This is a genomic window from Maribacter luteocoastalis, from assembly GCF_048890225.1.
Taxonomy (GTDB): domain Bacteria; phylum Bacteroidota; class Bacteroidia; order Flavobacteriales; family Flavobacteriaceae; genus Maribacter; species Maribacter luteocoastalis.
Genome location: NZ_JBMFZG010000006.1, coordinates 1 through 57,671 on the forward strand (window position 1 = coordinate 1; position 57,671 = coordinate 57,671).

Sequence of the window (57,671 nt, forward strand, 5' to 3'; positions counted from 1 at the left end):
ATCGAGAACGGAGCATCGGTCACAGTGGATTTGAGTTCTTACTTGGACAACACGGATGCCCAGACCATCGCATTGAACAACACGACGAACATCCTTACCTTAGGTAACGGAACGGCAGCTGATACGACAGTGGACCTGAGCGGTTACGTAAGTACCGATGACCAGAACCTGACCAGTGCCACGATCGACGGCAGCAATATTTTAACGATAGCGATCGAGAACGGGGACCCTGTAACGGTGGACTTAAGTGCCTACTTGGACAATACGGATGTTCAGGACCTGACCAGTGCGAGTATCGACGGTAGCAATATCCTGACGATAGCGATCGAGAACGGAGCATCGGTCACAGTGGATTTGAGTTCTTACTTGGACAACACGGATGCCCAGACCATCGCATTGAACAACACGACGAACATCCTTACCTTAGGTAACGGAACGGCAGCGGATACGACAGTGGACCTGAGCGGTTACGTAAGTACCGATGACCAGAACCTGACCAGTGCCACGATCGACGGCAGCAATATCCTGACGATAGCGATCGAGAACGGGGACCCTGTAACGGTGGACTTAAGTGCCTACTTGGACAATACGGATGTTCAGGACCTGACCAGTGCGAGTATCGACGGTAGCAATATCCTGACGATAGCGATCGAGAACGGAGCATCGGTAACAGTGGATTTGAGTTCTTACTTGGACAACACGGATGCCCAGACCATCGCATTGAACAACACGACGAACATCCTTACCTTAGGTAACGGAACGGCAGCGGATACGACAGTGGACCTGAGCGGTTACGTAAGTACGGACGACCAGAACCTGACCAGTGCCACGATCGACGGCAGCAATATTTTAACGATAGCGATCGAGAACGGGGACCCTGTAACGGTAGACTTAAGTGCCTACTTGGACAATACGGATGTTCAGGACCTGACCAGTGCGAGTATCGACGGTAGCAATATCCTGACGATAGCGATCGAGAACGGAGCATCGGTAACAGTGGATTTGAGTTCTTACTTGGACAACACGGATGCCCAGACCATCGCATTGAACAACACGACGAACATCCTTACTTTGGGTAACGGAACGGCAGCGGATACGACAGTGGACCTGAGCGGTTACGTAAGTACCGATGACCAGAACCTGACCAGTGCCACGATCGACGGCAGCAATATCCTGACGATAGCGATCGAGAACGGGGACCCTGTAACGGTGGACTTAAGTGCCTACTTGGACAATACGGATGTTCAGGACCTGACCAGTGCGAGTATCGACGGTAGCAATATCCTGACGATAGCGATCGAGAACGGAGCATCGGTAACAGTGGATTTGAGTTCTTACTTGGACAACACGGATGCCCAGACCATCGCATTGAACAACACGACGAACATCCTTACTTTGGGCAATGGAACGGCAGCTGATACGACAGTGGACCTGAGCGGTTACGTAAGTACCGATGACCAAACTGCTTCAGAAGTAAATTCAGATGCTCCAGTAGATGTAGATGGTGATGGAGTTACAGATGATACGGTAGAAGATATTATTCAGGCAATTGCTCCAATAACATCAAAGGCGGCGAGGGTTTTCTATCCACCTTCTATAGAAATAGATGCCTCTGCAACAGGTACGTTTACAATAGATTTATATGCACAATATATAGCGCAATTTGGTTCTCCAGTTGTTAGTAGTGGAGGTACTATACCTACCTATAATTCAAATGAACTGGATTATCACGTAACCTATGCAGACCCAACAGTCTTTAATACAGGTACTATGTCTATATCTACTGCAGGAGTTTTAACATACACTGTAGATGCACTGCCGGTAGACTACAATACATTGATCAATGTTGTATTCGTTGTAAAATAATTTGAATAAAAAATCCTGATTCCAATCGATTTGAAAAAAATCAATCTACATAAAACTACAATTCTCAGTATTGTTTTCACCATACTGGGAATGGTAGTATCCAATGCCCAGTTTTTATTACAGGCGCCAAATAGTACAGACGAAAATAATTATCGTTGGTATGAGGCATCGGATACGAATACGGTATTGGGAACGGATTTCTTTTATGAGGTAACCCAACCAGGTATTTATTTTGCGACTTACGATGGTACTTTATGTGGATCTAATGCAACAGGCTATTTTATTGTAACGGATTGTAACAATCCCGATAACCAAGTAACTATGGATATTAGCAATAATATATCTAACGGAGCTACGGTTAGTTGGAGCCCAGTGGTTACAGGTGATCAAACCCGACCGGTTGTAACAGCGACCGATGCCGTAGTGAAATATACGGCAACGGTTACAAAGGCGGGTAATAATTTTAGCCTACCAAATTTTACGGTTGTTTGTTTACCACAAGCAGCTAATTTGGTTGATGATTTTGTTACTTTGGATGAAGATACATCGGTAATTGTCGATATCTATACCAATGATAGTGATTTACCGTCACCAGGTGCGTTGACTGTCACCGCACCTTCAAATGGTGTGGTTACTATTGATGAAAATGGCACACCAAACGACCCAACTGATGATATAGTTACCTATATACCCAATCCAGATTATAATGGACCCGATAGTTTTGACTACACGGTTTGTAACAGTTTTGGTGATTGTAGCACGGCCACGGTAACCATAGATGTGTTACCAATTATTGATACAAATGATGATTCTGTAGCTATTGATGAAAATGAGATAAGAGCCATAGATAATTGGCATGTAAACGATAATGATCTGCCTGCTGTAGGTACATTTAGTATTACGCAGCCAACCAATGGTTCGGCTACTGTAGATGACAATGGTACACCTAATGATCCATCAGACGATATTGTTACCTATTTCCCAAATAACGGATATATAGGAAATGACACCTTTGAATACACCGTTTGTGATGATTTAGGAAATTGTAGTACATCACTTGTAACTATAATAATTAGTCCGTCTGGAGCTGATTTAGATAGTGATGATGATGGTATTCTAGATAGTTTTGAAGATTTGAATTTAGATGGAGACAATGATCCAGTAACTAATCCAACAGATAGCGATGGTGATGGTTTTGCAGATTATTTGGATATTGATAGTGACGATGACGGAATTCCAGATAATGTGGAGGCACAGACTACGGCTGATTATATAGCTCCAAGTGGCTTGGATGCCAATGCTAATGGTTTGGATGATGCTTATGAGAATAATGGGCTACAAGGTATATTCCCAGTAGATACGGATGGGGATAATTTACCAGATTATTTAGATGACGACAGTGATAATGATAATGTTCCAGATACCATTGAAGCTCATGATCACGACCATGACGGTATACCAGATGTAGTATTCATTGGCTCTGATAAAGATGATGATGGATTGGATGATGGGTATGAAGGCGCGTTTACGGTTGATATAGATGCTAACGATGAATTAGAGGATCCTTATGGTCAATTGCCAAATACCGATACTGATGAGGAATCCGATTACAGGGATACCGATGATGATGATGATGGTATTGAAACTATTGATGAAGATTTAAATCTTGATGGGAATTATGCAAATGATGACGCTGACGGCGATGGTATTCCAAACTATTTAGATTCTGATTTAGGAGAACGGGAGGAAGTTATAGAAGTCTTTAATGTATTGACCCCAAATGGCGATGGAGTACATGATGTATTAAGAATATCTGGGTTGGAAAACTATCCAAATAATACCATTAGAATTTATAATAGGTGGGGAGTATCAGTTTTTACTACCAAAGCTTATGATACCCAAGGTAATGTGTTTGATGGTACATCACAAGGTAGGGTAACAGTAAATCAGGACAATAAATTACCGGTTGGTACGTATTTCTATATTCTGGACTATGAAGAGCCAAACGGAGATATGAAGACATTATCTGGATACTTATATATTAATAGATAAAGGATGTTTAAAATTAAATTAGATATTTATAAATTAGGACTCCAATGGTTTGGTTCTCTACTGTTTATACTATTGATAGGTATTTCGGTGCACGCACAACAAGATGCCCAGTATACGCAGTATATGTATAATACTGTTAGTGTTAACCCTGGTTATGCCGGTTCCCGGGGGCAAATAAGCATTGCCGCTTTACATAGGTCTCAATGGGTTGGTTTAGACGGGGCGCCTGTCACACAAACGCTGAATATTCATTCGCCAATTGGATATAGGGGCCTTGGTTTGGGATTTTCAATTGTAAACGACAAGATAGGACCAACTTCTGAGACTAATTTTGATGTAGATTTTTCATATACAGTTTGGACATCTACAGAAGGTAGGCTCAGCTTTGGTCTAAAGGCCAGTGCAAATCTTTTAGATGTTCGATTTTCAGAACTAAATCAGTATGGGCCAGATCAGACATTACAGCAAGATATAGATAACAAGTTATCGCCTAATATAGGAGCAGGAATATACTATCATACCAATCATTTTTATGCTGGTTTGTCGGTTCCTAGATTTTTAGAAACTTCACATTTTCAAGAATCTTCGCTATCAACGGCGAAGGAACAAATGAATTTTTATTTTATAACAGGGTATGTTTGGGATTTAAATCCGTTTTTAAAATTCAAACCTACTTTACTTTCCAAAGTCGTACAAGGGGCTCCTCTGCAGGTAGATTTATCTGCTAATTTTATGTTCAACGAAAAGTTTATTGTTGGAGCTGCATATAGATGGGATGCTGCTTTTAGTGGTATGGCCGGGTTTAATATTTCAAAAAAATTCTTAATTGGGATAGCCTATGACCGAGAAACTACCGAATTGGGTAATGCGGCATTTAACGATGGTTCATTTGAAGTGATATTCAGGTATGACTTTATCCACACCAAAGAAAACCTAAAATCCCCAAGATTTTTCTAGACTTTCTTTTTTCTTAACTAATATTTTGTGAAAGCCGTTATATGGAATAGGGTAAAGGCCTTATTTTTACAACATGAAGGAAGAAGAAGTAATTCTTGTTAATAAAAATGATGAGCAAGTAGGGACTATGCCTAAAATGGAAGCTCATGAAAAAGCGGTACTACACAGGGCATTTTCGGTATTCGTCTTAAATGACAATAACGAAATTATGCTTCAGCAAAGAGCGGCCCATAAATACCACTCTCCATTATTATGGACCAACACCTGTTGTAGTCACCAAAGGGTAGGAGAGACCAATGTTGAAGCGGGTAAGAGACGTTTACAGGAGGAAATGGGTTTTAGTACCGAGTTAAAGGAACTATTTTCTTTTATTTATAAAGCTCCTTTTGATAATGGATTAACTGAACATGAGTTAGATCATGTTATGTTAGGGCATTATAATGAAGAGCCTAACATAAATCCAGATGAAGTTGGTAATTGGAAATGGATGACTGCCGAGGAAATTAAACTTGATATAGCCAAAGTGCCTAATAATTATACAGCGTGGTTCAAAATTATATTTGATAAATTCTACGGGCATTTAATGGACAATTTAATATAAGCTATGAAAGTCAAAGTAAGTAGAAAAGCTCATTTTAATGCAGCCCATAGACTTTTTAGGGAAGATTGGACTGACGAGCAGAATCAGGATGTTTTTGGGAAATGTAATAACCCTCATTTTCACGGGCATAATTATGAACTTGTTGTAAGTGTAACAGGCGAAATTGACCCTGTTACAGGATTTGTTATGGATATGAAAGTATTAAAGGATTTAATTAAAGTTGAAATTGAGGATGCATTTGACCATAAAAACCTAAATCTTGAAGTTCCAGAATTCAGCACATTAAACCCAACAGCTGAAAATATAGCTGTTGTAATTTGGCATAAACTTCGCCCACATATAGATGCGACAAAGCAGCTAGAAGTAGTACTTTACGAAACACCTAGAAATTTTGTTACTTTTTCAGGTAGTGGACAATAAATGTGACGGTAAAATTATATGAAATTAAAATTTTAACCGTTAAATAATTTGTAAGATACATCCTACTAAAAAATAATTATGACCTTATATCCTATAAAATTTAAACCAATCTTAAAAGAAAGACTTTGGGGAGGGACTAAACTTAGAGACGTTTTTGGGAAACCAATTACTAGTAATATAACTGGCGAGAGTTGGGAGCTTTCAACAGTGCCAGGAGACGTTTCTGTTGTAGTAAATGGCGAATTGGCGAATATATCACTTCAAGATCTTATTGAAGCAGAACCAGAGGCGCTACTTGGCAAAAGTGTTGTAGAAAGATTTGGAAAGGAATTTCCAATATTAATTAAATTCATTGATGCAAAACAAGACCTATCTATACAATTGCATCCTAATGATGAATTGGCCAAAGAGCGGCATAATTCTTTTGGTAAAACAGAAATGTGGTACATCATGGACGCTGACCCAGGTGCTGAATTGATCGTGGGTTTCAATAAAGATGTGGATAAGAGGGAATATTCAGAAAGCTTGGAGCAAGGAACTTTAACTGATTTGCTCAATTATGAAAGCGTTGAGGAAGGCGATACTTTTTTCATAAATACCGGTAAGATCCATGCAATTGGTGCTGGTGTTATGCTAGCAGAAATTCAACAAACCTCCGATGTTACTTATAGGGTTTTTGACTTTAATAGAAAGGACAAGGAAGGAAATTTAAGGGAATTACACACAGAGCTGGCACTTGATGCTATAGACTACCAAAAAAAGGACGATTTTAAGGTTGATTACAAAAATAGTAAGGATACGGTAAACGCCATGGTGGATTGCCCTTACTTTAAGACCAATTTTCTTCATTTAGAGAAGGACCTAGTTCAAGATACGTATTCTAGGGATTCTTTTACCATATATATGTGTGTTGGAGGTGATGCCAATATTTTAACCGAGAGCGGCGAAGTGGCGCTTAGAAAGGGTGAAACTGTCTTGGTTCCTGCAATTTCAAAGAAAATAGAGATTAAAACCAATGGCGCAAAATTGTTAGAAGTTACTATTTAATGACAGGTTTTACTTTTAAGTACTTAAAATCGTACTTTTGTCAAAAATTATAGGAAATGGCAAGCATTAAAAATTTAAAGAAAGATATAAATAATGTCCTAGGTGATATTATAGAAGGAGTTTATGTTGTTGAGGAAACGAGCGGCGGACAACATTCAAAAGAGGGAACGGCTATTATAGATAATGCCATTGCTACTTTTGATGAGTTAATAGCCAAAGTAAACCAACATGGTGTTGAGAATAAAAAAGCACATTACAAAGAAGTAAAAGCAGCGCTTGAAACTAAGGCCAATGCATTGGTTGAGCAGTTGAATAAACTAGGTTAAGAAACTTCAAATTGAAAAAAAAAGCATCCGATCCGGATGCTTTTTTTATTTCTTAGATTCTAAAAGGGATTTTAATTCTTTACCGTATTTTGAATTGGCCACATCGGGTGTAAGGACATTATAGATAGAGTCTAAATATTTTATGTTGGCATCGGGTACTTCTTTTAATGCTATATATGGTGCCACATAAGAGTCCTTATTGTTTAATGCAAAATTTATCGCATAGGCATAGCCCCTTTTTGTATTACTATTACTTATACGTTCCAATGAATCTATGCTGGTTTGGTTCAAGGGATTATCTTGCTGAGAAGCCTTTAACAATATTTCCATATTTCTTTTGTTGATTTTACTCATGGTCTCCCTGTAGTCGTCCAATCGATCATTGCTTTTAGAACCTGAAATTTTTGCTGTAGTATCAAAGGTATTCCAATCTGTATTGACCGTTATTACGCCTTGTTCTGCAAAAAATGTGATTCGGTCATTAATATCATTATTGTCCTTTTTGTCTAGATATAAATAAAATATCTCCGGACTCTCTAATTCGGTTGAAAATGAAAAGTTTCCATCACCCTTTATTTCCAAAGAGTCTACTGTAATTAGTACGGTATCCGGTATGTGTTGTAAATAAAGTGTACCCTTTTTAAGCCCTTTTATATTTCCGTTTACGGTTAATGAATTCTTACTCTCATTACCACAAGAGGTTATTAATAGTAAAACACCAATGACACAAACTAACTTTTTCATTCTTAAAATTTAGGTGGCAAATATCTGTAATTTTTAATAAAATTAGACGGCCACTGGCAAAATTAGTTTTAAAACTAAATTAAAGACTAGAGGCTACCTCCATTAAATATGCACAAAGTAAGGCACCACCTGTACCAACAACATATCCTAATACGGCCAACAGCACGCCTACCGATGTTAATGAGGGGTGAAATTCCGCTGCTACCACTGGGGCAGATGCGGCACCACCAACATTGGCTTGGCTACCAACCGCCAAAAAGAAGTATGGTGCTTTAATAAGTTTTGCCACCAGAATTAACAATCCTGCATGGATGGCTATCCAAATAAATCCAATGGCAATTAAACCTGGATTCTCCAAAACTTTGCCAAGGTCCATTTTCATGCCTATAGTCGCCACCAGAATATAAATAAACATTCCACCAATTTTACTCGCACCTGCACCTTCATAATTTTTGGCCTTGGTAAAGGATAAACAAATTCCTGCCATAGTGGCAATAACCACCATCCAGAAAAAACCAGACCCTAAAAAAGAAAGGAAGCTTTTTTTATCGCTTATTACATTAAAACTGGTAACCAAATAGTTGCTAATGAGATCTCCAAAAAAATGTGCCAGACCAACTGCCGTAAAAGCCAAACAAAGCATGATCATATAGTCTTGTAACGTTGGTACACGTGTAATTTTTTTGGTAAACTCCGTCACTTTTACCTTTAAAGTTTCAATAGCGGAGGTATCGGCCTTAAGCCAATCATCAATTTTTTTAGTTTTGCCAACACCAAGTAGAATTATTGCCATCCATACATTGGCAACTACAATATCTATAAGTACCATTCCCCCATACTTTTCTGGGTTATATTGAAAAATTTCTAACATAGCCGCTTGGTTTGCCCCGCCACCGATCCAACTACCTGCAATTGTAGAAAGTCCCCGCCAAATAGCATCAAAATCATTCCCACCTACGGTTTCAGGAGAAAAAATAGAAACTAATAGTATGGCTATAGGTCCACCTATTATTATTCCTAAGCTACCGGTAAGAAACATTATAATAGCTTTTGAACCTAAATTACCGATGGCCTTCAAATCAATGCTTAGGGTCATTAAAACCAATGCCGCAGGCAGCAAATATCTGCTAGCCATAAAATATAGGTTAGAAGTCTCATCTGCTATAAGCCTGCTACTTGCCAGAATTGCGGGTATTAGGTAACACATTAGTACTGCAGGTACAATAGAATAGAATTTTTTCCAAAACCCAGTGTTTCTACTTGAGGTGTAAAAGATTAGCCCCAAGGCCAATGCCAATAGACCAAATACAACCGTATCATTTGTTATCAAGGGTTCTGTTTGGGAAACTATCATAATTTTTTAAAAAGTAGTAAGGTGTTTTTGGATATAATGGGCTACACCATCCTCTGTGTTTTTTTTGGTAATGGCATTGGCAATTAATTTAACTTCTTCCCTGGCATTTTCTACTGCAACGCCGTGACCTACTTTTTCCAACATCTCTATATCGTTATAATTATCCCCAAAGGCAATGATATCTTTTAAAGACTCGTTATTTGTTAGTAACTGTTGTATGGCACTTAATTTAGATACAGATTTTGGCGCGATTTCAATAAGTGTATCATTTGAACGATATATATTTAAGCGTTGACCAAAGTCTTTTTGAAGGATAGACATTAAAACATCGGCACTATCCTTGGTTCCCATTAACATAATCTTATGGGCACCCATGTTTCTTTTTTTCCAATCTGAAATTGTATCTAGGGTTGATTTAAAAATAGGCTCTGTCTTGGTATACTTTCTTTCCTTTTCAACCCTTTCAGACATATTAGGTACATACCATTCATTATTTCCATATAGTCCTAAGTTGGTATCCAAAGGAGCAGCTAGCCCATAAATTTGCTCCACAATCTCTGATGGGATGGTAACGGAAAGCAATTCTTCATCACCTTGCATTATGAGCGCGCCATTATAGCAAATTATAGGTTGTTCCAAAATACCCAAACTCCTTTGTATATAGTGCATTCCACTAGGCATTCTAGCAGAAACCAAAATAATTTTGGTAGTGGATTTTAAGTGGGAAATTGCTGAAATCGCAAAGTTAGAAACATCACTTTTAGTGGATAAAAGTGTACCATCCAAATCTGAACATAGTATTTTAAAATGCATGCTAAATATTTAACCAGTATGTTAATTTCAGATTGATGGATCTAGTTTTTGGTTCAAAGCTATTTACAAAATAATTGTCATTATAAACAATGAATAGATCTGATAAGGGAGCAAAACGCCATTGTAATCTTGAATTTATACCAAGATTATCCCTTTGATTACTGTACTGTATCAATGTTGACCAAAATATAGATTTACTAAAAGTGACATCTATTTTAGGGCTTATCAACCAAATGTCTGCACTAGGGTATGGGGATGGTAAATTTATTTGGTCATAATTCACTAGCATGGACAAAAATACCTTGGGTTGAAAACGCATGATGAAAGCTGATTGTAAGGAAAATCTTTTTCCATTAAAAAACCTCCCAATGGTAGACTCTGTCCGATAGGAGAAAATTTTTCGTAAATCGGATTGATATTGTATTTCTACATTGTTATAATGGTAACCTATATCACTAGGTAATTCTAAGGCGTCATCCGAACCTGTCGGGTCAAAACTATCTAAGAGAAATGTATATCTATTGTTCATGCCAATAGTGGCCATAGATTGGTTTTTAAATCCAACTTCCCATCGTGATCTAATACTATAATCGGTATTTTTATAATCATTGCTTGGGCTCCATATCAGAACAGGGAAAACACTAAAGGTATGGTTCTGTATAATGCCTTTTTTTGGCCATAACACTCTTTCCATACCAATAAGGCCTTTAATAATATCAGTTCTTCTTATGAAGCCCAAATCGGATGAAAAATCTTCATCAATATACACCCCTTTGGAGAAAAAATTGTAGTTTCTTGAATTGTATCGCATACCAAAACCACTGGAATAATTACCTTCACTATCATCTGGGTTAAAAGATTTGTGGGTAAAGAATTTCCCGTTCCATGTATTGTTTTTTGAGGCAAGATTGTAATCTATACCTAGGACCCTATTATACTCTTCTTCCCTTTCTAAAAAATCATATTTTTTTAGCGCTTGTTTGTTAATGAAGAAGACCCCAACATTAGATCTGGAGAATACCCTTTGTTGAAAAGCCAACATGGTATTATTGTTAGAAGCTATCTCGTTTTCTTCATCGGCTGCCGTTTGGATGTTTAAAGCACCCATTCTTAAATCCTTGGTTAGTTTTCCACTAAGCCGTACCCCGCCAATTATCTTGTTCTCTATCGTATTGCCTGCCGTGTCTGAGGCGATCCCTATTCGTCTTGAAAAAAATGGGTTGGCATCCCGATCATCACCAAAACTTGCAAAAAGGTCATTGTTGTCTATAAAAAACTGTCTCTTTTCTGGAAGGGATACTTCAAATCTGGTAAGGTTGGTTACTTGGTCGTCAACTTCAACCTGTGAAAAATCAGGGTTAAGGGTAATGTCTAGATTGAGGCTATTACCAATGGCCACTTTAACATCACCCCCAAATTTTAAATTATTTAAATTTTCATTGGTTTCAAAATCCTTCTGCGATATAGCATTGATATATGGTATAACCGCCAATGGCGTTCTAGAACTGCCCAATGGTTTTTCAAAAACCATTTCTCCCATAAAGGCAAGGTTGAAAATAAGCTGGTTTTGTGGAATTCTTGTCCAAGAACTACGTTCGTTGGCTTGCGTGTCTATTCTGTAGCTATTAAATCGCCAAGAGGTGGCACCTTCCTTAAATTTTAAGGAAGTTAAGGGAATTGCCATTTCGGCAGTATAATAACCATCATACATTTTGGCATTTCCTTGCCATTTTACATCCCAAGAAAGGTTGTAGTCACTTCGGTCTCCACCGCCATTGGAAATTAGGGCCTCACGTCTTACTCCATAGGGGTTTATACCGAACATAAAAGCATTGGTACCATCATTAAAGGTGTCAAAGACAAGTGAGAAACTATCACTTCCACTTCCCCTATAATCTCTTTTAAGCGATTGCAATGCATAGTTTTTACCTACAGAGATCGCTTTGATGCCTATATAAATATTCTTCTCATCATAAAGAATTTTGATTTCAGATTGTTGTTTTGCCTGTATAGAATCAATAGGAAAATATTCCCAATAATTATTAACACTTTCTGCCGATGCCCATGCGGGTTCATCTAAAATACCATCAACTTGAAAAACAGCTGAAGTGTGCTTAACGGTAAAGGATTTACTTTCTTGTTGTCCAAAAAATGGAATAGCATATAATAAAATGAGAAGGGTAATAAAAGTTTTGGTCATTTAATAATAATTGAATGTATTTGGTCGAATTTCAAATTTAAGATTTTAATAAGTTAAAAAAATCCCAAAATATCAATCATTATTGTTGTTTTTAGGCTCCCTTTTGGCCTCTTTTAGGCTTTTCATCAGCATCCATTCTATTTGCCCGTTGGTACTGCGGAATTCATCTGCGGCCCATTTTTCAATTGCTTTTAGCATATCTTCATTTACCCGTAATGCAAATGCCTTCTTCTTGCCCATCTAGCTTATAAAATAGTAGTTTTGTTATGGTAGTTAATTTAAAATAGTTGTTGCTGTTGGTTTTAACTTAATGGTTTAAAGTACCGGTATTTACTATAGGCGAAACATCTTTGTCTGAACAAAGCACTACCATTAAGTTACTGACCATGGCAGCTTTTCGCTCACTATCTAAGTCTACCAGTTCCTTTTTACTTAATTCATGCAATGCCATTTCTACCATACTTACGGCACCTTCTACGATTTTATGTCTGGCAGCAACTATAGCGGTTGCTTGTTGTCGTTTGAGCATTGCGTTGGCTATTTCTTGTGCATATGCCAAATAGCCAATTCTTGCTTCTAAAACTTCTATTCCTGCCATCGACAAACGTTCTTGAACTTCTTTCTCCAAAGCCTCGCTTACCTCATTTACGCTGGACCTAAGCGTAATATCCTCATCTAAACCCTCATCAGCGAAATTATCATATGGATACATGCTTGCCAATTTTCTAACAGCGGCATCGGTTTGTACACGAACAAAGTTTTGGTAATCGTCAACATCAAATGCAGCCTTATAAGTGTCCGTTACTCGCCAAACAAGTATGGTGCTAATCATAATTGGATTCCCTAGTTTGTCGTTTACTTTAAGTCGTTCACTATCAAAATTGCTTGCTCGGAGTGAAATTTTTCGTTTGTTATAAAACGGATTTACCCAAAAGAAACCATTTTCTTTTATAGTACCTATATACTTTCCAAATAATAAAAGGACTCTAGAACTGTTGGGATTTACCAATACAAAACCAGGTATGCAAAAAATGGCCGCCAACAATAAAAAGGGACCAATATAAATTCTTAGTAAAGCGACTCCCCCTATTGCTAGAAGAAAAATAACAAGTAACATAACGTAACCGTTGAAGGGGCTGTGGTTTTTTTCAGTGGACATAGTATATGATATTAAAATGATATCGTAAATATATCAATAAAGTTTAAGTTTTATCTTAATCTAGTGACAAATGTTTTACAGCACGTTAATTATTAAAATTTTTACGCTTTGTTTTATTTGGATTTTTAAATAGACGCTTAAAAAAACCATCTCTTTTAATTGGGTCACAATTCAACATTTCTAGCACTGTTTCACTAGGTTTTGGAAAAGTTGCCGTGGTTATATTTTTGAAATTTTTTTCCTTGTTCATTTTTTGTAAGAGCAATGCATACATAGGTAGGGCTGCATTCGCCCCTTGTCCAAGACTGGTATTGCTAAAACCAATTTCGTGCTGATCTAGGCCAACCCATGTAAGATGTAACAATTTAGGGCTCAGCGCAACGAACCATGCATCTTTATTATTTTGAGTGGTTCCTGTTTTGCCTGCAATATCATTTGTTAATCCGTAGTTTTTTCTAATTCGTGACGCCGTTCCAGAATTAACGGTTGCTTTCATCATTTCTATCATTATTTCGCCATTTTCTTTTGAAAATGCTTGATTTTCGCTTTTTTTTGGTTCAAATTGAGCTAAAACAGAATCATTTTTGGTAGTTATGGTTTTTATCAAATAGGGTTCTGTTGATTTACCTTCATTAAGATAACTAGTATAGGCTTGTGCCAATTCTGTGATTTTTATTTCACCAGTACCTAATGCTAAAGAAGGAAGGCTCGGAAGTTTTTCTTTAATTCCCATTTTCTTGGCTTGTGCCAACACATTTTCAATTCCTATTTTTTCCAACACTTTTACAGCTATGGTATTAACAGAATTACTTAGCCCTTTTTCCATAGAATAGTTGAGGTAAGTTTCATCTTTTTCACCTGCATTACTAGGTGACCATCCCTCGAGGTTATTATATTTGACCTCCTGAGCAGAAAAATAGGTACAAGGCGTAATACCATTTTCTAAGGCAGCAGTATAAACAATAGGTTTAAAAGTAGAACCTACTTGTCTTTTACTTTGGGAGATATGGTCAAATTTATAATGTTTAAAATCTATACCACCTATCCAAGTTAGTACCTCTCCTGTATTGGGGTCAAGTGACAATGACCCTGTATTTAAAAATTTCATGTAATGTTGAATACTGTCAATGGTGCTGGCGATCTTTTCCTCATCCCCTTTCCAAGAAGAAAAAGTCATTTTTCTTTTGTGGGCTTTAAGGCTGTCTATAATTTGATTGTGTTTAAGGCCATCATTTTTATAATTTATATAGGCATTTGTTTGTCTAACTTTCTTCATTATTAGGTCATTATTTATGAGCCAAGGGGCGTTTTTTCCATAACTTTTCTCAAATGATTCCTGTAGTTTTGACATATGTTCTTTCATGGCAGCTTCTGCCATTTGCTGCATTTTATAGTTTAGGGTCGTATATATTTTAAGCCCTGATGTATAAATATTTAGTTCCGTTCCGTCGTTATTTTGTTTTTTGGTCCATTTTTGCAATTGTTTTCTTACTTCTTCCCTAAAATAAGGTGCCAGTCCAGAATTATAATCATAGTCCCTATATTCCAGTTCTAAACGTGTGTTAGTGGCTTTTTTCCATTCTGCTTCTTCCAAAAGGTTATTAGCTTTCATTGCTGATAAAACCAAATTTCTTCTTATGGTACTTTTATCTGGAAATATGCGAGGATTGTAACCATAGGTAGCTTTGAGCATACCTATTAGTGTTGCTGCCTGTGGTAGCGTTAAATCTTTAGTTCTTGTATTGAAAAATTTGAGTGAAGCACTTTCTATTCCCAAGGCATTGTCGCCAAAGGAAATAGTGTTTAAATAATGGGTAAGAATTTCATCCTTACTATACATTTGCTCTAGCCTATTGGCAATTATCATTTCTTTTATTTTGTTCACAACAATGTTTGTTGGGACGCGGTCACGCCTAGGATATAAGTTCTTTGCCAATTGTTGCGTTATGGTACTTCCACCACCAGATGATTCATTACCCAGTAATACTGTTTTTACGCCAACCCTAAAGAGACTCGTTATATCTATGCCAGCGTGCTCATAAAACCTCTGGTCTTCAATTGCTACCAAAGCATTTATTAAGTGGGTTGGGAATGCTTTAAAAGTAACTGGTTGGCGATCATTTAAGTAGTATTTGCCAATTAGGACACTATCTGCAGTAAAAACTTCAGATGCTTCTTGATATTGAAAATTGGATAATTCTTTTTTATTGGGAATATTACCCCATATACCAAAATATATGCTGGTAATAAATATGGCTATACCCACAAATGAAGACAGAACCAATAAGATAGCATATCTTAATAAGGGTGATTTTATTTTTTTTATCAATGGAATGTTCATTTTCATTTCCGCAAGTTCTTACTAAATGTTAAGGATACCGTAGTTTTAACAATACCTTAAAATATGAAGCTTTATTTTTGGCTAAAATTACAACTATGAAGAAGATTTTACTTTTAAGTTTTTTTATTGCTCAGGTAGCATTCGCTAATGATATGGTCTGGTCTAAAACCGGTCATAGGGTTGTGGGAGATATTGCCCAAGACTTTTTGAATAGAAAAGCCAGAAAAGCGATATCAAAACTATTGGATGGTGAAAGCCTGGCATCCGTTGCCAATTTTGGTGATGAGATCAAAGCCGATTCCCGCTTTAAGGAATTTAGTGCTTGGCATTATGTGAACATGCCCTCAGATAAGGAATATAAAGAGGTAGAGCCTAGTCTCTATGGAGATTTGGTAATAGGAATAAATACGTGTTTGGCAATGATAAAAGATAATAATACGACCAAGGAGAATAAGGTGTTTTATTTAAAGCTATTGGTGCATTTTATAGGCGATCTTCACCAACCAATGCATATAGGTAGGTTTGAGGATAAAGGTGGCAATGATATTCAGGTACAGTGGTTTGGTAGAGGCAGTAATTTACATAGGGTTTGGGATTCCAATATGATAGATGATTATGGTATGAGTTTTACTGAGTTAGCCAATGAGCTTCCCGCATTCACTAAAGCGGAAATAAAACAAGTACAATCTGGTACTTTATATGATTGGGTAGAGGAGACGCAAGAAATTACCAATAAAGTTTATGATTCTGTAGAAGAGGGAGAGAAATTGGGATATGCCTATAGCTATACTTGGTGGTCAACTGTTGAATCACAACTTCAAAAAGGGGGCATTCGCTTAGCAGTGGTCCTGAACAATCTTTTTGGCTAGAAACGTATATGTATTATCGCTTGGCAATTTTATTTCCCGAGATTTGTTTTTGACGTGAACATTTAAAACGGTCTATTTTACCCATTCGTAATTTTGCGTGTTTTGTTGATCTACCTTGAACACGTTTACGCCACATACGAAAACTACTCGGCTTCATCTCAGTGCGCATAATTTCAATAGTTTCTTGTTCGCTTATGCCAAACTGAAAAGTAATGGCCTCAAACGGAGTCCTATCCTCCCAAGCCATTTCTATTATACGGTCTAGTTCTCTATCTGTAAAATCTTTTTTCATAGCCATACAAATATACGAAGCTAGGTCGAAAATTTTTTGGTCCAACATTCGAAAGCAAAAATGGTAAAATCTAGTTAATAACAGTTTTTAGTTCATTTCTATATTCCGAGGGGTTCTGACCTGTAAATGCCTTAAATGATTTGTTAAAGTGGGAAAAGTTATTAAACCCACACTCAAAACAAACCTCTGTAATGCTCATTGGTTTTTCTGCCAAAAGTTTGGATGCATGGACTAGGCGATATTCATTTGCAAACTGTACAAATGTCTTATTGGTAATTTTTTTAAAATACCTACAAAAGGAAGGAATGGTCATACTTACCATAGATGAGATTTCCTCAAGGGTAATTTCTTCCTTAAAGTTATTTTTAACATGGTTAAATACAACATTGATACGGTCATTATCCTTTACATCTGTGGCTAGAGAAAATCCGCTTGCATTCAATAATCGCATTTCATTGGAATTTCCTAGCTCATTTAAGATATTTAATATAGATAGTAGTCTTTGAAAATCGGTCTGGTATTCCAAAACTTCCATTTTTTCACCAATTTTTATTTTGGTCTTTCCATAAAAGGCAATACCTCCGGTTGCAGAGTTAAAGAGACTCTCAATTTTTTTCATTTCAGGAATTTTAAAAAAGTCGGTTCCCAAAAAATCCATCTTCATCTGTACTACGGTTTCACTTGTATTTCCGGTAAGTGCATCGGTAAAACCACAGTGGGGCAGATTACTACCTATTAAAATGAGGTCTCCATTGGTATAATAGGACACATGACTTCCTATTTGACGCTTTCCAGAACCACCATTTACATACACCAGTTCCAATTCTGGGTGAAAGTGCCACACATTATTTTTGTTGAGTTTGTTCTCATCAAACTTTTGGTAGGTAAAAGAATGACCAAAATCTGGCTCTATAGCTTCAAAAGTAGGTTTTTGAATATTCATATAAATAGATTTATATAAGTAAAATTAGACAACCAAATATTGCTGTCGGTTTGCAAAATTAACCCAAATGTGTGCAAAATTATCATATTAACTATTTTTAACAATAGTCATGGGTAAAATAAGACATAAATTGGAAAATTGTGATGTAGTGAATGCTTTGGAACGAACGTATGTTTGCAGTGTAAATTATTAATTAATCCTTTAAAGTAATTTATTATGAAAAACATTGTAAAATTCACAACAGTAGTTGCCTTTATGTTCGCTACAGTAGCAGGCATGGCAAATGAGCCAAAAGTAAGCGTTATCTCTTTGAGAAAAGATAGAAGCGTAGTACTAAAATTGGACGCATCTTCAGAAAATGTGAGCATTAGACTTAAAGATGAGCAGTTAAACACCATATACTCAGAAAATTTATCCAAAGGTTCTTATAATAAGAAACTAAATATGTCTGATTTGGAAGATGGAGTTTACTTTTTATCTACTGAAGATAAATTCAAAACATATTCTTACACGATTGAAATCACAGGAGAAGTGGTTAAGTTGGTAGCGACTAAAGAGGCAGATAAGCCTTATTTCAGAAAAACATCTGAAAAAGTATTCGTTAACTTCTTAAACCTTGATAATTCCAACGTTTCATTGAAGGTATATGATGAAGAATACAGATTAGTATATACAGAAACTATAAAAGATACATTCGTGGTAGAGAAAGCATTCAATTTTGAAGATGCGGTTTCAGGAACTTACACAGTTGTGGTTTCTAATGACGCTAACACTTTTGTAGAAGAATTTGTTGTTAATTAAGTTGGTTTAAGTTAATTTCATTAAAAAGGGAGCTGGAGAGCTCCCTTTTTGCTTTTATAAACTATAATAATGGTACGCCCAATACATCAATAAAAATTGTAGCGGTATTCTAATAAGTAGTATCCATTTGGGAATACCTGCAGCTGCTTTTTCCCCGGAAAGCATATAAAAATGTACGGTCAAAAAAACAAACAACATGGTTACAATACCTACAATAGCTACGTTTTTAGTAGAAGGAAAACATAGTCCTAGCCCTAAAAGAATTTCAGCTATACCACTCCATAATACCATGGCCTTATGATTAGGTAAGTATCTAGGCATGATCCTTAAATAAACTTTAGGTTTAACAAAATGCATTATACCAGCAAAAATATATATGGCTGACATGGCGTATAGGTGCCAAGGATAGGTTCCTATCATTTAATATATTTTAAAAATCGCTCTTTTTTGTAGGTTGGAACCGCATCATTATCCATAAAATCTTTTAATAACTCTTGTGATTTTTCCTTTGCAAATATGAGTTGATAAAACTGTTGTACGGTAAGGGTGTTTTTGGATTCTTCCACCAAAACCATTTTATCCCCGCTAGAAACAAGACCTTCCTTAATTACTTTAACATAGGTGCCTGGGTGTTCATGGTTTATGAATTCCTTAAGAATCCGTTGCGTCCCAAATCGAACACCTAATTTATAACAAGGTTCGCGTGGTTGGGATACTTGAACAATTGCTTTTCCAATTTTATATATATTACCAACGCGGATCTGTGATTCATTCAGATTTTCTACAGTAATATTTTCTCCAAACATGCCCCAATCCCAAGAAAGATTTGGGTATTTTTTTCTCCAATACGGGTAATGGTCTGCAGAGAACAAGTAGCAGGCCTTATTAATTCCGGCGTGGTGTACCCGATCTATTACCGTGTCCTTTTTAACATCATTTTTATTTAAATACAAGGCTTCTGTGGTTGGATATTTAAAAATCCCGGTCTGTTCTTTTTCTCCGTTCCACTCAAAGGTTACAGGTTTTCCAATATTAGTTGCAATTACCTTCATGTTGTGAAGATAAAAAAAATGAAGACAAATAGTTCTAATTACATGGACATTAGAGCCTTGAAATGAAATGATTATTTAGTTACAGGAATATGGTTTGTCCAAGATCAAAATTAATTTTTGGAAGATTAATTCAACCATTAAAATCAAAGTAGTATTGGTAAAACTAATTTATTATTACATTTAGGGTTATGGCATTACTTTCATTTTTACTATTCACAGGATTTGTTGCATTTTATGCAACCTATAAACTCCGAAGGGATAAATTAAATACCAAAGATGGTTATTTTCTTGGCGGACGGTCTTTAACAGGTATTATTATTGCAGGTTCCTTATTGTTAACCAATATCTCTACCGAACACTTGGTAGGTATGAATGGTTCTTCATATCGTAACGGGGCAATTATTATTGCTTGGGAAGTTACATCTGCCTTGGCATTAATAATTGGAGCATTGTATTTTGCACCAAAGTACCTAAAAATGGGGCTTACTACTATCCCAGAATTTTTAGAGAAAAGGTTTGATGGTCTCACAAGGACTTTTGTTGCCTTATTATTGATTATCTCTTTCGTGGCTACCTTATTGCCGATCGTTCTGTACACCGGGGCGCTAAATATTGAATCAATATTTGAGATTTCTGATTTACTACATGTAAGCCAGTCCCAAGGTATTAAGATAACCGTACTAATAGTTGGGTCTTTAGGAGCGGTATATGCGATTTTTGGTGGACTTAAAATGGTTGCCTATACAGATACAATTAATGGTTTTGGTCTTCTCGTAGCAGGTCTTTTAGTGCCAATTCTTGCGTTGCTTAGTATAGGTAATGGTAATTTGATCCAAGGTTTAGGTGAGGTTTTTACAAATAGCCCAGAAAAGTTTAATGTTATAAGTAGTGAATCTGGTATTGGAGTAGGTGCCAGGGCTGCTATTTTACCTTTTGAGGTATTGTTTACGGGTCTAATGGTGAACCAGATTTATTTTTGGACCATGCATCAATCCATTATTCAAAGGGTATTAGGCGCGGTAAATTTAAAAGAAGCCCAAAAAGGGCTTTTGTTTACGGGGCTTTTAAAGATTTTAGTGCCGCTTATAATTGTATTGCCAGGACTTATTGGGTTTTATTACTTTGGGGAATCACTCTATGATAATCCGGATAATGTTTATCCGGAATTGGTAAAAAAAGTAATGCCATTATGGCTAACAGGATTTTTTGTTGCCGTTATGATGGGGGCTATTTTAAGTACGTTTAACAGTGCTTTAAACAGTGCGGCCACCGTATTTAGTTTGGGTATTTATAAAAGGTATATATCCAAGAAGGCTACGGACAATAAATTGGTGAACATTGGTAAATGGACATCTTTGATATTAGCCGTTTTTGCTATAAGTATTGCGCCATTTGTTGCCAATGCACCAGATGGACTTTACCAACTTTTGCAGCAATTAAACGGAATTTTCTTTATTCCTATTGCAAGTGTTGTTGCCGCAGGGTTTCTTTTTCCGAGAGTTTCCGCCTTTGGTGCTAAAATTGGGTTAGGTTTTGGCCTTTTGTTTTATGTAATAATGTACTATCTGATAGAGGTAGATCTACACTTTGTACATATTTGGGGAATTGAGTTTTTTTTGAACATTGTGGTAATGCATATAGCCTCATTGGTTAAACCAAATACGGACAGATTTGTTATCAAAAATGCCGAGGTTCTCAACCTACAACCTTGGAAGTACACCAAACCATTTAGTGTTTTTTTAGTACTCTTTACTGTTATTTTGTATTTTGTATTGGGAAATATTTAAAAATCAAAAATTTATGGTTATCAACTAGTTGTTTAACCATGTATCACAATTAGAAAGTAAATTTCAATCCAACATATTATCATGGAAGAAAAAACATTTAGAAATTATGAAGCTCCAGACGTTTCTGTTGCGGTAAAGGAGCACTATAGAAAGATGCGTACCAATCAGACTTTGGATTATGTGCAAAATATGCATAAAAAATATTTAACGTTTGATAAGCCAATGGATTTATGGGAAGCCATGGGCCACTTGAATAGCTTAATAGATGTAAGTGACCCAGATTTAGACCTTCCTAACGTACAGCACTTAATACAAAGCGCTGAGGCTATTAGGGCTGAGGGTAGACCAGATTGGATGCAACTTACTGGGTTAATTCATGATTTGGGAAAAATAATGTATATGTGGGGTTGTGACGAGGACGGCACCAGCCAGGCAGAACAGTGGGGTATGGTAGGAGATGTTTTTGTAGTAGGTTGTGCTTTACCATCTTCCTGTGTATATCCCGGGTTCAATGAGCTTAATCCGGATATGAAGGATATACGATATAATACGCCAACAGGAATCTATGAAGAAGGTTGTGGTTTAGACAATCTAGAGTTGGCATGGGGACATGATGAATATCTTTATCAGGTTCTAAACAATCATAAAGAGAACACTTTGCCTAAAGAAGCGATGGTTATGATAAGGTACCATTCCTTTTATCCTTGGCATTCAGGAGGAAGTTATACCGAGCTTTTATGTGAAAAGGATAAAGAATATTTACAGATAATTAAAGATTTTAATAAATATGATTTGTATACCAAATGTCAAAAAATTTACGATTTGGAAGATGTTATGGATTATTACAAGCCTATTGCAGAAAAATATCTTGGAAAAGGTCCTATTTATTGGTAAGGATCTTCAATGAAATTTAAAAAGCCGCTCCCTTAGGGAGCGGCTTTTTAAATTGTGCATAAAATGGTTATTTCACCATTTCATAACTACGTTTAATAAATGCCGTTAATTCTGCACCTTTTAAAAGGCCTTTGGATAATTTTGCCAAATCTAAAGATTGGTTGATCAAACGTTCTTTTTTCTTAGCGGTCTTAGTATGCAGAATCTCACCTACCAATTCATGGTTGGTATTAACGATTAAATTGTACATCTCTGGCATGTTGCCCATGCCAAACATACCACCGCCACCAGTTTGTTGCATTTCTTTCATACGGCGCAGAAATTCTGGTTCGGTAATAATAAAAGGTGATGCGTCACTGTCCATAGCCTCTAGTTGTACAGTATAACTACTTTTTTCGCCAAACACTTTTTCCAAATCTGCTTTAAGGGCCTCTTTTTCCTCATCCGATAATTTGGAAATCTGTGTGTCTTCTTTTTGGATTAACTTGTCAATATGGTCCGCATCTACACGTGCAAAAGATATTTTCTCTTTTGAGGTTTCCAATTTCTGCATTAAGTGTCCAATAATTGGAGAATCCAACAGTAAAACTTCATAGCCTTTCGCTTTTGCAGCTTCTATATAACTATGCTGTGCCTCTTTGTCAGATGCGTAAAGAATTACCAATTTGTCGTCTTTATCGGTCTGGTTAACTTTTAACTTTTCTTGTAACTCATCAAAAGTAAAGTAAGAACCATCTACTGTAGGATAGAGGGCAAATTTATCGGCCTTTTCAAAGAATTTATCTTCGGAAAGCATTCCATATTCAATCACTATTTTAATATCGTTCCATTTGGACTCAAAATCCTCACGGTTGTTTTTAAATAAGGAGCTAAGTTTATCGGCAACCTTTCTTGTGATGTATGAGGATATTTTCTTTACCGCACCATCTGCCTGTAAATAAGACCTTGATACATTCAAAGGAATATCAGGTGAGTCTATAACACCACGTAACATGGTTAAGAACTCAGGAACTATACCTTCAACATTGTCTGTTACAAAAACTTGATTTTGATATAGTTGTATCTTATCTTTTTGTATGCTAAGATCGTTGGTTAACTTAGGGAAATAAAGAATACCTGTAAGGTTAAAAGGATAATCAACGTTTAAGTGAATGTGGAACAAGGGCTCCTCAAACTGCATGGGGTACAATTCTCTGTAAAACCCTTTATAATCTTCATCTTTTAACTCAGAAGGTTGTTTGGTCCAAGCAGGATTAGGGTTATTTATAATGTTATCTACTTCTTGGGTAGGTGCCGGATCTTCTTCTTTGGCATCCTCTGGTTTTGGCAAGGTCTCTGTTTTAGTTCCAAACTTAATAGGAACTGGCATAAACTTATTGTATTTGCGCAAAAGCTCACTAATTCTATTATCCTCTAAAAATTCAGTGGAATCTTCGGCAATGTGAAGAATAATCTCTGTACCTCTTTCTTTTTTATCAGCACCTTCTATTGTAAAGTTTGGTGAACCATCACACGACCAGTGTACAGCAGGTTCATCTTTGTAACTTTTTGTAATGATCTCTACCTTTTTCGCTACCATGAATGCGGAATAGAAACCAAGTCCAAAATGTCCTATGATACCGGAATCTTTGGCAGAATCCTCATATTTGTTTAAAAATTCCTCTGCTCCGGAAAAGGCAACTTCATTAATGTATTTTTTAACCTCTTCTTCTGTCATACCCAGACCCTGATCAATAATATGAAGCTTTTTACCTTCTTTATCCGCCTTAATTTCAATAAGAGGGTTTCCGTAGTCTACCTTGGCCTCGCCAATAGATGTAAGGTGCTTTAATTTAAGGGTGGCATCCGTTGCATTGGAAATCAATTCTCTTAGAAAAATCTCATGATCGCTGTACAAGAATTTCTTAATAAGCGGAAATATATTGTCTACCGAAACATTTATTTTACCTGTCGCCATTTTATCTAATGTTTTAATTATGATTACTGCACAACAGTCAAAAAAAATACCATTTTGCTATACAATGACAAACTGACATATTAAAGCTGGTAAACTTTAACAAATATTTTGTTTAATTAAATATATAAAAGATTAAACATTTATTATTTTTACAGGGTGATTGGGATGAAAAATGCTATGAAAAAGTTTTTAATCATAATCACATGTTGATTATTTATTGGTTAGGTTGTTGAAAACGTGCTTTCCCCGAAAGCACGTTTTTTTAGATATAACCTAATTGGCTCCATTTTAAGTAGGTTTAAAAGAGTTGGTAGTAACTTCAAAAAAAATAATTATGGCCACAAAAAAGAAAAAGATTACTGAGGACGATATCATTGAAATGTATATGGACTATGTCCTAGAAAATGAAACTTTTCCAAAATCGATTTATAAATTTTCTAAAGAAAATAAATTTAAAGAGGAGGAATTTTATTTGTTTTACGGGTCATTGGAGGCATTGCAAAAAGGAATCTGGGAAAAGTTCTATTCTAACTCTATTAAAGTAATGAACAATAATGATGAGTACTCAAGTTTTAGTAATAAGGATAAAATGCTTACTTTCTTTTATACCTTTTTTGAACTTCTTACATTAAATAGAAGTTATGTATTATTCGCTTTGAAGGCGGAGAAAAACCCTTTAAAAAACCTAGCTCAATTAAAAGGGGTACGCACCCATTTGAAAAATTTCGCTAAAGAATTAATAGACCAAGGAAATGGGAATAAAATTTCCAAGTTAACTAAGCAGAATCCACAATTGTACTCTGAGTGGGCATGGTTGCAGTTTTTGTTCATTTTAAAATTTTGGATCAACGATGACTCTCCAGGTTTTGAGAAAACGGATATGGCCATTGAAAAGTCTGTTAATACAATTTTTGATGTTTTTGACAACACGCCTTTAGAGAACATTGTAGATTTTGGAAAGTTTCTATACAAGGAAACTTTTGCATAACCCTATTTATATAAAAACATATTGAAAACATTAGATAAAATACCAACAGGTAAGATAGAAAGAGCGAGCAAGTTGGTAAAGACAGGTGTTAAAATAGGAGGTAATTATGCCAAATATTATAGTAAAAAGTTGGTAAACCCGGATACTTCTAAAGATGAGCTTAATGAAGATAATGCAGAGGATATATATAATGGTCTTAAAAGCCTAAAAGGCAGTGCACTTAAAGTTGCCCAGATGCTAAGTATGGAAAAGAACCTTTTGCCTAATGCTTATGTAGAAAAGTTTTCTTTGTCACAGTTTTCGGTACCTCCGTTGTCAGCACCATTGGTGCGACGAACTTTCAAGAAATATTTGGGTAAGTATCCGGAAGAAGTTTTTGATTCTTTTGAGCAGGATTCTATTAATGCAGCAAGTATTGGTCAAGTACACAAAGCAACTAAGAATGGTAAAAATCTGGCCGTAAAAATTCAATACCCTGGAGTAGCACAAAGTATAAGTAGTGATTTGGCTTTGGTGAAGCCTATAGCGACACGCATGTTTAATCTTCAAGGCAAGGATTCTGTTAAATATTTTAAAGAAGTCGAGGATAAACTCATTGAAGAGACCAACTATCTTTTGGAAATTAAGCAAAGCATAGAAATTACTGCTGCTTGCAATGTTATTGATAATCTTAGATTCCCAAATTATTATGACAATTTATCTAATGAGAAAATTATTACAATGGACTGGATGGTTGGCCAGCATTTGGGTGAGTTTACCAGAACTGATTTTCCACAGGTTTTGGGTGATAAATTGGGGCAAACCTTATGGGATTTTTATATGTTCCAGATACATGGTCTTAAAAAAGTACATGCAGATCCACATCCTGGAAATTTCTTGATCAATAATAGGGAAGAGTTAATTGCAATAGATTTTGGCTGTATTAAAGAAGTGCCGGATTCATTTTATATACCATATTTTGATTTGGCCTTAAAGGAGAATATTTCCAATGATAAAATTTTTACTGAGAAATTATATGCTTTGGAAATCTTGATGCCTAATGATACACCCGAGGAGCTAAGTTTTTTTAAGGGCCTTTTTCATGAAATGTTAAGTTTGTTCACTTCACCCTTTCATGAAGAAACTTTTGACTTTGGAAATAAAGATTTTTGGAACCGAATAGCCACCTTGAGCGAGCAATATGCTTCAGATAAACAATTGCGAAAAATGAATGGAAATAGGGGTTCTAAGCACTTTTTATATATGAATCGCACTTTTTTTGGGTTGTATAATCTTTTACATGATTTAAGGGCTAATGTTAGTGTGAATAGCTATAAAAACTATTTGGATTAGTTAATCGGCTTTTTATTAAATTACTAAAGGTTGGGAATTGTTGGTTATATTGCAATACTAGTCTCACAACATTCTGTATAAAAATAAATTTAGATGTATAATTCAAAAATTACGGGCTTAGGTTACTATGTACCCGAAAATGTGGTAACCAATGATGATTTGTCCAAAGTAATGGATACGAATGACGCTTGGATTCAAGAAAGAACTGGTATCAAGGAAAGAAGGCATGTGGTAAAGGGTAGTGACGATACTACAACTACGATGGGTGTAAAAGCAGCCAAAATTGCCATAGAACGTGCTGGCATAGAAAAGGATGATATAGATTTTATAGTTTTTGCCACCTTAAGTCCAGATTATTATTTCCCTGGACCTGGGGTCTTGGTGCAAAGAGATCTAGGAATCAAGACTGTTGGGGCACTTGATATACGAAATCAGTGCTCAGGTTTTATTTATGCCATATCTGTTGCCGACCAATATATTAAAAGTGGCATGTATAAGAATGTACTGGTCATTGGTTCGGAATTACATTCCCATGGTTTGGACATGACAACAAGGGGTAGGTCTGTATCTGTTATTTTTGGGGATGGCGCAGGAGCGGCGATTTTAAGTAGGGAAGAAGATACTTCTAAGGGGATATTATCAACGCACCTACATTCAGAAGGGGAACATGCAGAGGAGCTTTCCTTAATAGCGCCAGGAATGGGAAAACGTTGGGTAACCGATATTATTGAGGAAAATGACCCTAATGATGAATCTTATTATCCTTATATGAATGGGCAGTTTGTGTTTAAAAACGCTATAGTTCGTTTTAGCGAGGTGATAATGGAAGGTTTGGGGAAAAATGGTTTGCAACCTACCGATATTGATTTGTTGGTGCCACATCAGGCCAATTTAAGAATTTCCCAATTTATTCAAAAGAAGTTTCAGTTGAATGATAATCAGGTATTTAATAATATTATGAAATATGGCAATACTACTGCTGCTTCAATTCCAATTGCCTTAACAGAGGCTTGGGAAGAGGGTAAGGTAAAGCCTGGTGACTTAGTCGTATTGGCCGCTTTTGGTAGTGGTTTCACTTGGGGAAGCACTATCATACGTTGGTAAATAAAAACCCGTGACAATATCACGGGTTTTCTTAATTGATAGCCTAAAGGAGAAAACCAACCAATTCTCCTTAACCATCAATCTTAATTAATAGACTATATTTTAGGGAAGATGTTACGTTTAACAATGGGTTTAACCATTGCTTAACAGAATTTTTATAGAAAAGAACTAATTTGTTTAAATTGTATAAAACAAAACCCGGGCAATTGCCCGGGTTTCTCGCTGATAAGCTATACTAAACACTAACCATTAACTATAAATATATAGCGAAATCAACATCTTAAGAATATAATATTTTAAAAAATCTATGTGCAGTTAACAATCTGCTAATAGACGAAATTTTTCGTGAATTGTTACGCTACTTTAAAAGTTTAACACGTAAATAACAAAATGAAAAAGACACTTGTATTTGGAGCATCTTTAAAACCAAGTCGTTATAGCAACATTGCTGTAAAACAATTGGTCAAAAACGGATTCCCAACCGAAGCATACGGTTTAAGGACTGGAGTAATCGGGGGAGTGCAAGTTAAGACCAATTTAGATGAATTCCAAGATATTAATACAATAACGTTATATCTAAATCCACAAAGACAAGAAGAATATTATGATGCCATTGTAGATTTGAAACCCAAGCGTGTTATTTTTAATCCAGGAACTGAAAACCTTTTTTTCTATAACGTATTGCGGAATATTGGAATTGAAGTAGAAGTGGCTTGTACATTGGTTCTATTGTCAACTAAGCAATTCTGATAAAAGGCACCATAAAAAATTGCTTTAAACCGTACTATCCCCTCTCTTTTTAATTCTAATCAACCAAAGCCCTATAAAGGTAATCAATCCATTTAGGGGTAAAAGTTCATACCCAAATTGGTACCCACCTAAAACATCAACGGGAATTTTGGCCAGAAATAAAATAATACCTACAGAAGTTAAGGCTACAAGCCAAACATATTTGTCCCTTACTTGATATGTAGTGAAAATTCCAAAAGCGAACAAACCTAATAATGGACCGTAAGTATAGGATGCTACAGTTAATAATCCATCAATAACATTTCGATCCAATATATATTTAAAGGAAATAACAACTAGTATTAGCAAGATACTCATCGCTACGTGGGTTTTGCGTCTTATTTTTTTTGCTTCGAATGCTGATTTCTTCCCTGTACCCAAAAAGTCCACACAAAAAGAGGTGGTCAAAGAGGTTAAGGCACTATCGGCACTACTGTATGCTGCTGCTATAAGTCCGAGCATAAAAGTTATGGCCACGGTAATTCCCAAACCACTGTTTAGTGCAATTTCAGGAAAGAGCAGGTCAGATTTTGGTTTGCCATCCATAAGTGGAATTTGTACTTGATACGTTTCAGCGTATATAAAAAGAAGGGCACCCAAGAGCATAAATACAAAGGTGACCAATACTAAAACCACACTGAATGATACCATATTTTTTTGGGCATCTTTTAAATTTCTACAGGTAAGATTTTTTTGCATCATGTCTTGGTCCAGGCCTGTCATGCAAATGGTAACGAACATACCTCCAATAAACGATTTGATCAAATGGTTTTTCGCAAAAAAGTCATCTGTAAAAATAGTCTTACTGTATCCTGATAATTCTTTGGAACCCAGAAAATCAATAAAGGTCCATTCTAGCTTATCCAGAATAAAATAAATTGAAAGCCCTACAGATACCAGCATAAAAAGGGTTTGAAGTGTATCTGTCCACACAATCGTTTTTATCCCACCCTTAAAGGTGTAAATCCATATTAATAAAATAGATAAGGTTACCGTAATTTCAAAAGGCACGTTCCATGCATCAAATACAAATTGCTGAAGTACAATAGCCACTAGGAACAAACGAAAAGCGGCACCCAAAACCCGTGAAACAAAAAAGGAAATTGCGCCAACCTTGTAGCTTACAAAACCAAAGCGTTCGTCTAAATACTCATAGATAGAGGTTACATTTTGCTTGTAGTAAATAGGAAGTAATACATACGCCGTTATCAAATAACCTAAAAAATACCCAAATACCACTTGTAAGTAGCTGAACTGGGAAGCGTCTACCCAACCCGGAACAGAAATAAAGGTAACACCAGATAAAGAGGCACCAACCATTCCAAAAGCTACTAAATACCATGGCGACTGTTGACCAGCTTTAAAAAAATCCTCATTAGAGTCGTTTTTTCCCGTGAAATAGGATATGATTAATAAGACGGCAAAATAAGCACCGATTAAAAGCAGAATATGCAAAGCAGTCATGGGAAATAATTTCGGGGCAAAGTACAAAAAGTAAAAATAGTGCGTAATTTTACGTTAAAATTTAATGGATGGATTTTTCTTCTAAACTATTAGAGCATGCGGTCTATGAAATGTCGCAATTGCCTGGTATTGGCAAGCGTACGGCATTACGTTTGGTGCTGCATCTTTTAAAGCAGTCTGAGAGTAGAACAGAAAATCTTTCCAATGCTTTGGTACAATTAAGAAATACAGTGCAATATTGTAAAAATTGCCATAATATCTCAGATACAGAGTTGTGTGAGATCTGCGTAAATACGAAGCGTGATAGTACGTTGGTTTGCGTTGTTGAAGACATTAGGGATGTAATGGCTATTGAGAATACGGGACAGTACCGTGGAATGTACCATGTTTTAGGAGGTAAGATTTCTCCAATGGAAGGCGTGGGTCCGCAAGATTTGACCATTAGATCACTGATTGCAAAGGCAAGATCGGGTGAAATTAAGGAATTGATCTTTGCGTTAAGCTCTACCATGGAAGGAGATACTACCAACTTCTATATTTTTAAACAATTGGAAGGGGTGGGAGTTAAAACTTCTACTATAGCCAGGGGAATAGCAGTTGGCGATGAATTGGAATATGCAGATGAGGTCACCTTGGGGAGAAGTATTTTAAACAGGGTTCCTTTTGAAGGCTCATTGAATAATAACTGAATTTAGAATAATAGTGTAAAATCATTTAATACCTAATTGTTTTATTATTTTTGCAAAAAACATAGAATAAAGTAGGATAAAATTGTCGATATGTCAAAATTTGAATTAAAACTACCAAGAATGGGTGAAAGTGTTGCGGAGGCAACTTTAACTACCTGGCTTAAGGAAGTTGGCGATACTATAGAAATGGATGAACCTATTTTTGAGATAGCTACAGACAAGGTAGATAGTGAGGTGCCAAGCGAGGTAGAGGGAATTTTGATTGAAAAGCGCTATGAGGTAGATGATGTAATTAAAGTAGGTGATGTGGTTGCTGTAATAGAAATAAGTGGCAACACCGAAATGGATACATCTGAAGATGAAACGGATGAGGATGAAGGGGTGGCGGAAGAAATGGTGGCCGCTGCCGAACATGCTATGGTAAAGGCAAAGGACACTGTTGGTATCCCTACGGCAGATTACTCCGCTTCAGATAGGTTTTATTCCCCTTTGGTGAAAAATATAGCAAAGGAAGAAGGTATATCCTTTGAACAATTGGAAGCTATTGTAGGTACTGGTAAAGAAGGTAGGGTTACCAAAAATGATATCTTGGCCTTTGTTAGTAACAATGGGGAAATTGCAACGGCGGTAGCGCATAAACCGGAAGTTAAAAAAGAGACGGTAGAGGAGCAACCTAGGGAGGTGATTTCGCCAGTTACTGAGAAACAAGAAGGCCAGACTAAAGTTACTGGTGGAGACGAGCTTACTCCGATGACCAGAATGGGTAAGTTGATTGCAAAACACATGACCGATAGTGTTTCCACATCTGCCCATGTTCAAAGTTTTATAGAGGTAGATGTAACTAATATTGTGAATTGGCGTAACAAAATGAAAAACGCCTTTGAGCAAAGGGAAGGGGAGAAGTTGACCTTTACGCCCATATTTATGGAGGCTATAGCCAAGGCATTAAAAAAATACCCGATGATGAACATCTCTGTTCAAGGAGATGCCATAATTAAAAAGAAGAACATTAATATTGGTATGGCTGCTGCCTTGTCTGACGGAAACTTAATTGTACCTGTAATTAAAAATGCGGACCAACTTAACTTGGTGGGTATGGCCAAAGTGGTCAATGATTTGGCATACAGATCAAGAAATAACACCCTAAAGCCAGATGAAGTTCAAGAAGGCACCTATACTGTTACCAACGTGGGAACTTTCGGAAGCGTTTTTGGAACGCCTATAATAAATCAACCGCAAGTAGGCATAATGGCATTAGGCGCTATTCGTAAGATACCTGCTGTTATTGAAACCGAAGAGGGCGACTTTATTGGGGTTAGAAGTAAAATGTACCTTTCACATAGTTATGACCACAGGGTGGTAAATGGTGCTTTGGGCAGTATGTTCGCAAAAACGGTGGCAGACTATTTGGAAGCATGGGACGTGAATAGGGAAATTTAATCTGTAGTTTTTCAATTATCGTTTTATTGAAGGGAGGATGCTTCTATAATATTTTCAAGGGCTATCTTTGCCAAAAGTTAAAATACATGCAATTACATCTTTCAAGGCCAATTTGTTTTTTTGATTTGGAGACCACTGGAACCAATGTGGCAAAAGACCGTATTGTAGAAATAGCGATCCTAAAAGTATTTCCAAATGGCAATAAGGAAAGCAGAACTTGGCTTGTTAATCCAGAAATGGACATTCCAGAAGAGGTGGTGACAATACACGGCATTAGTAATGAGCGTGTTGCGAATGAGCCCACGTTCAAACAGCTATCAAAAGAAATATATCAAATGATCAGGGACAGTGATTTGGCCGGATTCAATTCTGATCGTTTTGATATTCCTTTGCTGGTTGAAGAATTGCTGCGTGCAGATGTGGATTTTGAAATGAAGAATATGGTTTCCGTGGATGTACAGACCATTTTTCATAAAATGGAAAAACGTACGTTGGAAGCAGCATATAAGTTTTATTGTGATAAAGATTTAACAGACGCCCATAGTGCAGCTGCGGATACCAATGCCACCTACGAAGTACTGTTATCGCAATTAGACCGCTACCCAGAATTGGAGAATAATGTGAAGAAACTTGCTGAGTTTTCTACGCGGAAACAATCTGTGGATTTTGCGGGGTTTATTATAATGGATGAAGATGGTGAAGAGGCATTCTCCTTTGGTAAGCACAAAGGAAGAAAAGTACTTGAGGTATTGGATAATGAACCGGGTTATTTTGGCTGGATACTAAATGCAGATTTTCCATTGTACACTAAAAAAATCCTTACCCAGATTAAGTTGAGTAGGTTCAATAATAAATTAAGTTAAATTTTTGATTCGCGCTTAATGAAAATTATATGCATTGGTAGGAACTACGCGGCACATATCGCGGAACTTAATAATGAAAGACCATTGGAACCTGTAATATTTATAAAACCAGATTCTGCCGTTTTACCAAAAGAACAGGATTTTTATATCCCAGAATTTTCTAATGATATTCACTATGAGGTTGAGGTTTTGGTAAAAATAAAGAGGGTTGGCAAACATATAAAGGAAGAATTCGCAGGAACTTATTATGATGAGGTTGGTATAGGGATTGATTTTACGGCAAGGGACTTACAGTCCAAATTAAAGGAAAAAGGCTTGCCTTGGGAAAAGGCCAAAGGTTTTGACGGTGCCGCCGTAATCGGTGAATGGTTGCCAAAAACAAAATTTAAGGACCTCAATGATTTAAACTTTAAGCTAATCAAGAACGATAAGGTAGTGCAATCTGGTAATACCGGTTTGATGCTCTGGAAGATAGATGAGATTATAGCATATGTTTCAACATTCTTTATGCTTAAAAAAGGAGATGTCATATTCACAGGTACTCCTGCAGGTGTTGGCAAAGTAGAGCCAAATGATTACCTTAGGGGTGGTTTGGAAAACACGGAACTTTTCACAGTTAAAATTAAATAATGATTTATAGTCTGGATAAGATTAACGAGATGGCAGAAGGCGATCAAGATTTTATAAACTCGGTCATTTCTGTATTTCTGGAGGAAGTTCCAGAAGATTTGGATGCCCTGGAGAAAGCATTACAGGAAAATAACTTTGAACAAGTTTATAAAATGGCACATAAGATAAAGCCAAATGTAGATTTGTTGGGAATGGAACAGACCAGGGCGGTTGCCTTGGAAATTGAGACCTTGGGTAAAAGTGAGGCCAATATGGCAGATATTGAAAGGATATTCCCGATACTAAAAACCGATATCCATCAAGTAATAGGTGAGCTTAAAAATGACTTTGACCTATAATGCTTGCTGAAATAATTACCATTGGCGACGAGATTCTCATCGGTCAAATAATTGATACCAACTCAGCATTTATAGCTAAAGAGCTTAATAAAATTGGGATATCTGTATATCAGATAACTTCTGTACAGGATGATAGAGAGCATATTCTTCAATCGTTATCTGAAGCCCAATCAAGAGCAGATATAGTTTTGGTTACAGGTGGTTTAGGGCCAACTAAAGATGATATAACCAAACACACCTTTTGTGAATTCTTTAATGACACCTTGGTAGAAAATAAGGATGTTCTTAAACATGTAGAAGCGCTTTTTGCTAAACATATTTCTACACCTATATCTGACATTAATAGGCAACAAGCATTAGTCCTCAGCAAATCAGAAGTGTTGCATAACGACTATGGTACCGCACCGGGAATGTGGATTCACGAGGAGGACACTACCTTTATTTCCTTGCCAGGTGTGCCTTTTGAGATGAAAAATTTAATATTGAGTAGGGTTGTCCCAAAGCTCGCTAATTTTTACAAACGCCCTCATATTATTCATAAGACCATAATTACCTATGGTCTTGGTGAGAGTGCCATTGCCCAAAAAATAGAGGCTTGGGAAGATAATCTTCCTAATTTTATAAAATTGGCCTATCTGCCTAATTTAGGGAAGGTTCGTTTACGTTTAACTGCCAAGGGTTCCGATTTTGATATATTATCAAATGCAATTGAAGAAGAGTTGAGAAAACTGTTTCCACTTATTGGTGATATTATATATGGTACAGAAGACGATGAAGCTATTGAACAGGTTATTGGGAAATTACTGACTAAAAAAGGGTTGACCTTAGCAACGGCAGAAAGTTTTACGGGAGGCAGCATTGCAGAACATATTACATCAGTCCCTGGTGCATCTTCATATTTTAAAGGAAGCATTGTAAGTTATGCTACCGAAGTAAAAATAAATACCTTAAACGTGCCAAGGGAATTAATTGAGACACACTCCGTAGTAAGTGAAGCGGTTGCCATAGCCATGGCAAAAGGGGTTAAAAAAATAATGGATGTGGATTTTGCTATTGCGACAACTGGTAATGCCGGACCATCAAAAGGAGACTCCATTGCAGATGTTGGAACAGTGTTTATTGCCATAGCTTCACCAAATGGTATTTTTGCCAATGAATTTAATATGGGAAAGCAACGAGAACGCGTTGTGCAAAAGTCTGTAAATAAAGCATTTGAGATGCTTCAAAAAGAAATTTTAAAAATGTGAAGTTTATTGTTGGCTGTGAGATAAAAATGATATAAATTTGCACCCTGTTTAAAAGAAAAATTCGGCACGATGTCAAAAGTTTGTGAAATTACGGGAAAGAGAGCAATGTTTGGAAACAACGTATCTTTTTCCATTAACAAGACGAGAAGAAGATTTGATGTAAATCTTTCTAAAAAGAGATTTTACATTCCAGAAGAAGATCGTTGGGTAACTTTAAAAGTTTCTGCTAGAGGTTTAAAGATTATCAACAAGAAAGGTATTTCTGCCGTGTTGAAAGATGCAAAAGCTAAAGGGTTGGTAAAATAACCTATAATTATAGATTACGATGGCAAAGAAAGGCAACAGAATTCAAGTAATATTAGAGTGTACCGAGCATAAAGAGTCGGGACAACCTGGAACTTCCAGATATATTACCACAAAGAATAAGAAGAATACTCCAGAAAGGATAGAGCTTAAAAAGTTTAATCCGATCTTGAAGAGAATGACAGTTCATAAAGAAATTAAATAATTAGGTTTTTTTCACCAGTTGAAAATAACCAAATAACACTCTAAGTCATGGCAAAGAAGACGGTAGCGAGTTTACAGACAAGTTCTAAAAGATTGACAAAAGCTATAAAAATGGTAAAGTCACCAAAAAGTGGTGCTTACGTTTTTGTAGAATCTGTTATGCCTCCAGAAATGGTTAACGATTGGATGGCAAAAAAGTAATTCAACTTTTTATATACGTTATTGAGCCCCTTTCCTACGAAAGGGGCTTTTTAATTTTTATATTTGGGTAACTATTGAATACAAAATGAGTTTATTTAAAAAGATTTTTTCTTCCCAGAAAAAAGAAACCTTGGATAAAGGTTTGGAGAAGACCAAAACTACTTTTTTTTCCAAATTAGGTAAGGCTGTTGCTGGGAAATCCAAAGTAGATGATGAAGTCCTTGATAATTTAGAAGAAGTCCTTGTTACATCTGATGTTGGCGTAGATACTACCCTAAAAATAATTGAAAGGATAGAGGCAAGGGTTGCCAAGGATAAGTACATGGGGACAGATGAGCTAAATGATATCCTTCGTGAGGAAATTGCCGGTTTACTTTCCGAGACTAATGTTGGCAATGAAACTGAAATACATATACCAAAAGATAAAAAACCATACGTAATTATGGTGGTCGGTGTTAATGGTGTGGGTAAGACCACTACGATTGGTAAGTTAGCCTATCAGCTTAAAAAACAGGGTTATAAAGTGGTTTTAGGTGCTGCAGATACGTTTAGGGCCGCAGCCATTGATCAGTTACAAGTGTGGGCAGACCGTGTGGGTGTACCTATCATAAAACAACAAATGGGTAGTGACCCAGCCTCCGTAGCTTTTGACACCTTAAGTTCCGCTGTTAAACAAGATGCGGATGTAGTGATAATAGATACTGCCGGTAGGTTACACAACAAGGTGAACCTTATGAATGAGCTAAGTAAAGTAAAAAGGGTAATGCAGAAAGTGGTTGCCGATACACCACATGAGGTGCTATTGGTGTTGGATGGTTCTACTGGGCAGAATGCGTTTGAACAAGCAAAGCAGTTTACAAAAGCTACAGAAGTTACCTCATTGGCAGTAACCAAATTAGATGGAACCGCAAAAGGTGGTGTTGTAATTGGAATATCGGATCAGTTTCAAATTCCGGTTAAGTATATAGGAGTAGGTGAGGGTATAGAAGATCTTCAGGTATTTAATAAATACGAATTCGTAGATTCTTTTTTTAATATGAAAAATTGAGGGTCGTTGTATTTTTACTATTTTTTTCACTTTCGACCATTAGTTGGTCTCAAATCCAACATCCTAAAGCGAGCCCTGCTGCTATCATTGAGCAGGAAGTTGGATTGTCTAAAATTAAAATCTCATATTCCAGGCCCTCCGCCAGAGGTAGAAAAATTTTTGGAACTAGAGCTGATGGCGAACCTGGCTTGGTTCCATACGGACGAATTTGGCGTGTGGGTGCCAACGAATCTACCAAAATAACTATAGATACTGATAGTTGGGTGATGGGAAAGCTATTGCCAAAAGGTACATATGCACTTTATGCTTTTCCTGAAGAAAATCTATGGGAAATCGTATTTCATAAAAATACAGGTCATTGGGGAGATGGAAGAGCAGCTTATAATCCTGTTGAGGACGCGTTAAGGGTACAAGTGAAGCCCATTAAAACGTTAGGTTTTCAGGAGAATTTTTTAATTGCTTTTGACGATATCACCCATAATGCCCTTACTATGGTATTGTTTTGGGAGCATACCAAAGTTCAAATACCTATTCATGTGGATACCAGGGATGCAATGGAGAAACAAATTGCTAAACAATTAGTTGGCAATCCAACAGCTCAGACCTTTTATGAAATAGCTAGATATTATCAAGAGGAAGGTATTAATTACTTGCAGGCATTAAAGCATATTGATAAGGCCTTGGAATTGGGCGGTGATACTTATTATTTTTATAGAATTAAGTCTTTAATAGAAGCCGAATTAGGGGACTATAAATCGGCCATATCATCTGCACAAAGGTCTTTGGTTTTGGCGGATGAGGAAGGAAAAGATGAATTTGTTCGGCTGAACGACAAAAGTATTAAAGATTGGACTTTTATAATAAAAACGAATTGAATATCCGCAATGAGTCATATAGTAACGTCACCTCGAGCGCAGTCGAGAGGTTGTTTGACATAACGTGCTCAAAAAGAGGTCTCGACTGTGCTCGACCTTACATGGATTACTATGTTTATGACTAATTTCGGACATTCAGTAAAACGAATAAATAAAACCAACTTAGACTATAGAAAGGGTTTTAATCTTATTCATGTTTACATAGGTTTTTTCCTGTAAAGAGTAAATGGAGACTCAGAAGTTAGAAGTTACTTTATGGACTACCTATAGAGATTAAAGCAATTGTTAATCATGTGAAATACTGGAAGCATTATCAGCTTATACGAGCCATGGTTTTGAAACGAAGAAGAATAAGCATTGTCTTTTTTTTTGTCTGTCCATTGTATTTTCTAACACGTTAAAAGCATAATAACCCACTTTAATAAAAGTCATGCATCCCCAAAACCCATTTCTTAAAGATTATAATTTTGATATACTTACAAAAAGTTATCCTCCTTTGGGTGATTTTGTCTTAGTGAACGACTTTGGTACCACTACTATAAAATTCGCGGACCCTAAGGCGGTAAAGGCTTTGAACACGGCATTGTTAAAAGCACATTATGGTGTAGATTGGGCTATTCCGGAGGGTTATCTTTGTCCACCAATTCCAGGTCGCTTAGATTATTTATTGCACATAAAGGATTTAGTAGGTAGGGATAAACTGAACCTTTTGGATATTGGTTGTGGGGCAAATCTAATTTATCCGATTTTGGCAACCTGTCATTTTAATTGGAGATGTGTAGGCAGTGAAGTGCATCTAGAATCATTGATGAACGCTCAGGAAATCATCTGTAGTAATGTAAGCTTAAGCACCGTTAAATTGCGACATCAAAGAATAAAGCAAAACATCCTAAAGGATGTTGTATGGGATGATGATAAATTTGACGTAGTGGTTTGTAATCCCCCTTTTTATAAAAGTAGGTTGGATGCCCAGGATAAAAATAAACGAAAGGTTAAAAATTTGGCGCTCAAGGAAAGTGAATCTTTAAATTTTGGCGGCCGTTCCAATGAACTTTGGTACAAAGGTGGGGAGTTGGCATTTATAAGAAAAATGGTAGAGGAGAGTTTGTTGTGTAAAAATCAGGTGGATTGGTTCACGACTTTGGTTTCCCAGAAAGAGAGCGTTAAAGGAGTAAAAAGAGCTATCAATAAAGCACAGCCATCAATGGTAAAAGAGGTTAGTATGGATCTTGGGAATAAACAGACTAGGTTTTTGGCATGAACATTTCACTAGTCCAATTTTTACTGCATTAAATCATTTAATAAGCCCCAAAGTTCATTGTCAAAACTTGAGGGTCCCAATTGGGCTTCCCCTGCATCACCTCCCATACGTACGATTACTAAATCTTGGCTTGGCACTACATATAATTTCTGATCGTTCTTGCCAAGTCCGGCATAAAGGTCGTTAGGTGCATTTTCTATAAGTTTTCCATTAAAGGTGGCTTCAGAGCCAGGAGCTTTGTAGCTTAATTTTCCATTTAACCACCAAAGGTAACCATAGGATGGGTTCATATTTTGTGATGTGTTTTTCATGTCCCTCAAAAAAGTGGTATCGCCTAAAATAATCTCATTATCCCAAACACCATTATTTAGGTTTAAGATGCCAAAACGGGCCATACTTCTGGCTGTGCTAAAATAAATATTGTTATAGCCAATAGAGACCCACAAACCTTGCATGCCTATTTTGTCACGAATCTTCTTATAGAAATAATCTTTAAAGGCAACATCGGTGGCACCGGTAACAATTTGGTCCAGAAGGGTATACGGTGCATTATGATAATACCAGAAAGTGTTTGGCTCGTTTTTAAAAAGTAAACATTCAGGGTCATAACAAAAAATATCGCCAGTGGCATAGTCCAACCCAGTGCTCATGGTCAAATGGTTCCGTATAGTGACAGCTTGTTCCTGCTCTAAGGACATACTAGACCAACCTTCACCCAAATAGTCCACCGTGCTATCGTCCAGGTTAAGAAATCCCTCTTCTTGAGCTATACCTACGGTCATGGCGGTCAATGTTTTTCCGGCAGAATTCCATGCATGGTTATCATCTTGGGTGAAATCACCAAAATATTTTTCCCAGACAATCCTTCCATTCTTTAAAATGATAAAGGCATCCGTGTCGTTTTCCACAAGAAAATCATACAATGGTTGTTCTGCTGTTAAATTCCAACCTAATTCTTCTGTAGAGATAGATTCCCATAGGTTGGAGTCTATAGGTGGAAAATATGAGGTTGTTGGAGTTCCTGTTTCTTCCTCATTATTTGTATTTATTTGATCCGTAGAGCAACCCAAAAGTAACAAAAGGACAAAAGAGACTGTAAATAAAAAATAGCGCGTCATAATACTTTATCTAGTAAGACTTGGAATCAGATTAAGGGTTTAACGTATAAATTAAAGAAATAGTCTTAAAAAGAAGTAGTTCCATCATCAAATTGTATTTTTGCATCCCAGAAAAATAGCTATGCGAACTAAAACGCTTAAGAAGAACAAAATCAACGTGGTAACCTTGGGTTGTAGTAAAAATGTCTACGACTCTGAAGTGCTTATGGGGCAATTGAAGGCCAACAACAAAGAAGTGGTTCATGAAGAGGAAGGTAATGTGGTGGTGATCAACACTTGTGGTTTTATTGCCAATGCCAAAGAGGAAAGTGTAAATACTATTTTGGAGTATGTACAGAAGAAGGAAGCAGGTCTTGTTGATAAGGTCTTTGTTACTGGATGTTTAAGTGAGCGATACAAGCCAGACCTGCAGAAGGAAATCCCAGATGTAGATGAATATTTTGGCACTAGTGAATTGCCTAATCTTTTAAAAGCATTAGGCGCGGATTATAAGCATGAATTGATTGGGGAACGATTAACCACCACCCCCAAAAACTACGCATATTTAAAAATAGCGGAGGGTTGTGACAGACCTTGTTCCTTTTGTGCCATACCATTGATGCGTGGAAAACATAAAAGTACGCCCATAGGGGAATTGGTGACGGAAGCTGAAAAACTTGCGGCAAAAGGGGTAAAGGAGTTGATTCTTATAGCTCAAGACCTTACGTATTATGGTTTGGATCTGTATAAGAAAAGAAACCTTGCTGAATTATTAAAAGCGCTAATTAAAGTAGAAGGAATAGAATGGATTCGTTTACATTATGCCTTTCCTACGGGTTTTCCAATGGATGTATTGGAAGTAATGCACAACGAACCTAAAGTTTGTAATTATTTAGATATTCCGTTGCAGCATATTTCTAATCGTATACTTAAAAGTATGCGCCGAGGAACAACACAGGAAAAAACCACCAATTTAATTCACGATTTTAGGGCTGCGGTTCCTAATATGACCATTAGGACTACCTTGATTGTGGGCTACCCAGGTGAGACCGAAGAGGATTTTCAAATCCTCAAGAACTGGGTGGAGGAAATGCGTTTTGAAAGATTAGGGTGTTTTACTTATAGCCATGAGGAAAATACCCATGCCTTTAGTTTAGAGGATGATGTTCCAGAAGATGTGAAGCAGGACCGTGCCAATGAAATTATGGAAATACAGTCACAGATTTCATGGGAGTTGAACCAGCAAAAAATTGGGGAGACCTTTCGTTGTATTATAGATAGAAAAGAAGGTAATTATTTTGTAGGTAGGACGGAATTTGATTCACCGGATGTTGACAATGAAGTGTTAATAGATGCTGCAAAACATTACGTTAAACAAGGTGAGTTTATAAATATAAAAATTACCGAAGCAGCAGATTTTGATTTGTATGGTGAGCCGGTTTAAGCTGACTTACCTCTCAAAATAAAGGTAAATGTAAACGGCAGCGCCAAAACTTGTTGCGTCTGTGGATGCCAAACGCCATCCGTCTTTGGCATATTGGTCCAATTTTTCCTGTATTTCCACCTTGGACGATTTTATTATATGCTTAGTGTCAAAGGTTAATTTACTATAGTAGATAAAGGTCTCCACTTTGTATTCTTTCATCCTACAATAATTATTTGTTAATTGACCATAAAAAGGGCATTGGCAAAAAAGAGTTTTCCATTTTCCCAAAATCCCCTAAAAAGAGGATTGTCTACCATATATATGACATGGCCACGGCCCATTTTTTCAGTACCATAAATTAAGGTTTCGTCAATTTTCTTTTGTGCTTTGCTACCGGCGAAACCAGAAACAGGAACATTGGCACCTTTGGTAAGGTAGACTACATTTCCGTTATCCAAATAGTTAAAGGCCCTATTACCAAGTTTTAATGTAAAATAACTTTCGTCATAACCATACGCCAAAGGGTGTGTTGGGTCAACGGTTGCTTTGAAAATGGCACCTGTTATTGCTGATTTAATATATTCTCTTTGGCTAACATCAAAAGCATCAAGATTTGGCATAGAGTCCTTTTCTTGTTCTTTCTCCTTTATGCCAAAACCTTTTAGTTTTGAAAGGGCATCAATAGCTCCGCCCATGGCAATAAGCTTGCCACCAGAGCTTACCCAATCCTTTATTTTATTGGAAATGGCTTCGGTCATAAATCTACCATAACCTCTACCATCAGGTAAAATTAGAACTTCATACTCGTTAAGGTCAATTTGGTTAAAATATGTTTCATCCAAAATGGTTATTGGATACTTCAACTGTTGTTCAAAAAAGTGCCATATTTCACCAAAACGCAAGGTTGAGGTAGGTTCTCCAGATAATACAGCAATTTTGCTTTTGGGAATCATGGCTACATAGTCGGAGCCAAAATCCTTACCGCTATCTACAAAACCGGTTTGTACAGTGCTTAGGTTTTTAGAAAACTTAATTGATCCATTATTTAATATTTCAATAAAATCAGAAAGGTGTTTATTATCGGAAGAGGTTATAATAAGGCTACCGCGTTCATAGGCTTTACCATCTAATTTAAATGGTTTTTTAGTATATCGGACCTTTACTTTTTTGTTAAGTAAAAAGGTCAAAAATTCCGCATCGTTAATTGATTTCCAGTTGGTTATATACGCATAACCATTTGCTTTTAATACCCCAAATTCTTCAACCCTATGTGGAAATGATTCACTTGGAATATTGCTTTCGGTTGCTATAGCATCCAATCCATAAGCATAGGGTAAAGACCATGCGGTAATATCGTAGGTTACAGAGTCACTTAGTTTGGCATTAGGTTCAAAAAGCACCTTTACTAAAGTACCCTTTGGTTGATTTGTAGAAACCACTAAGCTATTTTCCTTTGTTCTTAAATTTTTTATTTTTCCAGAAGCGTAGTCATAACCCTTAACTGATGCGTCCGTGGTAAAACCAAACTCCACTTCATGTTTTTTTAATAAAGAGGCTAAAGTATTCAGCTTATTTTTATTTCCACTGAGTACATAGTTTTTATACAGATAGTTCTTTGGTTGATAGAATTTTTTAAATTCCTCATTAAGTTTAGCAACGTTTTTAGAGGCTACTTCTATTGTAGAAATTCCAGTTGTGTAGTGGTGTGCTATACGATCGTTAAGGGTTAAGGTATCCCCAATACTTGTGATAATACCTAAACCTGCCCTACCACTGCCGCCTTGCTCATAGGTCATGCCAATACTGCCATTGTATGTGGGGTAAGTATCACCATAGCTAGGGTACAGAAGATCAAACTCTTCTTTGGTAAAGTAAAACCATCCGTTTTGGTCAAAGTATTTGGCATGGTTCTTACCAATGGTTTCCTGAAATTCACGTTGAAAATCGGTAACAACCTCATGATATGGTTCTGCGGCAGGCGCAAAGTAATACGGATTATCTACACCTTGTTCATGAAAATCTACATGGACATGGGGTAACCATTTATTATACTGTTTTAATCGTTGTTGACTTTCAACCTGTGTTAACCATGCCCAATCCCTATTTAAATCGAACATATAGTGATTGCTTCTACCGCTCCACCAACCCTCATGGTGTTCTTTACTGAAAGGGTCTACATTATTGGGACTATTTTTATATTGATTATACCAGTTTACATATCTATCACGACCATCTGGGTTAATACAGGGGTCTATAATTACAACGGTATCTTCCAAATAATTACTTTTTGATGTTAGCAACTCATAAATGGTTTTCATAGAGGCCTCGGTACTTACACTTTCATTGCCATGTACATTGTAACTAAGCCACACAATAGCTTTGTCCGGTTCACCCGTACCTGAAGTATTTTTTAGGTGCTCCAATCTTATATTTTCCAAATTCTTCATATTGGCTTTTGTAGAAATGTAGGCCAATACTAAGGGCCTATTCTCATTGGTCTTCCCATATTCAGTCAATTGCATTCTATCAGGAATGGTTTCTGCTAAATATTCATAATAATCTATAACTTGGTGGTGTCTAGTAAACTGTGAGCCTAACTCATAACCCAAAAACTCAGAGGGCGATTTAATTTGGGCAAGGACTAATAATGGCAACAAAAAAAGTAGTGAGGGTAGAAATATCTTCATTTAACTAGTATTGAGATGGCATAGCTTCAAATCTACCAAATAATTGTTAAACTTTCCTTTGGGTTTCCTGCTTTTTAACAAGCAAATTGAAAATGGGTTTACCTCTTATTAACGTATTTTTAGGAACTCTAAAAAAGAAGAGTTTTATATTTACCTTCATTTTTGCTTTTATATGGATATTGACTGTTTACCCTTTAGAAAGACCGGATATTTTTCAAAATTGATATGCGATTATATCGATGGTTCAGCAGCTGTAAACACCCTTTACAATAGGTACCCGGATATAGAAGGGTTCAAAGGTCAAATAGAGGAAAAAAGAAAGCATTTTCCTGTAGAAAATAGAAAGGTATTGGCAGATGCTTTATCACGTCAATATGAAGATATCAAGGCTTCATCACATACCCTTGAACATATTCAGTTGCTTAAAAACAAAAACACCTTCACAGTTGTAACTGGTCATCAATTAAATCTGTTTACCGGTCCATTGTACTTTTTGTATAAAATAATATCCACAATTAACCTTGCCAAAGAATTACAGGAAGCTTACCCTGAAGATAATTTTGTTCCTGCATATTGGATGGCAACCGAGGATCATGATTTTGATGAGATCAATTATTTTAATTTTGAAGGCAAGAAAATACAATGGAACAAGAATGCCTCTGGGGCAGTTGGACAATTGAATACAGATGGATTGGAAGAAGTGTTCCAGATTTTTTCCAATGTCTTAGGGGAGAGTCAAAATGCAAAATTTTTAAAGGATCTTTTTGAAAGGTCATATTTAGGACATGATTCACTAACCGAAGCAACCCGCTATTTAGCTAATGAGCTTTTTGGTGAATATGGTTTGGTTATTATTGATGGAGATGATGCCAGTTTAAAAAAAATATTGATTCCTTATGCTAAAAAGGATATTTTAGAACAGACGGCTTATGAAGCTGTGACACAATCAATTGAGAAAATTGGAGAAATAAGTAGTGATTATAAAGTTCAAGTAAATCCGAGGGAAATAAATTATTTCTATTTAGTGGATGGTATCCGTGAGCGTATTGTTCGGCATAATGGTCGTTACTTTGTTAACGATACACAAATATCCTTTTCTGAAGAAGAGCTTTTACAAGAATTGGAAATACACCCAGAGAAATTTTCACCAAATGTTATTGCAAGGCCCCTATATCAAGAAGTTATTTTGCCTAACCTCTGCTATATTGGTGGCGGAGGAGAATTGGCCTATTGGTTAGAATTAAAAACAGCTTTTGAAGCCATGGATGTTCCTTTTCCTGTTCTACTTTTACGTAATTCTGCTCTGGTTATTACTAAGAAACAGGAAGATAAATTAACTAGGCTGCATTTAAGTGTTCAGGACCTGTTTTTAAACCAGAACAGCCTTATCAATAAGAAAATAAGGGAAATATCTAACATTGATATTGATTTTACTCCGCAAAAAAAAGTGTTAGAAGAGCAATTTAAAGCTTTATATGAGTTGGCCCAGCAAACGGATGCTTCTTTTTTGGGGGCGGTAAAAGCACAGGAAGTAAAGCAAAAAAAAGGTCTGGAAAATTTGGAAAAACGCTTGTTGAAAGCACAAAAACGAAAATTACGCGATCAGGTTTCACGTATGACCGAAATTCAAAATGAACTTTTTCCAGGTCAATCACTACAAGAACGAAATCAGAACTTTTCTGAACTTTATTTAGAATACGGCAAAGAGCTCATTCCTATGCTTTTTAATTCATTACATCCTTTACAGTTGACTTTTTCAATTATTAAGGTCTAGTTAAGGCACTAGAAATTCACTTACCCAAAGGTCTTCGTTTTTAGAAAATTTTACCCTGATGTGATTGGGTCTTTTTAGTTTTAAATATTCTAATTTAAAAGGGACAATGGTAATCATACAAAAATGGTGGTGCTCGTCAAGATATTCTATCTCGTCAGGATTTTTTATAGTACTTCCCGGCGCATATTTTGTAGTATAGTCTTTTTTACCCTTTGCCTGTATTCGATTCCAATATTTGGAAAGCGTTTTTTCATCGACATGTATATTGGCCAAGCCTTCAATCCTAATTTGCAATAGCTTTTCAGGATGGTAAAGTAAGAGGCTTACATTGGGGTTTTCTTTTATATGGGTTACTTTTTTAGACCTTTTGTCCGTAAAAAAAACAATATTCTGATCATGGGAGACTTCTCTTATTACTACCGTACGTAAACGTGCTATTTTGTCTAACCCAATAGTGCCAAGCGTGGCATACCTAAAAGGGTGTCCATGTTCAGAAATTCCTTTTTGTAGCTCATCGTTAAGTTCGTTCCAGAATTTAGCTGTCATGATTTTTTTAAATAAATGTACAAAATCTAGGTAGGGTTTTTAGAGGTATGGTTGTTATACTATAAATTACTATGAAAGAGAAATTTAATGTACTAGTAAAACTTGTTTAGGTTGGTTTTTTTGATTTTGATTTAAAAAGCTCGGGGTGGTTCCCGAGCTTATTTTTTTTGTTAAAAATGTATATGACTGTAAGTTTTTAAAATGTCGATCGTCCAAGTGCAAGAATACAAATTGCTATGAGAAAGAATATTAATTCTCAAAACTTGTGTTCAAAGGTTTAGTTGGTTGAAAAAAGCCCGGTTGGTTCCCGGGCTTTCTCTTTATCTAAAACAAACTTTTACCTAGCTAGTTGATAACCCATGGGCCTTCAAAACTATCTGTATCATTCTTATACTCCATCAATTCATCGCCCTTATCGTTAACAAAGAGCCACCCTCCGCTGGCACCTCCAAAAGAAATATAGGTGCTGGCCCCAACTTTTTCAAAAAGCGTAGCGCCAGGATCATTATCTCCTCCCGTACCAAATAGTTTGTTTTCTGTTTCGCCTCCCCAAGAACCACCTCCCGTGCTATCGTACAATGCATAGGTGCTACCATCACCTCCGAAAAATATTTTTCTGCCGGCCAGGGTAAATCTTGCACCTGCAGCGAATCCTTGATTGGTATAGGGAAAACCACCACTATCACCGAAAATGGTATTTACTGAATAAACGATATTTTCACCATTCGTTTGATTGTAGAGGCCTATTGGTCCGCCAACTGGAGAGGCAGTGTTTGGGTCATAATTGAAAATTTCATTGGCCAAACCATTGTCATTAAAAATGTAAATTTTGTTGTCGCCAAAGCGAGTACTTGCGCCAATTGAAGTAAAAGTAGTTCCTCCAATAGGTCCAGTAGGGTCCGTTATATCCCATATTCCTTTTATTCTGTTTTCAATTATGGCCTCATTACCATCAAACCAGGCATATCTTGTGCCCGCTTTATTGAAAACCAAGATATCACCATCCCTTATTTGTAGCATTGCACCAATACCACCTTCGTCGTTGTCTGTTTTGAATAGGTCAAGTAAAGGGTGGTATCCAGTAGGGGGGAGTATACCCCTTAGTTCACAATTTCTAATGGAATATTTGGTTGCAAGATTTGTTTTTACCGTTTTACTTGGGTCTAACACACTGTTGACCACGTAAGACAAAGGCTTTCCATTTCTTATATCACCAGCTAAGGCCAATCTATCTACAACTTGCTTCAAGTTTGACACGGCATTTTCACCTGAATATATTTCGCCAACGGCATTTAGTGTGCTTTCGGAGTCACCACCATATGCAATGACTTTAACCGTAAACTGATTGTATTCGTTCAGTTTTTGAATATCCACTTCAGCGGTTACTTTATTTTTTGCTGCACCATATGACCCCTCAAGAGTTGCTTTCATGTCTTCTGCAGATGCTGTAGATTCATAAAGCATATAAAAAATCCTACCATAGGTTACAGACGAGATGTAGGTGGCCGGATTACCTGGCTGAACATCTTGCGCTAAGTCTTCTGCGGTTATACTTGGATCAAAAAACTCATCAGGGCTATTGGGTTTTACAAAACTCATAGTATAGTACCGTTGCTTAAGCTTTACAAGAACACTGCTGGTTTCCACTTTTGTATCCAATGAGAAGTTGGAATTGACTTTTGATACCAATGTGGATACCTTTAACCCCATTTCAAGAGCTAACTCTTCGGATGAATTTATGGCTACGATTTCTAAACTAAAGTCTGCCGGTGTTATATTTTCAGGATTTCCAGCTATGATATTGTTCATAGCCTGGTTTACAGAGCCTTGATCTACCACATCCACTTTTTGCGTTGCCTCAGGATTACCTACGTTTAAGTCATAGGTAATGGATCCTCCTGCTCGCTTAGCATCTATTGCTTCTGGTGTGCCATTATCCAAGGATTTATATTGCAAAAGATTGCCGGGCCATATCACCGTTGCATTTGGGTTGTAAACTGGATTGGTGTCCGTGCCCCCAAAAATATCTATCTCTTTGGTAGTGCAAACCCAGCGTTGTTCCACTGTAATGTCTAAATTGGCGCTATCCTTCCTATCGAATTTTTCCGGTTGTGGTAGGGGGACTGGTTCTCCTTCCTGTTTCGTAATCTCACGGGGGAATTCTTCAATGTCACCAGCTTGAGCCAATACCTCCTTTAACGTTGCTCCCGTTGACGGATTCACAGTTATGTCGGTACTAGGGTCATCTTTACTACAGGCTACTGCTAGAATTAAAAGTAGTTGTATAAAAAATCTACTGAATAATTTATTCTTTTTTTTCATCACGTTTTGTTTTGTGGTTAAACTTAAATACGGTTTTGTGTGACTTACTCAGCTTTAGTCTGCAGTACTTAACTGAGCAAGACCACAAAACGGTTGTCATTGTCTAGATCGTTTCTTCAATGACACCACAAACCTAAAGTGTTGATTGTGAGGATAAAAAAAAGTCGGGTGGACATTAGGTGGACACCCCAATATTACTAATGGACAAATAGTGGACAGGCTTGAAACTCCTATATTTTATAGGCTAAGAACCAAATCTTGTAAAGAGTCCTCGGTGGATAAATCTAGCTTTTTACGAAGTCGATAACGCGCTTTTTTTATTCCTTCAGGTGAAATATTCAAGATATTGGCAATCGCTTTTGAGGACAAATTCATTTTTAAAAGAGCTAATAGCCGTAGCTCATTCGAAGTCACCTGGGGGTATTTGGTTTTCACATTGCTGTTAAAGTCTTTGTGGACTTCCTCAAAATAGCGCGAGAAGTTTTCCCAATTATTATCGTCCTGCAAATCAAAGTTTATAGTTCGTATCAACTGGTTGTATCCTCTGCCCATATTTTCCTTGTCTTTTAATTCTTGAGCTTTTGACTTAAGGTTTTCAAGGGTCTCATTTTTACGGGCTAAGTTCAAGGCATGAGTAGTGAGTTCTTTCTTTTTAAATTCGAGTTCGGCATCTACCTTTTCTTTTTCAAGCATATTGCGCTTCATTTTTTGCCGAATGGCGTAAATTCCAATAAGTGAAAGCAGCAAACCGATTCCCAAAAGTATTTTTTGAAGTGCACTGATTTCTGCTTGTTGTTCCAAAACCGTGATTTCTTTTTCTTGAAGAGCGATTTGTTGTTCTTTTTTTTCAGTATCGTAAATTGTCCTGAGTTCTTCTATTTGTTGAGACTTCTTTGAATTGAAAATACTATCATTTAAGAATTGATATCTTTTTTGGTCTAGATAGGCATTCCTGTATTGTCTGATATCATAATAAAGTTCAGCTCGATTCAGTGACACATCGGATAAGATTTCTGCAGCGTTGATGGAATCAGCTAAAGCGATGGACTTATTATAATAAACAAGCGCTTGGTTCTCATCGTTATTTTTTAGATAGGCATTCCCTAACTGATTAAAATTGAGAGAAAGGTTATCCTTTGTGCCAAATTGCTCATTAAAAGGTAACCCTTCTTTCAGTATATAAAGCGCTTTTTCGTAATCACCCTTTTTAATATATGTTTTGCCTAGGTTGATTAGAACATGGCCACGCATTATTGGAATCTTTTTTTTCTTGGCGATGTCTAGGGCTTTCATGTAGTTTTCAATAGCAGAATCATAGTTTCCAAGTTCAAGATTCACATTTCCAATATCAGAATAGGTGTGACCCATATGGACTATATCATCTATGCCATCATAAATTCCGAGGGCGCGTTCAAAATACTCGAGCGCTTTTTCATAGTTTTTTAAACCCATTTCAGCATATCCAACTCTAACCGCCGCCGTTGCCGTGTGGATTTTGAGTTGGAGGGTATTGGATTTTGAATTTAAGCTGTCAAAAAGTTTTAACGATTCAATAGAATATTTAACCCCAAGGTTGTAGTCTCCCTTTTTAATGTAGGCTAGGGATTTGTTGCCAATTCTATTTGCAAGATTGTCCCAGTGTCTATTTTTTCTGGAGTAGTTGATTCCAATGTTATAATACTCAATTGCTTTTTGATAATTACCGGAAGTATATTCAACCACACCTAAGGCATTAGTCATTTTGATTATATATTCCTCGTGCTTTATACGTTTAAAAATATCTAGGGCTTCATTGATGTAATATCGAGCAGAATCGTTTTTACCTATGGTTTGGTAATATCCGGCTCCAAGATAGTAGTTGGCAAAGCCTTCACCGTTTGGGAAATTCAGTTTTTTAGAAAGTTCAAGGCCTTCTTCGATATATTTTTTTGCTTTTGTAGGATCTGTATAAAACTCCTCTAAAAACAGTTCTTCCAGAGTTAAGACCTTAAGTGTATCATCTTTTTGTGTTTTCAAAACGTTGAGAAGACTATCCAATCTTGGATTTTCTTGTCCGTAAAGACAAAGACACGAGTTGAATAAAATAAGGACAAGTCGTATTTGAATTTTCATTTTGGTACGATTACCTACTAAAAATAGACATTTAAATTCAACCCATTGAAAAAGAAATATTTAGATAAGAAAAAAGACCCGGAGTAGTTCCCGAGCTTTTCTTTTTTGAAGTTGTAAGGATTGTAAAAATTGTACTAACAAGGATATGGGATACAATTGCTATGAAAAAGAATTTTTTTCAGGAATGTATTCCAATTAGGTTGGTCGAAAAAGTCCGGCATTTGCCGGGCTTTTGTTTTTTTAAAATGCTTTTTGAGCAAAAAGCATTGGGTATTAATTTTGTGGGAATCGATTTAAAAATTTAATTACCAATAGTTTGATTAAATTTTTATGAAGTAATTATTAGCTATCTTACCTTGTAGTCCAATCGCATGGTAATGGAAGCAGTTTTGTTTTTAGAGGCCGTATTGTATGCGCCGCCCCATGAAAAATCTTCACCAGAATTCTGACCGGTAATTTGAAAAACACCCATTTTAGCAGAAACCAAATCGCCTAGATCACTCCCGGAATTCTCGGCAATTTTTTCAGCTCTTAATCTTGCGTCTTCGGTGGCTTTAGAAATCATTTCAATTTTAAGGTCGGCCAATTTTGTGTAATAATATCTAGGGGAGTAAGAATTAAACTGTACGCCTTTGTTTAATAACTCTGTAATTTCTCGAGATACGTTTTCTATTAAAGAAACATCTTGTGATTCTATTTTTATAGTCTGTGTTAACTGATATCCTCTAAAAATGCTTCCAACATAATTTCCATTTTCATATTTATTATCCCGTAGTTCTGTGGTTTGTACACTATTAAAAATAATTTGTTCCGCTTTTATTCCTTTAGTGGTTAAATAGGTCTTAACAATATCTTTATCATTGTTTAGCTGTTCAAAAGCCAACGTAAGTACGGTATTATTTGCGGAAAACTGCCCTTCCCAAACAATCAGATCAGAAGTGAAATTTTCATTTCCAAGACCGGTAACTGAAATAATTTGTGGTGGGTTAGCCCTTCGAACATAGGCGTTCCCTAAAAAATAAGCAGATATTATTATTGCTGCCCCAAAAATAATTGCACTGACCTGTTTCATAACTTCTTATTAAATTCAGAATAAATATACCTAAAAGATACTTTTCTAGTACCGTCAATTTGCTATTTTTGCCCATGCAAAATAACGTCCTGATTTTAGATTTCGGTTCCCAGTACACACAACTCATAGCTAGAAGGGTTAGGGAACTCAATATTTTCTGTGAAATAAAACCTTATAATAAACTACCTGAAGATTTGTCCGGCTACAAAGCGGTGATATTATCCGGTTCACCATTTTCTGTGAGGGCAACGGATGCACCCCATCCAGACCTATCATCCATTAAGGGAAAAAAGCCGTTGTTGGGGGTGTGTTATGGCGCACAATATTTGGCTCATTTTAATGGTGGTAATGTAGAGAAATCAAATACTAGGGAATATGGTCGTGCCAATTTATCACATGTGGAATCCGATCACCCATTTTTCAATGGTATTGATGTTGGTAGTCAAGTATGGATGAGCCATGCAGATACCATAAAATCACTTCCAGGGAACACAAGCCTTTTGGCAAGTACGCATGATGTTGAAAATGCGGCCTTTAAATTTAAAGGGGAGGAAACTTATGGTATTCAATTCCATCCAGAAGTTTATCATTCTACAGATGGTAAACAATTATTGGAGAATTTCTTAGTTCATATAGCAGGAGTAGCCCAGACTTGGACGCCGGATGCTTTTGTAGAGTCAACGGTTACCGATTTAAAAGCGCAGATTGGAGAGGATAAGGTAATCCTGGGATTATCAGGAGGTGTAGATTCTACTGTGGCCGCAGTACTATTACATAAGGCTATTGGGAAACATCTACATTGTATTTTTGTAAATAACGGACTTTTACGAAAAAATGAGTTTGAGGATGTACTTAAGCAATACGAAGGTATGGGGCTTAATGTTAAAGGTGTAGATGCTTCGGCACGCTTTTTGGATGCTTTGGCAGGAGAGAGTGATCCTGAGACAAAACGTAAAATAATTGGTCGTGTATTTATTGAGGTTTTTGATGATGAGGCGCATATGGTAGAAGATGCAAAATGGTTGGCACAAGGAACCATTTATCCTGATGTGATTGAATCGGTTTCTGGCACTGGTGGGCCTTCTGCTACTATAAAGAGTCATCATAATGTTGGCGGATTGCCCGATTTTATGAAATTAAAAGTGGTAGAGCCTTTAAAGATGTTATTCAAGGATGAGGTAAGACGGGTAGGAAAAAGTATGGATGTAGGTGATGAGCGATTAGGAAGACATCCGTTTCCAGGTCCTGGCCTTGCTATCAGGATTTTAGGGGATATAACGCCAGAAAAAGTAACTATTTTACAAGAAGTGGATCATATTTTTATACAAGGATTACGTGATTGGGGACTTTATGACAAGGTCTGGCAGGCCGGAGCCATGCTTTTGCCCGTAAATAGTGTAGGGGTAATGGGAGATGAACGTACGTATGAAAAATGTGTGGCTTTACGAGCAGTAGAAAGTACAGATGGTATGACTGCAGATTGGGTGAATTTGCCCTATGAGTTTTTGCAAAAAACATCTAACGATATAATTAATAAAGTACCTGGTGTAAATAGAGTGGTATATGACATCAGCTCTAAACCACCAGCGACCATAGAATGGGAATAAAAATGAAAAATTCAGTAAAAGTTCTTTTTATAGTCGTACTATGTGTACTCTTTACAAATACGGCTATTGCACAAAAATTCACTACCCACGCAGTAAAAAATGGTGAAACGTTGCAGAGTATTTCTAGTGAATACGGAGTTACTCAAGAAGCTATTTTACAGTACAATAAAGAAATAAAAAAGAACGAGAAGCTCAATGTCAACACCATTTTGGTCATACCTAATTCTAAAGATCAGGCTTCCAATAAGGGTAATTCTTCCGTCGTTTCTTTGATAAAAGGGATTTTACAGGATTCTGTTGTAATAAGGGAGCCTATAGGTTTTATTGAGCATAAGGTAAAGAAAAAGGAAACCTTGTTTGGTATTGCAAAGCGGTATAATGTATCTGAGGAGGAGATTAAGAAATATAATAAGGAACTGTACGCCTCTCAGCTAAAAAAGAAAATGGTGATTCGCATTCCAAAATATAAAAGGGTAGCGGATGAAGAAAGTACCATAAATCCAGATGATTTTGAAAAATACATAGTAGCTCCAAAAGAAACTAGATGGAGTATTGCCCATAAGTATGGGATAACAATAGATAGTTTACTTGTATTAAATCCAGAGCTGTCCAAAACAAGTAATTATCTAGCCGAAGGATTTGAACTTTTATTGCCTAAAATAGCAGGTACAACCGTTGATAATCAAGAAACCCAGCTGTTCATTTCGTATACCGTACCTGCCAAAATGAACTTTTATCGATTAGAAAAGGAATTTGGTGTAAAATCCGACGAGATAGTTAGGTTAAATCCGGAGATAGTAGAACGAGGCGGACTTAAAGAGGGAATGGTCATTAGATTACCGGAAACAAAATTGGATCCAGGTGAAATAAATACGGACAATTATATATTTTATGAGGTTAAGCCTAAACAGAACGAATTTAGGCTTACGCGTAAATTTGGCATGTCTTGGGCAGAATTAATTCAGCTTAATCCAGATTTAAAGGATGGTCTAAAAGCCGGTATGATCTTAAAATTACCAAAAGATCAAGCTAGTAATTTTGAAGTAAAAAATTCCTTGGTTCTAGATAAGGTAAACTTATTGGACAGCATCAATACGGCAGTTAAGCCTAAGGTGATGTTCTTGCTGCCTTTTCGTTTAGATAAATTAGATTTATCAGATAAAGAAAAAGTAGCATGGACTATTGAAAACAGGAATAGCCTTAAATATAGTTTGGGATTATATTCTGGCGCTTTAGTTGCTCTAGATTCTATAAAAGCATTGGGTGTTTCTGTTGATGTAAGGACCTTTGATAATAGGTTGGATATCCAACAAACAAAATCAATATTAAGTAAGGAATTGCTTTCAAATTACAGTGCTATTTTTGGGCCATTGGATATCCCTTCCTTAAAAGAAGTAGCCGTGCAGGCGGCGAAATATGATGTACCAGTTATAGCACCTGTTCCAGCAAAGAGCGATATCAGTTTGGATAATGTATTCTTTTCCTATACAGAGGAAAAATTGCTTCGCGACCATATGGTGAAGTACATAAAGGATAATTATAAGGAAGAGAATATAGTGGTAATAGCCGATGAAAAGCATACCGAGGTCAAGGAGATGTTGATAGGACAATTTACTAACGCAAAGACAGTCCAGGTAAAAGAAGAGGAAAAGAATATTGGAATTAATAAGGATAAATTAGGAAGCTTATTATCTGAGGAGGTTGAAAATTGGGTTTTTGTAGAGTCGGATAATTTTAAATTAATATCTAGTATAGTCTCTATTTTAAATGCCTTCAATAATTCTTTTTTGGATTTGGAAAATAGCAAGAATAAAGTAAAGGTGAGAATGTTCACAACAGATAAAAACAATGCATTTGAAAATGATGTAATATCCAGTACACACCTCTCCAACCTAAATTTTACCTTCCCATCTGTTTACAGGGAAGTCAAAGAAAGCTCTTTTGTAGAACGATATAGGGAAAAATTTGGAGATGACCCCGATAAATTCGCCGTAAGGGGATTTGATATTACTTTTGATTTGTTATTAAAACTTGCTTATCAAAATGATTTAATGTCCATCTCCAAGCTTATAGGGCAAACCGAGTATAATGGAAATAAGTTCGATTATGAAAAGGATGCTACTTCCGGATACTTTAACAAGGCATCTTATATCATGGCCTATGAAACAATGCAAATAAAGGAATTAGAGTAGTATGACTTCTAGTGTAGTATACAATGGTGGTTTGCGAACGGAATGTACGCATCTTAAATCGGGTAATAGCTTTGTTACCGATGCACCAACGGACAATAATGGCTTAGGACAGGCTTTTTCTCCAACAGATACCATAGCTACCGGATTGGCAAGTTGCATGCTAACTATGATGGGTATAAAAGCTAATGGTTTGGAAGTGGATTTGGTTGGTTCCAAAGCAGAAGTAACCAAGCACATGGCTGTAAATCCAAGAAGAATTTCTAAAATTGAGGTGACCTTGAGTTTGCCTTCAAATATTTCAGAAAAGGACAGGAAAATTTTAACCCATACCGCAAATACCTGTCCCGTACTTTATAGTTTACATCCAGATATAGATAAGGTAATTATTTTAAATTGGGTGCTTTAAGTAAATTATCGGTACTATATTTTACAGTTTTAAGTTGTATTGTACTCTATGGTCAAGAAGAAGTCCCATGGCGTTCCGACTTAAAATTAAATTGGAACCATTTTAAAGGCGAAGTGCCAATGGGTTCTGGGGCTGCCGCAACCACAGCAAGCGGAATAAGTTACCGGTTCTCTACATTTTATGAGAACGGAAAAATGAAATTGGAGTATAGTGTCTATGCCTTCTTTTATCCTACCGAATCATGGTACAAGCCAAAAATATGCAATGATGTAACCTTAAGCCATGAAAGACTTCACTTTGATATTTCTGAACTATTTGCCCGTAAAATGGATGAGGAAATGGCAAAGACAAGTTTCACTAAAAATGTTAAACAAGAAGTAAGGGCCATTTATAAAAAAACGCTTCGGGAATTAAATATGTTTCAAAATGAATATGATATAGAAACCAATTATTCCCGAAACGTTCCTCAGCAAAAACACTGGATTGCTAAGATTCAAAGAGCGCTTTCTTCTGATTAAGCTTTTTTAGGCCTAAACATCGCAAATAGTAACACCCTGTTTTAATGCTGCAAGTTTATCTTCCCAACTTGGTACAAACTCTTGTGCAACATGTCCAGTATATCCAGTTGCGACAATTGCCTTCATAACGGCCGGGTAGAAAATTTCTTGTGTTTCATCAATTTCATGCCTTCCCGGATTGCCACCTGTATGGTAATGACCATAATATTGATGGTAATCTTGAATATTTCTTATGATATCACCTTCCATTATTTGCATATGATATATGTCATACAGGAGTTTAAAGCTTTCAGATCCAATGGCTTCACATAATGAAACACCCCATTCAGAATTATCACACATATAATCCTTATGGTTCACCTTGCTATTTAATAGTTCCATTTGAAGAACAACACCATGTTCTTCTGCCATGGGCATTAATTGTTTTAAACCTTTGGCACAGTTTCGAAGTCCTACTTGGTCGTTCATGCCATTTCTATTGCCACTAAAACAAATAAGATTGGTAAAACCCGCTTCCGCAACTAAAGGAATAACGCGTTTATAATCAGCGATTAATTCTTCATGTAGGTCGGGATTGTTCCAGCCTTCAACAATTCCTTTTCCTGCACCCCAACACATAGATGCATGGATATTGTATTTTTTCAAAAGTGGAAATTGTTCA

At 36.5% G+C, this 57,671-nt stretch carries 54 protein-coding genes (1 of these 54 running past the window's edge); 33 read left to right on the plus strand and 21 right to left on the minus strand.

The window, feature by feature from the left end; all coding sequences use genetic code 11:
• From ACOCEA_RS12290 to ACOCEA_RS12320, 7 genes are all read left to right on the plus strand, one after another.
• On the plus strand, positions 1-1,866 hold a 1,866-nt coding region (locus ACOCEA_RS12290), incomplete at its 5' end, for a beta strand repeat-containing protein (protein ID WP_420756547.1).
• A 90-nt stretch (positions 1,867-1,956) separates the two neighbouring features.
• Complete coding sequence (locus tag ACOCEA_RS12295; RefSeq protein ID WP_420756818.1) at positions 1,957-3,918, plus strand: T9SS type B sorting domain-containing protein; 1,962 nt, start codon at positions 1,957-1,959, stop codon at positions 3,916-3,918.
• Positions 3,919-3,921: 3 nt separating this feature from the next.
• On the plus strand, positions 3,922-4,875 hold the full coding sequence (locus ACOCEA_RS12300; RefSeq protein WP_420756548.1) for a PorP/SprF family type IX secretion system membrane protein: 954 nt from the start codon (positions 3,922-3,924) through the stop codon (positions 4,873-4,875).
• Positions 4,876-4,948: 73 nt separating this feature from the next.
• The gene (idi, locus tag ACOCEA_RS12305) at positions 4,949-5,476 is read left to right on the plus strand and encodes an isopentenyl-diphosphate Delta-isomerase (RefSeq protein ID WP_420756549.1); all 528 of its coding nucleotides are present in this window, start codon (positions 4,949-4,951) and stop codon (positions 5,474-5,476) included.
• Positions 5,477-5,479: 3 nt separating this feature from the next.
• Complete coding sequence (locus ACOCEA_RS12310; protein WP_420756550.1) at positions 5,480-5,896, plus strand: 6-pyruvoyl trahydropterin synthase family protein; 417 nt, start codon at positions 5,480-5,482, stop codon at positions 5,894-5,896.
• A gap of 78 nt (positions 5,897-5,974) precedes the next feature.
• Entirely contained in the window at positions 5,975-6,943 is a 969-nt protein-coding gene (locus tag ACOCEA_RS12315) for a type I phosphomannose isomerase catalytic subunit (RefSeq protein ID WP_420756551.1), read from the plus strand.
• A gap of 56 nt (positions 6,944-6,999) precedes the next feature.
• Positions 7,000-7,269, plus strand: coding sequence for a hypothetical protein (locus ACOCEA_RS12320; protein WP_420756552.1), 270 nt, complete (start codon positions 7,000-7,002; stop codon positions 7,267-7,269).
• A 45-nt stretch (positions 7,270-7,314) separates the two neighbouring features.
• On the opposite strand, the gene ACOCEA_RS12325 is transcribed toward ACOCEA_RS12320, so the two are convergent.
• From ACOCEA_RS12325 to ACOCEA_RS12355, 7 genes are all read right to left on the minus strand, one after another.
• The gene (locus ACOCEA_RS12325) at positions 7,315-8,013 is read right to left on the minus strand and encodes a DUF4369 domain-containing protein (protein WP_420756553.1); all 699 of its coding nucleotides are present in this window, start codon (positions 8,011-8,013) and stop codon (positions 7,315-7,317) included.
• 79 nt (positions 8,014-8,092) lie between these two features.
• Positions 8,093-9,367, minus strand: a complete 1,275-nt coding sequence (locus ACOCEA_RS12330) for a DUF819 family protein (RefSeq protein WP_420756554.1) — start codon at positions 9,365-9,367, stop codon at positions 8,093-8,095.
• Between the two features lie 6 nt (positions 9,368-9,373).
• The gene (locus tag ACOCEA_RS12335; protein WP_420756555.1) at positions 9,374-10,180 is read right to left on the minus strand and encodes an HAD family hydrolase; all 807 of its coding nucleotides are present in this window, start codon (positions 10,178-10,180) and stop codon (positions 9,374-9,376) included.
• 1 nt (position 10,181) lies between these two features.
• Positions 10,182-12,380, minus strand: a complete 2,199-nt coding sequence (locus ACOCEA_RS12340) for a DUF5916 domain-containing protein (RefSeq protein ID WP_420756556.1) — start codon at positions 12,378-12,380, stop codon at positions 10,182-10,184.
• 72 nt (positions 12,381-12,452) lie between these two features.
• Positions 12,453-12,620 (minus strand): type II toxin-antitoxin system antitoxin, encoded by a 168-nt coding sequence (locus ACOCEA_RS12345; protein WP_420756557.1) that lies wholly within the window; start codon positions 12,618-12,620, stop codon positions 12,453-12,455.
• A gap of 67 nt (positions 12,621-12,687) precedes the next feature.
• Positions 12,688-13,539 carry an SPFH domain-containing protein gene (locus tag ACOCEA_RS12350; protein WP_420756558.1) on the minus strand — a complete coding sequence of 284 codons (852 nt, stop codon included), beginning with the start codon at positions 13,537-13,539 and terminating at the stop codon, positions 12,688-12,690.
• An 85-nt stretch (positions 13,540-13,624) separates the two neighbouring features.
• Positions 13,625-15,886: a transglycosylase domain-containing protein gene (locus ACOCEA_RS12355; protein ID WP_420756559.1), complete on the minus strand. Its 2,262-nt coding sequence runs from the start codon at positions 15,884-15,886 to the stop codon at positions 13,625-13,627.
• 89 nt (positions 15,887-15,975) lie between these two features.
• On the opposite strand from ACOCEA_RS12355, the gene ACOCEA_RS12360 reads away from it, so the two are divergent.
• The gene (locus ACOCEA_RS12360) at positions 15,976-16,749 is read left to right on the plus strand and encodes a S1/P1 nuclease (RefSeq protein WP_420756560.1); all 774 of its coding nucleotides are present in this window, start codon (positions 15,976-15,978) and stop codon (positions 16,747-16,749) included.
• Between the two features lie 13 nt (positions 16,750-16,762).
• Here the strand turns inward: ACOCEA_RS12360 and ACOCEA_RS12365 are convergent, their stop codons facing one another.
• Together ACOCEA_RS12365 and ACOCEA_RS12370 are read right to left on the minus strand one after the other, a co-directional pair.
• Entirely contained in the window at positions 16,763-17,041 is a 279-nt protein-coding gene (locus ACOCEA_RS12365) for a TIGR03643 family protein (RefSeq protein ID WP_420756561.1), read from the minus strand.
• Between the two features lie 70 nt (positions 17,042-17,111).
• Positions 17,112-17,984 carry an AraC family transcriptional regulator gene (locus ACOCEA_RS12370; RefSeq protein WP_420756562.1) on the minus strand — a complete coding sequence of 291 codons (873 nt, stop codon included), beginning with the start codon at positions 17,982-17,984 and terminating at the stop codon, positions 17,112-17,114.
• A 216-nt stretch (positions 17,985-18,200) separates the two neighbouring features.
• On the opposite strand from ACOCEA_RS12370, the gene ACOCEA_RS12375 reads away from it, so the two are divergent.
• Positions 18,201-18,785 carry a hypothetical protein gene (locus tag ACOCEA_RS12375; RefSeq protein ID WP_420756563.1) on the plus strand — a complete coding sequence of 195 codons (585 nt, stop codon included), beginning with the start codon at positions 18,201-18,203 and terminating at the stop codon, positions 18,783-18,785.
• Between the two features lie 54 nt (positions 18,786-18,839).
• Here the strand turns inward: ACOCEA_RS12375 and ACOCEA_RS12380 are convergent, their stop codons facing one another.
• Both ACOCEA_RS12380 and ACOCEA_RS12385 read right to left on the minus strand, forming a co-directional pair.
• Positions 18,840-19,205, minus strand: coding sequence for a DoxX family protein (locus ACOCEA_RS12380; protein WP_420756564.1), 366 nt, complete (start codon positions 19,203-19,205; stop codon positions 18,840-18,842).
• Complete coding sequence (locus tag ACOCEA_RS12385) at positions 19,202-19,837, minus strand: MOSC domain-containing protein (protein WP_420756565.1); 636 nt, start codon at positions 19,835-19,837, stop codon at positions 19,202-19,204. The genes ACOCEA_RS12380 and ACOCEA_RS12385 overlap by 4 nt, the downstream gene beginning before the upstream one ends.
• 188 nt (positions 19,838-20,025) lie before the next feature.
• Between ACOCEA_RS12385 and ACOCEA_RS12390 the strand changes: the two genes are divergently transcribed.
• Positions 20,026-21,624 carry a solute:sodium symporter family transporter gene (locus ACOCEA_RS12390; RefSeq protein WP_420756566.1) on the plus strand — a complete coding sequence of 533 codons (1,599 nt, stop codon included), beginning with the start codon at positions 20,026-20,028 and terminating at the stop codon, positions 21,622-21,624.
• Positions 21,625-21,705: 81 nt separating this feature from the next.
• Entirely contained in the window at positions 21,706-22,518 is an 813-nt protein-coding gene (locus ACOCEA_RS12395; RefSeq protein WP_420756567.1) for an inositol oxygenase family protein, read from the plus strand.
• Positions 22,519-22,585: 67 nt separating this feature from the next.
• Here ACOCEA_RS12395 and htpG read toward each other — a convergent pair whose 3' ends face one another.
• Entirely contained in the window at positions 22,586-24,475 is a 1,890-nt protein-coding gene (gene htpG, locus ACOCEA_RS12400; RefSeq protein ID WP_420756568.1) for a molecular chaperone HtpG, read from the minus strand.
• 334 nt (positions 24,476-24,809) lie between these two features.
• On the opposite strand from htpG, the gene ACOCEA_RS12405 reads away from it, so the two are divergent.
• The 4 genes from ACOCEA_RS12405 (at position 24,810) to ACOCEA_RS12420 (ending at position 28,649) form a co-directional block, all read left to right on the plus strand.
• The gene (locus ACOCEA_RS12405) at positions 24,810-25,463 is read left to right on the plus strand and encodes a TetR family transcriptional regulator C-terminal domain-containing protein (RefSeq protein WP_420756569.1); all 654 of its coding nucleotides are present in this window, start codon (positions 24,810-24,812) and stop codon (positions 25,461-25,463) included.
• Positions 25,464-25,484: 21 nt separating this feature from the next.
• A complete protein-coding gene (locus ACOCEA_RS12410; RefSeq protein ID WP_420756570.1) occupies positions 25,485-26,795 on the plus strand; it encodes an ABC1 kinase family protein in 1,311 nt (436 codons plus the stop codon).
• A 93-nt stretch (positions 26,796-26,888) separates the two neighbouring features.
• A complete protein-coding gene (locus tag ACOCEA_RS12415) occupies positions 26,889-27,899 on the plus strand; it encodes a 3-oxoacyl-ACP synthase III family protein (protein WP_420756571.1) in 1,011 nt (336 codons plus the stop codon).
• A gap of 390 nt (positions 27,900-28,289) precedes the next feature.
• Positions 28,290-28,649 carry a CoA-binding protein gene (locus ACOCEA_RS12420; protein WP_420756572.1) on the plus strand — a complete coding sequence of 120 codons (360 nt, stop codon included), beginning with the start codon at positions 28,290-28,292 and terminating at the stop codon, positions 28,647-28,649.
• 24 nt (positions 28,650-28,673) lie between these two features.
• Here ACOCEA_RS12420 and ACOCEA_RS12425 read toward each other — a convergent pair whose 3' ends face one another.
• On the minus strand, positions 28,674-30,152 hold the full coding sequence (locus ACOCEA_RS12425; RefSeq protein ID WP_420756573.1) for a sodium:solute symporter: 1,479 nt from the start codon (positions 30,150-30,152) through the stop codon (positions 28,674-28,676).
• A gap of 68 nt (positions 30,153-30,220) precedes the next feature.
• On the opposite strand from ACOCEA_RS12425, the gene recR reads away from it, so the two are divergent.
• The 12 genes from recR (at position 30,221) to rlmF (ending at position 39,251) form a co-directional block, all read left to right on the plus strand.
• Positions 30,221-30,841, plus strand: coding sequence for a recombination mediator RecR (recR, locus tag ACOCEA_RS12430; protein WP_420756574.1), 621 nt, complete (start codon positions 30,221-30,223; stop codon positions 30,839-30,841).
• 90 nt (positions 30,842-30,931) lie between these two features.
• Positions 30,932-32,281 carry a dihydrolipoamide acetyltransferase family protein gene (locus tag ACOCEA_RS12435; RefSeq protein WP_420756575.1) on the plus strand — a complete coding sequence of 450 codons (1,350 nt, stop codon included), beginning with the start codon at positions 30,932-30,934 and terminating at the stop codon, positions 32,279-32,281.
• Positions 32,282-32,367: 86 nt separating this feature from the next.
• Complete coding sequence (locus tag ACOCEA_RS12440) at positions 32,368-33,144, plus strand: exonuclease domain-containing protein (protein WP_420756576.1); 777 nt, start codon at positions 32,368-32,370, stop codon at positions 33,142-33,144.
• An 18-nt stretch (positions 33,145-33,162) separates the two neighbouring features.
• Complete coding sequence (locus ACOCEA_RS12445) at positions 33,163-33,774, plus strand: fumarylacetoacetate hydrolase family protein (RefSeq protein ID WP_420756577.1); 612 nt, start codon at positions 33,163-33,165, stop codon at positions 33,772-33,774.
• On the plus strand, positions 33,774-34,112 hold the full coding sequence (locus ACOCEA_RS12450) for an Hpt domain-containing protein (protein ID WP_420756578.1): 339 nt from the start codon (positions 33,774-33,776) through the stop codon (positions 34,110-34,112). The genes ACOCEA_RS12445 and ACOCEA_RS12450 overlap by 1 nt, the downstream gene beginning before the upstream one ends.
• Positions 34,112-35,359 carry a competence/damage-inducible protein A gene (locus ACOCEA_RS12455; protein WP_420756579.1) on the plus strand — a complete coding sequence of 416 codons (1,248 nt, stop codon included), beginning with the start codon at positions 34,112-34,114 and terminating at the stop codon, positions 35,357-35,359. The genes ACOCEA_RS12450 and ACOCEA_RS12455 overlap by 1 nt, the downstream gene beginning before the upstream one ends.
• Positions 35,360-35,428: 69 nt before the next feature.
• Positions 35,429-35,665 carry a 50S ribosomal protein L28 gene (gene rpmB / locus ACOCEA_RS12460; RefSeq protein WP_420756580.1) on the plus strand — a complete coding sequence of 79 codons (237 nt, stop codon included), beginning with the start codon at positions 35,429-35,431 and terminating at the stop codon, positions 35,663-35,665.
• A 19-nt stretch (positions 35,666-35,684) separates the two neighbouring features.
• On the plus strand, positions 35,685-35,867 hold the full coding sequence (gene rpmG, locus ACOCEA_RS12465; protein ID WP_420756581.1) for a 50S ribosomal protein L33: 183 nt from the start codon (positions 35,685-35,687) through the stop codon (positions 35,865-35,867).
• Between the two features lie 47 nt (positions 35,868-35,914).
• The gene (locus ACOCEA_RS12470) at positions 35,915-36,067 is read left to right on the plus strand and encodes a DUF4295 domain-containing protein (protein WP_420756582.1); all 153 of its coding nucleotides are present in this window, start codon (positions 35,915-35,917) and stop codon (positions 36,065-36,067) included.
• 85 nt (positions 36,068-36,152) lie between these two features.
• Positions 36,153-37,115 (plus strand): signal recognition particle-docking protein FtsY, encoded by a 963-nt coding sequence (ftsY, locus tag ACOCEA_RS12475; protein WP_420756583.1) that lies wholly within the window; start codon positions 36,153-36,155, stop codon positions 37,113-37,115.
• Complete coding sequence (locus ACOCEA_RS12480) at positions 37,112-37,990, plus strand: DUF2911 domain-containing protein (RefSeq protein WP_420756584.1); 879 nt, start codon at positions 37,112-37,114, stop codon at positions 37,988-37,990. The genes ftsY and ACOCEA_RS12480 overlap by 4 nt, the downstream gene beginning before the upstream one ends.
• Before the next feature lie 430 nt (positions 37,991-38,420).
• On the plus strand, positions 38,421-39,251 hold the full coding sequence (rlmF, locus tag ACOCEA_RS12485) for a 23S rRNA (adenine(1618)-N(6))-methyltransferase RlmF (protein ID WP_420756585.1): 831 nt from the start codon (positions 38,421-38,423) through the stop codon (positions 39,249-39,251).
• A gap of 20 nt (positions 39,252-39,271) precedes the next feature.
• Here the strand turns inward: rlmF and ACOCEA_RS12490 are convergent, their stop codons facing one another.
• On the minus strand, positions 39,272-40,369 hold the full coding sequence (locus ACOCEA_RS12490; protein WP_420756586.1) for a serine hydrolase domain-containing protein: 1,098 nt from the start codon (positions 40,367-40,369) through the stop codon (positions 39,272-39,274).
• A 121-nt stretch (positions 40,370-40,490) separates the two neighbouring features.
• Here ACOCEA_RS12490 and rimO point away from each other — a divergent pair, with 121 nt between their 5' ends.
• Complete coding sequence (gene rimO / locus ACOCEA_RS12495) at positions 40,491-41,792, plus strand: 30S ribosomal protein S12 methylthiotransferase RimO (RefSeq protein ID WP_420756587.1); 1,302 nt, start codon at positions 40,491-40,493, stop codon at positions 41,790-41,792.
• A 6-nt stretch (positions 41,793-41,798) separates the two neighbouring features.
• On the opposite strand, the gene ACOCEA_RS12500 is transcribed toward rimO, so the two are convergent.
• Both ACOCEA_RS12500 and ACOCEA_RS12505 read right to left on the minus strand, forming a co-directional pair.
• Positions 41,799-41,993, minus strand: a complete 195-nt coding sequence (locus tag ACOCEA_RS12500) for a DUF4177 domain-containing protein (protein WP_420756588.1) — start codon at positions 41,991-41,993, stop codon at positions 41,799-41,801.
• 17 nt (positions 41,994-42,010) lie between these two features.
• Positions 42,011-44,461 carry a M14 family metallopeptidase gene (locus ACOCEA_RS12505; RefSeq protein WP_420756589.1) on the minus strand — a complete coding sequence of 817 codons (2,451 nt, stop codon included), beginning with the start codon at positions 44,459-44,461 and terminating at the stop codon, positions 42,011-42,013.
• Positions 44,462-44,633: 172 nt separating this feature from the next.
• Here ACOCEA_RS12505 and bshC point away from each other — a divergent pair, with 172 nt between their 5' ends.
• Positions 44,634-46,235, plus strand: coding sequence for a bacillithiol biosynthesis cysteine-adding enzyme BshC (gene bshC, locus ACOCEA_RS12510; RefSeq protein WP_420756590.1), 1,602 nt, complete (start codon positions 44,634-44,636; stop codon positions 46,233-46,235).
• Here bshC and ACOCEA_RS12515 read toward each other — a convergent pair whose 3' ends face one another.
• The 4 genes from ACOCEA_RS12515 to ACOCEA_RS12530 all read right to left on the minus strand — a co-directional run bounded on the left by ACOCEA_RS12515 (position 46,236) and on the right by ACOCEA_RS12530 (position 52,287).
• Complete coding sequence (locus ACOCEA_RS12515) at positions 46,236-46,781, minus strand: pyridoxamine 5'-phosphate oxidase family protein (protein WP_420756591.1); 546 nt, start codon at positions 46,779-46,781, stop codon at positions 46,236-46,238.
• Between the two features lie 345 nt (positions 46,782-47,126).
• Positions 47,127-49,103: a thiol-activated cytolysin family protein gene (locus ACOCEA_RS12520; RefSeq protein ID WP_420756592.1), complete on the minus strand. Its 1,977-nt coding sequence runs from the start codon at positions 49,101-49,103 to the stop codon at positions 47,127-47,129.
• A gap of 237 nt (positions 49,104-49,340) precedes the next feature.
• Positions 49,341-51,215: a tetratricopeptide repeat protein gene (locus tag ACOCEA_RS12525; protein WP_420756593.1), complete on the minus strand. Its 1,875-nt coding sequence runs from the start codon at positions 51,213-51,215 to the stop codon at positions 49,341-49,343.
• Between the two features lie 346 nt (positions 51,216-51,561).
• Positions 51,562-52,287 (minus strand): SIMPL domain-containing protein, encoded by a 726-nt coding sequence (locus ACOCEA_RS12530; protein WP_420756594.1) that lies wholly within the window; start codon positions 52,285-52,287, stop codon positions 51,562-51,564.
• A 74-nt stretch (positions 52,288-52,361) separates the two neighbouring features.
• Between ACOCEA_RS12530 and guaA the strand changes: the two genes are divergently transcribed.
• Genes guaA through ACOCEA_RS12550 form a run of 4 tightly spaced genes read left to right on the plus strand, consistent with a single transcriptional unit; the run spans position 52,362 to position 57,010 of the window.
• Positions 52,362-53,894, plus strand: a complete 1,533-nt coding sequence (guaA, locus tag ACOCEA_RS12535) for a glutamine-hydrolyzing GMP synthase (protein WP_420756595.1) — start codon at positions 52,362-52,364, stop codon at positions 53,892-53,894.
• Positions 53,895-53,896: 2 nt separating this feature from the next.
• Positions 53,897-56,086 (plus strand): LysM peptidoglycan-binding domain-containing protein, encoded by a 2,190-nt coding sequence (locus ACOCEA_RS12540; RefSeq protein WP_420756596.1) that lies wholly within the window; start codon positions 53,897-53,899, stop codon positions 56,084-56,086.
• Position 56,087: 1 nt separating this feature from the next.
• On the plus strand, positions 56,088-56,492 hold the full coding sequence (locus ACOCEA_RS12545; RefSeq protein WP_420756597.1) for an OsmC family protein: 405 nt from the start codon (positions 56,088-56,090) through the stop codon (positions 56,490-56,492).
• Positions 56,480-57,010, plus strand: a complete 531-nt coding sequence (locus ACOCEA_RS12550; protein WP_420756598.1) for a DUF922 domain-containing protein — start codon at positions 56,480-56,482, stop codon at positions 57,008-57,010. Before ACOCEA_RS12545 ends, ACOCEA_RS12550 begins: the two co-directional genes overlap by 13 nt.
• Before the next feature lie 12 nt (positions 57,011-57,022).
• Here the strand turns inward: ACOCEA_RS12550 and ACOCEA_RS12555 are convergent, their stop codons facing one another.
• Positions 57,023-57,671: the 3' portion of a hydroxypyruvate isomerase family protein gene (locus ACOCEA_RS12555; RefSeq protein WP_420756599.1), read on the minus strand. Its footprint extends 221 nt past the window's final position; the window shows 649 of its 870 coding nt (coding positions 222-870); its start codon lies off the right edge, out of view; it ends in the stop codon at positions 57,023-57,025.

Coding starts and splice junctions, on each gene's coding strand:
- ACOCEA_RS12315 (WP_420756551.1), top strand. CDS start 5,975: ATGACCTTATATCCTATAAAATTTAAACCAATCTTAAAAGAAAGACTT.
- ACOCEA_RS12405 (WP_420756569.1), top strand. CDS start 24,810: ATGGCCACAAAAAAGAAAAAGATTACTGAGGACGATATCATTGAAATG.
- ACOCEA_RS12425 (WP_420756573.1), bottom strand. CDS start 30,152: ATGACTGCTTTGCATATTCTGCTTTTAATCGGTGCTTATTTTGCCGTC.
- ACOCEA_RS12310 (WP_420756550.1), top strand. CDS start 5,480: ATGAAAGTCAAAGTAAGTAGAAAAGCTCATTTTAATGCAGCCCATAGA.
- ACOCEA_RS12530 (WP_420756594.1), bottom strand. CDS start 52,287: ATGAAACAGGTCAGTGCAATTATTTTTGGGGCAGCAATAATAATATCT.
- ACOCEA_RS12345 (WP_420756557.1), bottom strand. CDS start 12,620: ATGGGCAAGAAGAAGGCATTTGCATTACGGGTAAATGAAGATATGCTA.
- ACOCEA_RS12505 (WP_420756589.1), bottom strand. CDS start 44,461: ATGAAGATATTTCTACCCTCACTACTTTTTTTGTTGCCATTATTAGTC.
- ACOCEA_RS12545 (WP_420756597.1), top strand. CDS start 56,088: ATGACTTCTAGTGTAGTATACAATGGTGGTTTGCGAACGGAATGTACG.
- rpmG (WP_420756581.1), top strand. CDS start 35,685: ATGGCAAAGAAAGGCAACAGAATTCAAGTAATATTAGAGTGTACCGAG.
- ACOCEA_RS12390 (WP_420756566.1), top strand. CDS start 20,026: ATGGCATTACTTTCATTTTTACTATTCACAGGATTTGTTGCATTTTAT.
- ACOCEA_RS12365 (WP_420756561.1), bottom strand. CDS start 17,041: ATGAAAAAAGATTTTACAGATAGAGAACTAGACCGTATAATAGAAATG.
- rpmB (WP_420756580.1), top strand. CDS start 35,429: ATGTCAAAAGTTTGTGAAATTACGGGAAAGAGAGCAATGTTTGGAAAC.
- ACOCEA_RS12330 (WP_420756554.1), bottom strand. CDS start 9,367: ATGATAGTTTCCCAAACAGAACCCTTGATAACAAATGATACGGTTGTA.
- bshC (WP_420756590.1), top strand. CDS start 44,634: ATGGATATTGACTGTTTACCCTTTAGAAAGACCGGATATTTTTCAAAA.
- ACOCEA_RS12420 (WP_420756572.1), top strand. CDS start 28,290: ATGAAAAAGACACTTGTATTTGGAGCATCTTTAAAACCAAGTCGTTAT.
- ACOCEA_RS12440 (WP_420756576.1), top strand. CDS start 32,368: ATGCAATTACATCTTTCAAGGCCAATTTGTTTTTTTGATTTGGAGACC.
- rlmF (WP_420756585.1), top strand. CDS start 38,421: ATGCATCCCCAAAACCCATTTCTTAAAGATTATAATTTTGATATACTT.
- ACOCEA_RS12335 (WP_420756555.1), bottom strand. CDS start 10,180: ATGCATTTTAAAATACTATGTTCAGATTTGGATGGTACACTTTTATCC.
- ACOCEA_RS12385 (WP_420756565.1), bottom strand. CDS start 19,837: ATGAAGGTAATTGCAACTAATATTGGAAAACCTGTAACCTTTGAGTGG.
- ACOCEA_RS12300 (WP_420756548.1), top strand. CDS start 3,922: ATGTTTAAAATTAAATTAGATATTTATAAATTAGGACTCCAATGGTTT.
- idi (WP_420756549.1), top strand. CDS start 4,949: ATGAAGGAAGAAGAAGTAATTCTTGTTAATAAAAATGATGAGCAAGTA.
- ACOCEA_RS12370 (WP_420756562.1), bottom strand. CDS start 17,984: ATGAATATTCAAAAACCTACTTTTGAAGCTATAGAGCCAGATTTTGGT.
- ACOCEA_RS12415 (WP_420756571.1), top strand. CDS start 26,889: ATGTATAATTCAAAAATTACGGGCTTAGGTTACTATGTACCCGAAAAT.
- ACOCEA_RS12515 (WP_420756591.1), bottom strand. CDS start 46,781: ATGACAGCTAAATTCTGGAACGAACTTAACGATGAGCTACAAAAAGGA.
- ftsY (WP_420756583.1), top strand. CDS start 36,153: ATGAGTTTATTTAAAAAGATTTTTTCTTCCCAGAAAAAAGAAACCTTG.
- ACOCEA_RS12320 (WP_420756552.1), top strand. CDS start 7,000: ATGGCAAGCATTAAAAATTTAAAGAAAGATATAAATAATGTCCTAGGT.
- ACOCEA_RS12520 (WP_420756592.1), bottom strand. CDS start 49,103: ATGAAAAAAAAGAATAAATTATTCAGTAGATTTTTTATACAACTACTT.
- ACOCEA_RS12525 (WP_420756593.1), bottom strand. CDS start 51,215: ATGAAAATTCAAATACGACTTGTCCTTATTTTATTCAACTCGTGTCTT.
- ACOCEA_RS12490 (WP_420756586.1), bottom strand. CDS start 40,369: ATGACGCGCTATTTTTTATTTACAGTCTCTTTTGTCCTTTTGTTACTT.
- rimO (WP_420756587.1), top strand. CDS start 40,491: ATGCGAACTAAAACGCTTAAGAAGAACAAAATCAACGTGGTAACCTTG.
- ACOCEA_RS12500 (WP_420756588.1), bottom strand. CDS start 41,993: ATGAAAGAATACAAAGTGGAGACCTTTATCTACTATAGTAAATTAACC.
- recR (WP_420756574.1), top strand. CDS start 30,221: ATGGATTTTTCTTCTAAACTATTAGAGCATGCGGTCTATGAAATGTCG.
- ACOCEA_RS12360 (WP_420756560.1), top strand. CDS start 15,976: ATGAAGAAGATTTTACTTTTAAGTTTTTTTATTGCTCAGGTAGCATTC.
- ACOCEA_RS12540 (WP_420756596.1), top strand. CDS start 53,897: ATGAAAAATTCAGTAAAAGTTCTTTTTATAGTCGTACTATGTGTACTC.
- ACOCEA_RS12325 (WP_420756553.1), bottom strand. CDS start 8,013: ATGAAAAAGTTAGTTTGTGTCATTGGTGTTTTACTATTAATAACCTCT.
- ACOCEA_RS12470 (WP_420756582.1), top strand. CDS start 35,915: ATGGCAAAGAAGACGGTAGCGAGTTTACAGACAAGTTCTAAAAGATTG.
- ACOCEA_RS12295 (WP_420756818.1), top strand. CDS start 1,957: ATGGTAGTATCCAATGCCCAGTTTTTATTACAGGCGCCAAATAGTACA.
- ACOCEA_RS12395 (WP_420756567.1), top strand. CDS start 21,706: ATGGAAGAAAAAACATTTAGAAATTATGAAGCTCCAGACGTTTCTGTT.
- ACOCEA_RS12435 (WP_420756575.1), top strand. CDS start 30,932: ATGTCAAAATTTGAATTAAAACTACCAAGAATGGGTGAAAGTGTTGCG.
- ACOCEA_RS12455 (WP_420756579.1), top strand. CDS start 34,112: ATGCTTGCTGAAATAATTACCATTGGCGACGAGATTCTCATCGGTCAA.
- guaA (WP_420756595.1), top strand. CDS start 52,362: ATGCAAAATAACGTCCTGATTTTAGATTTCGGTTCCCAGTACACACAA.
- ACOCEA_RS12445 (WP_420756577.1), top strand. CDS start 33,163: ATGAAAATTATATGCATTGGTAGGAACTACGCGGCACATATCGCGGAA.
- ACOCEA_RS12350 (WP_420756558.1), bottom strand. CDS start 13,539: ATGTCCACTGAAAAAAACCACAGCCCCTTCAACGGTTACGTTATGTTA.
- ACOCEA_RS12450 (WP_420756578.1), top strand. CDS start 33,774: ATGATTTATAGTCTGGATAAGATTAACGAGATGGCAGAAGGCGATCAA.
- ACOCEA_RS12380 (WP_420756564.1), bottom strand. CDS start 19,205: ATGATAGGAACCTATCCTTGGCACCTATACGCCATGTCAGCCATATAT.
- ACOCEA_RS12355 (WP_420756559.1), bottom strand. CDS start 15,886: ATGAAAATGAACATTCCATTGATAAAAAAAATAAAATCACCCTTATTA.
- ACOCEA_RS12375 (WP_420756563.1), top strand. CDS start 18,201: ATGAAAAACATTGTAAAATTCACAACAGTAGTTGCCTTTATGTTCGCT.
- ACOCEA_RS12340 (WP_420756556.1), bottom strand. CDS start 12,380: ATGACCAAAACTTTTATTACCCTTCTCATTTTATTATATGCTATTCCA.
- htpG (WP_420756568.1), bottom strand. CDS start 24,475: ATGGCGACAGGTAAAATAAATGTTTCGGTAGACAATATATTTCCGCTT.